A 57,671-nucleotide genomic window follows, 5' to 3' on the forward strand; every position below is an offset into this window, starting at 1 on the left:
TTTCTTGACATTAGCATGCCTGTTTACGAAGAAAAAGGAATTCATTCTGGTGAAGATTTGGCAAAATTAATTATGAAAATAATGCCCAATTGCAAAATTATTCTGCTCACCATGTACACTGAATTACTCAAGATAAAAGAAATAATAGATACCATTAATCCAGCAGGTCTGGTCATAAAAAATGATTTGACTTTTGATGAATTAATTTTTGGTTTTGACAAAGTATTGAAAGGTGAAACCTACTACAGTCATTCTATAATCAAAATGTCCAGTCAAAATGAAAATGATATTGACGGTATTGACCAATTTGACAAACTAATTTTATTTCATATTTCTAAAGGAACCAAAACTAGTGAAATTACCCAATACATTCCAATCTCTTTGAGTGCTATAGAACGAAGAAAAATTCAACTAAAAGAATTATTTAAAATTGACGACGGAAGCGATATTGAATTAGTCCGTGTGGCCAAAAATAAAGGTATTATTTTCTAAATCAGTTAAAAACAAAAAATGACACTTATTAAGTGTCATTTTTTTTCTCCTTACTCCTCTAACCAAGAAGAAGAGAGTTTTATAAAGTATCTATTCGCGTATGGCATCCCAACCTCTTGCTTTTAAGGCAATTTTAGTATTGGCTCTGGTAATTAGATGAATTCCTTCACTTTCTTGGGTCATGTGACCAATAATGCTGAAATTTGGATTGCCTTTTATCTTTTCAAAGTCTTCCATAGCAATGGTAAAGAGCAATTCATAATCCTCTCCTCCGTTGATGGCTACTGTTGTACTATCAATATTAAATTCTTCGCAAACATTGATAAATTGAGGATCTATTGGCAATTTATCTTCATATAAATTACACCCTACACCTGATTGTTTGCATAAATGCATAATTTCCGAAGATAAACCATCCGAAATATCAATCATTGAGGTAGGTTTTATTTCTAAGGCATGCAGCAAAGTACGAACGTCTTTTCGGGCTTCCGGTTTCAATTGGCGCTCAATCAAATACGTGTACGCATCCAGATCAGGTTGTGAATTTGGGTTTACCTGAAAAACTTGCTTTTCTCTTTCCAGCACTTGCAATCCCATATAAGCCGCTCCAATATCTCCTGTGACTACCAATAAATCGGTTTCTTTTGCGCCGTTTCTATAAACAATTTCGTCTTCATCAGCTTCACCAAGAACTGTGATACTGATGATTAATCCTTTTTGAGAAGAAGTGGTGTCCCCGCCTATGACATCAACTTTATATTCTTCGGCAGCATGGGTTATTCCAGCAAATAATTCTTCTAAAGCTTCTAGTGGGAAACGATTGGATACCGCTATAGAAACCGTGATTTGAGTCGCTTTGGCATTCATAGCACAAATATCAGAAATATTAACCACGACAGCTTTGTAACCCAAATGCTTCAAAGGCATGTAAGCCAAATCAAAATGTACCCCTTCAATCAATAAATCGGTCGAAACGACTACTTTCTTTTCCTTGAAATCCAATACGGCTGCGTCATCTCCAATCCCTTTTAGTGTAGAAGGTTGATTGATTCCGAAGTTTTTTGTTAAATGGTCTATCAATCCAAATTCTCCTAATTGAGCTATACTGGTGCGTTGTGGGGTTTTATCTTCAATCATTTTATTGTTTTATTACATCATTTTGACTTTTGCCAAAGCTGCAAAGGTACGAAGTTGATTTGCTTTATAAATTTAAAATGGGAGAGATTTTTATTATCCCTTTTTTACGAATTTAACTAATTTTATTGCACCTTTAATTTTCTAAAACATTCAAAAAATGACCACATACGATATCATTACTCTCACAGTTAATCCTGCTTTAGACAAAAGTGCCCATTTTAAGGGTTTGGTTGCCGAACAAAAAATTCGTTGCGAAGAACCACGCTTTGATGCTGGAGGTGGCGGAATTAATGTTTCTAAAGCCATTTCGCGTTTGGGTGGTACTTCTTTGGCGGTATTTACTTCTGGAGGGCCAACCGGAAAAATGCTGGAAGAATTGGTTGCCAAAGAATCCATCCCTTTTCAAGCCATTCATATCCAAACTTGGACTAGAGAAAGTTTTGTTGCGGTAGATGACAATACCAATTCTCAGTATCGTTTTGGCTTTACAGGAGGTGAAATCACCGACGAAGAAGAACAAGCAATTCTCAATTCCTTAGCGACTTTCAAACCAAAATTTATGGTAGCCAGTGGCAGTTTGAACGAGGGTTTGCCTACTGCTTTTTATCAAAAAGTTGCAGAAATCGCCAAAAAATCAAATTCAAAACTAATAGTGGATACCTCAGGAGAAGCCTTAAAAAAAGTAGTGGAAATTGGTGTCTATCTCATCAAGCCAAACGTAGGCGAACTAGCCAAATTAATTGGGGTAGAACGATTAGAAATGGAAGAAGTCAATGAAGCCGCCAAGCAAATCATTGCCAAAGGTGGAGCCGAAATTGTAGTGGTTTCTCTCGGGCCACAAGGAGCGGTTTTAGTCACCAAAGACAGTTATGAATTTGTCCCTGCTCCCAATGTAGCCAAGAAAAGTACCGTTGGTGCCGGTGACAGCATGGTGGGTGGGATGGTTTGGGCGCTTTCGCAAAATAAAAGCCTGAAAAAAGTCATTCGGTGGGGAGTTGCCTGCGGTTCTGCGGCCACAATGAACGAAGGAACCCAATTGTTTAAAGGTGCAGATGCGCAACGATTATTTGATTGGTTGAAGAGTAAATAATTTAAAAAAATATAAAAATAAATTTACTGCTGACAAACTGTTGCCACCGACCGTGTTTAATTTTGGAGAAGTAAAAAATCAAACCTTTAAAATTATGAAGACATTAGCAGCACAAGTTATTACCCCAGAAGATTTATTAAAACATTGGCAAGGACATCGTGCATTGACACGTCGTGTGATTGAAGCCTTTCCGGAAAAAGATTTTTTTGGATTTTCCATCGCGGGGATGCGCCCTTTTTCAAAATTGACAAATGAACTTTTGTCAATTGCTTCGCCTGCCCTAAAAGGAATTGTCAATCGAGACAGTCAACCCTTTACTGAAAAAGACACAGAAGAATTAACCACAAAAGCACAATACCTTCAAAAATGGGATGAATCAACTAAAAAAATCAATGATAACTGGCAGAAATTAGCTGTCGAAGATTTTGGTGAAACCTTTAATCTTTTTGGGCAATATGAATTTCCAATCATTCACAATATTTTTTATTTTATTGATAATGAAGTTCATCATCGAGGACAGGGATATGTCTATTTACGTGCTTTAGGCATTGAACCGCCTTTTTTCTGGGAAAGATAAAATTATTAAAACTCCTAAGATGAATTTCATTTTAGGAGTTTTTTTTTATAAAAGTAGTTGTTTATTTATTTCCAGTAATTCTAGGATTCTTGTTTTTAACCTTTCGGGTTCTATTATTTGGGCATAATCTCCAAACATCAGATACCAACGCGAAAAACCTTCTTCGACATCACGAGACATAAAGGTCATTTCGATTTGGTCGCCAACTTCTTTTTCAGAAACAAAGCCATGATATTTTCTTTCGTACGATAGATATTTTGCTATTTTTTTCTCAACAAGAATGCGCACTTTAGTAGTTGGGATACTTTCATTTTTATTCAAAAAAGTTTCTAGCGAATCATGTTCTAATGTAAAAAGAATATCCGTTTTTTTGATTCCGTGAACCCGGTCAGCCCGAAATTGTCTGTAATCTTTACGCAAATGGCAATAGCCTAACATATACCAATTGTTGTTATCATGAAAAACACCAACAGGTTCAATATGTCGCACTGTAATTCCATCTGATTGAATAGCTTCATACGAAAGAACAACTTGTGTTTTTTCGGCAATACTTTCAAAAAGTGTTGCCAAAGTATTGGGCGATTTATCATTAAAAAGTTTCCCTGATGATTGCATCAAAACACTCGATTCAATACTTGAAACCCAATCTTTATCATCGCTTCGAAGCACCGCTTTTAATTTATACATAGCCGAAGCATAATGGTTTCCAAGAGTGGTATCGGTAAATTTCTGCATTAATTTTTCAGCAGCAATAAAACTACTGGCTTCTTCTCGGGTAAACATTACTGGCGGTAATCTGTAGCCCTCCATTAAAGCATAACCAACTCCAGCTTCACTATAAATAGGAACTCCCGAAGCTTCTAATGTGCGAATGTCACGATAAATAGTTCGTAAACTAACTTCAAAACGATCTGCCAATTCTTGGGCTTTTACTATTTTTTTGGATTGCAATTGAATGAGAATTGCAACGATTCGGTCAAATCGTTTTGGGGATTCATCAAGCATAATAGAAAATCTTTATTTCAAAGATAATATTTTAGAAGGTATTTGGATTGGTGGATCTAAACAAAAAAACCTGACAACTTTCGCTGTCAGGTTTTCTCTATATTCTATTCTCTTTTTTCTTTATTCTAAAAAAACTAATCATTCAATTTCAAAACCGCCATAAACGCTTCTTGTGGAATTTCAACATTTCCAACCAATCTCATACGTTTTTTACCTTTTTTCTGTTTTTCCAGTAATTTACGTTTTCTAGAAATATCCCCACCATAACATTTGGCAGTTACATCTTTACGTAAGGCTTTTATGGTTTCACGCGAAATCACTTTCACACCAATAGCTGCCTGAACAGGAATGTCAAATTGTTGACGTGGAATTAATTCTTTCAATTTCTCACACATTTTTTTACCAATAGAATAGGCATTATCCACGTGCATCAATGAAGACAAAGCATCTACGATTGTAGCATTCAATAAAATATCAACTTTAACCAAATTTGAAGTTCTCATTCCAATTGGTGTGTAATCAAAAGAGGCATATCCTTTAGAAACCGTTTTTAGTCTATCGTAAAAGTCAAATACAATTTCAGCCAATGGCATATCAAAAGTCAATTCCACACGTTCTGTCGTCAAATACGTTTGATTGGTGATCAACCCACGTTTTTCGATGCACAAACTCATTACATTCCCAACATAATCGGCTTTTGTAATGATTGTAGCTTTTATAAAAGGCTCTTCAACGTGGTCCAAACGGGAAGGCTCTGGCAAGTCCGAAGGATTGTTTACAATAAGCACAGTTGTTGGGTCTTTTTTGGTAAAGGCATTATACGAAACGTTAGGAACAGTCGTAATAACAGTCATGTTAAACTCTCTCTCCAAACGTTCTTGGATAATTTCCATGTGCAACATTCCTAAGAATCCACAACGGAAACCAAATCCTAAAGCAGCAGAACTTTCAGGCAAAAACACCAATGAAGCATCATTCAATTGTAATTTTTCCATAGAGTTTCTCAACTCTTCATAATCTTCAGTATCTACAGGATAAATCCCCGCAAAAACCATAGGTTTTACATCTTCAAAACCAGTAATGATATTGGTTGTTGGCGTTTTTGCATCCGTCAATGTATCTCCAACTTTTACTTCTTTGGCTTCTTTTATACCCGAAATCAAATAACCAACATCTCCTGCCGAAATCACTTGTTTCGGAACTTGGTTTAATTTTAAAGTCCCAATTTCATCTGCAAAATATTCATTGCCAGTAGCCATGAATTTAATCTTTTGCCCTTTCTTAATCTGACCATTTTTGACACGGAAAATAACTTCAATCCCTCGAAACGGATTGTAATGCGAATCGAAAATCAAAGCTTGCAATGGCTCATCAACATTTCCAGATGGAGGCGGAATCTTTTCGATAATCGCAGCCAATATATTTTCTACACCAAAACCAGTTTTACCCGAAGCGTGAATAATATCTTCCAATTTACAACCCAATAAATCAATAATATCGTCACTTACTTCCTCTGGATTGGCACTTGGTAAATCTACTTTATTCAAAACCGGAATAATTTCCAAGTCATTTTCAAGAGCCAAATACAAATTCGAAATTGTTTGTGCTTGAATACTTTGCGCAGCATCCACAATCAAAAGTGCTCCTTCGCAAGCTGCAATAGAACGAGAAACTTCATAAGAGAAATCCACGTGCCCCGGTGTATCAATCAAGTTCAAGATGTATTCTTGTCCTTTATACGTGTACTCCATTTGTATGGCGTGACTTTTAATCGTGATACCACGTTCGCGCTCCAAGTCCATATTGTCCAGCAATTGTGCCTTTTCTTCACGGGCAGTTACCGTTTGAGTTGCCCCCAATAATCGGTCTGCCAATGTACTTTTTCCGTGATCAATATGTGCAATAATGCAAAAATTTCTAATATGTTTCATTTTCTTATGGTATCAAATTTTTTGGGCGTGCCGGCAGAAAAAGCCGTCGGGCTATTCGCTACAATCTTTTCCTTTTTAAAGAAAAAAGGAAAAGGATTTCCACTACTATCCCTCACACATATCGCTTTAACGACAATTAATCTGCAAATATAGTCTAAAATAAACAGTTTCAAAGTCTCAAAATCCTAAACTAATGAGTTTATTTAACCTTCTTTTATCTTTTATCTATCAGTCTATTATCTATCCATCTATTATCTATTCATCTAAAAGTTGTAATTTTGCAAAAAATAAAGGACGATGATCAAGATTGGCAACATTATATTACCCGAATTCCCCCTACTGTTAGCACCTATGGAAGATGTGAGCGACCCTCCTTTTCGCAGATTGTGCAAAACACACGGCGCCGATTTAATGTATTCTGAATTTATTTCCAGTGAAGGTCTTATTCGTGACGCCATCAAAAGCCGAATGAAATTAGACATTTTCGATTACGAAAGACCCGTAGGAATCCAAATTTTTGGTGGAGACGAAGAAGCTATGGCGCTTTCCTCCAAGATAGTTTCTACCGTAAACCCAGATTTAATAGATATTAATTTTGGTTGCCCTGTCAAAAAAGTCGTTTGCAAAGGCGCCGGTGCCGGAGTTCTGAAAGATGTAGATTTAATGATTCGCTTGACTCAAGCCGTTATTGACAGTACACATTTACCTGTTACCGTGAAAACCCGTTTAGGTTGGGATGACAATTCCATAAATATAGACGAAGTAGCCGAGCGTTTGCAAGACATTGGTGTCGCCGCTTTAAGCATCCATGCCAGAACTCGTGCCCAAATGTACAAAGGCCATTCTGACTGGTCGCATATTGCCCGTGTCAAAAACAACCCAAGAATCACAATGCCTATTTTTGGAAATGGCGATATCGACTCTCCCGAAAAAGCATTACAATATAAAAATGAATACGGTATCGACGGAATTATGATTGGTCGTGCCGCCATTGGTTATCCTTGGATTTTCAACGAAATCAAACATTACTTCAAAACAGGCGAACATTTAGCAAAACCAACTGTTGCCGACAGAGTCGAAGCAGTTCGAAATCACCTCACTTGGGCAATGGAATGGAAAGGAGAAAGACTCGGTATTGTTGAAACAAGACCCCATTACACCAATTATTTTAAGGGGATCCATTCTTTTAAACCCTTCAAACAAAAATTAGTAACTCTAGATCATCCCGAAGAATTATTTGCTGTTTTGAATGAGATAGAAGAATCTTATGCTGGATATGAGGTTGTTTAAAAATTAAAAGCTTAAACACGAATTCCACTAATTTACACAAATTAATTCGTGTAAATTAGTGGAATTCGTGTTTTGTTTTTTTTAAATCAAAAATCCTTAATCAACACCCGAGCTTTTGCGAATTGGCGAAGCAATCTAAAATCTTAGTCCAACAACTTCTTACTCACTCGACTACTCGCAATCAGCGAAGCAATAAAACCAAGAGTAACAATCGTCGCCATAACAATTAGTACATTTTCCAGTGTGAAAATTACTGGATAAGCCAGTGTAGGAGTTATCATAATCAATTGGTACTGTTGTTGTAACAATACAAATCCAATTCCCAACAACAAACCAATAATTCCTCCAAAAACACTCAATAAAGTCCCTTGCAGCAAGAATATATTTCTCAGATCTTTGATGTCCGTCCCTAGATTAAAAAGAGTTTTTAGGTTTCCTTTTTTATCCAAAATCATCATGATAAGCGCACCAATCAAGTTGAAAAGTGCCACTATAATCACCAACGTAAATATCAAATACACCGCTATATTCTCGGTGTTTAGCATTTTATACAAAGCCTCATTCAGTTGCTCCTTATTTTTTACGGTAATTTTATTCTTGAAAATCGATTGAAGTTTACCGACAACAGCACCTTCATCGGCTCCTTGTTTTAATTTAATTTCAAGACTCGAAATCTGATTGGTTTTGTATTCCAATAATTCTTGTGCCAAACCCAAATCGGCAAACACATACTTAGAATCCAAATCTTCACTGATCGCATAAATTCCAACCGGAAAAACATCCGTCGAATTAAACGCCTGAGCCGGATTTTCAATAGCGCCCTTTCCTGGTTTTGGGACAAAAACCTCTAAGGCATTATTATAATCAAGCAAACCCATCGAAAACTTTTGAGCAATTCCGTATCCCACCACCACTTGATAAGTATCCGGTTTTAACCATTGCCCATTGTATAATTTTTTATTAAAATCGCTAACGGTGTTAAAAGTAGCATCAACACCTTTCAGATAAGTAACCTCTTGTTTTCCATTAAAAGTAAACAACACCCTTTCTTCAATAACCTTAGAATAAGATGCAATACCTTCAATTTTTTTAATCTCTTTTTCCTGTTCTGGTACAATAAAAAAAGATTTTCCAAGCGTGCTGCTTATTTTAAGATCGGGGTCAATATCATTCGTAAACGAAAGACTAAATTCCTTCAACCCCGTAAAAACCGAGAGCACAACAAACAATGCCATGGCCCCCACAATAATCCCCATACTGGCAATACGGTTAATAATATTGATAGCATTATTTTTGCTTTTGCTAAAAATATACCGCTTGGCTATGTAAAGAGGAAAATTCAAATTTTATTGAAATCTGCGTTTATCCAACAAATCTCTATTTTCTATCGGATTTTCTTGGTTTTTCAATGCGTTGTCAATCTTCTCGATATAATCCAAAGAATCATCAATAAAGAAAACCAAATTAGGAACTTTACGCAATTGCAAACGTACTCTTTGCGATAAATCGTGCTTAATCAAAGTCGAATTCGTCTTGATTGCTTGCAATGTTTCCTTCGCCTTTTCCTGAGGAAAAATACTTAAATGCACCGTCGCCACAGACAAATCTGTAGTTACAATAACTTTGGATACTGAAATTATCAAATTCGTAATTCCATTTTTTCTCACTTCACCTTGCAAAATGTCAACCAAATCTTTTTGGATAACCCCGCCTATTTTTTTCTGTCTATTTGTTTCCATAGTGCAAAAATACTATTTTTTTAAGAGACCACCTTACAAAGTCATAAACTCATAAAGTTTTTTATATTTGTTTTATGATTTAGGAGCAGAAAATTAGGCTTTTTCAGGAGGCAAAGTTCCTGCTGTCATTCCAATCTTTTTATTCCGAAAAAAAATCGGAATAAAAAGGATTTTCCCCTCCATCAGGGCTAAAGAGAAGCAATAGTTCTTTTTTGGAAATATTTAAAAAAACAAAACATCACACCATGAGAAAAATAGAACACATCGGCATCGCAGTCAAAAACTTGGAAGTCTCCAACTTATTATTCGAAAAACTCTTTGGCGCACCAGCCTACAAACAAGAAGAAGTCGCCAGTGAAGGCGTAAAAACATCCTTTTTCATGAATGGACCCAACAAAATAGAACTTCTGGAAGCCACCAATCCCGAAAGTCCCATAGCCAAGTTCCTCGAAAAAAGAGGAGAAGGAATCCATCACATCGCTTTTGATGTAGAAGACATCCTTTCCGAAATCGAACGCCTCAAATCAGAAGGTTTCATAGTCCTAAACGAAACCCCAAAAAAGGGAGCCGATAATAAATTAGTCGCTTTTTTACATCCAAAAGGCACCAATGGCGTACTAATTGAATTGTGTCAAGAAATAAAATAAACAAAATTAAAAATTTAGTCAATTCATAATCAGTGGTTTTTGAAACAGTTTAGTCAAATTCCATAAATAATCTCAAAATCTACCCTAAAAATACTTGTAACAATAAAATAATTGTAGTAATATTGCAAACTCTTAACCGGTCCTATAGCTCAGCTGGTTAGAGCACCTGACTCATAATCAGGTGGTCCCTGGTTCGAGCCCAGGTGGGACCACAATTTAAAACCCCTCATATCAACTGATATCGAGGGGTTTATTTTTTTCTACAGAAACGAAGCTGTTTTTTAATTTAATATTCCTACAGGCAAATACAGTTAAAAACACAGAACAACAACCTGTTCTCAATATTTTAGTAAGTATATACCTTGTAAATTTATAAAAATCTATTTTTTAAGTTAAAAACAAAATATAATCCCAACAAGCATTTGCTCTTCAATAATTATATCTTTAACTTTACTAATCAAACTTTAAAAAGTCAGGTGTTTTTAAAACCAAACGATTTTGCTGCCATCAAGTACAATTGATATATAGCTTAAAAAAAACAATGAAGACTAATGCCTCAAATACCACCCTTCACACCCTACTCCTTCTTACAGGGATAAATGTTTATTGTCAAGCCCCTCCCGAACCAGGCGACGAAACACCTCCAGACGGACCAATTAACGAAAATATCAACATGCTACTACTCATCGCCCTATTATTTGGCATATATATTATTTACAAACACGTTCAAAAAAATAAAAAGCCAATTTAAATTGGCTTTTTATCTCTTTTTACATAACTCAATTTTTATCTAGCAGTACCGTACAACCTAGAAACATACTTCCCTATAACATCAAACTCCAAATTTACTTTTGTACCAACCCTAAAATCCCTAAAATTAGTATGCTCATGAGTATAAGGGATTATAGCAACACTAAAATTAGCCACCCCTGAATTCACCACCGTCAAACTCACCCCATTTACCGTAACAGACCCTTTCTCAATAGTAATATTCTGTAAAGCCGAATCATATTCAAAAGTATAAAGCCAACTACCTTTAGTCTCTTCAACAGCTACACAAGTAGCTATTTGATCCACATGTCCCTGCACAATATGACCATCTAAGCGATCTCCCAATTTCATCGCTCTTTCAAGATTTACACTATCTCCAACCTCCCAATAGGAAAGATTCGTCTTTTTAATCGTTTCCCCTATTGCCGTTACCGTATAATGATGATCTGCAATAGCCACGACTGTCAAACATATTCCGTTATGAGCCACACTTTGGTCAATTTTCAGCTCTCCTGTAATTGAAGAATCAATCGTAACGTGAATATTATCTTGCTCTTTTTTAACCTCTTGAACAATACCGAGGGTTTCTATAATTCCTGTAAACATTTCTTGTTTTATTTTACTAAATTTGCACTTCAAAATTAGCAATAAATAACTAGAGAATATTATGAAAAAAGCAGAAAATATAATCGTTGGGATTTCAATAGGAGATTTAAACGGTATTGGAAGCGAAGTAGTTCTTAAAACATTTGAGGATCCTCGCATGTTAGAACTTTGCACCCCAGTTATTTTTGCCAATGTAAAAATACTCTCCTTTATTAGAAAAAATTTCGAGTCTTCGGTAGCACTTCATGGTATCGATAAATTAGACCAAATTGTAATAGGAAAAGTTAACGTATTCAATCTTTGGAAAGAAGGGATAGATTTAAATCCTGGAACAAACGATGAAAAATCAGGCCAATATGCCATAAAATCTTTCGTTGCCGCAACCAAGGCTTTAAAAGAAGGCATTATCGATGTATTGGTAACGGCTCCGATAAACAAATACAACATCCAATCAGATACTTTCAAATTTCCGGGTCATACCGATTATTTAGACCAAGAATTAGAAGGTGATGCATTGATGCTAATGGTTCAAGACAATTTAAGAGTTGGACTATTAACAGATCATATTCCTCTTAACGAAGTAGCATCACACCTAACAGAAGAACTGATTTTCAAAAAAATTGAGACCGTAAAACAATCTTTGATTCAGGATTTCAGCATCAACAAACCCAAAATTGCGGTTTTGGGCTTAAATCCACATTGCGGTGACGGCGGCGTAATTGGCACCGAAGATGAAGTTATTTTAAAACCCGCATTAAAGAAATTATTCGAAAAAGGAACATTAGTTTTTGGCCCATTTGCTGCTGATGGCTTTTTCGGAAGCAATCAATACGAAAAATACGATGCAATTATAGCAACTTATCACGATCAAGGATTAATACCATTCAAAACACTTTCGTTTGGCAATGGAGTAAATTATACTGCTGGTCTAAATAAAATTAGAACTTCACCAGATCATGGAACTGCTTATGATATCGCCGGAAAAAATAAAGCCGACTATAATTCCTTCAAAGAGGCGGTTTATCTTGCAATTGACATCTATAATTCAAGAAATCAATATGCAGAAATAAGCCAAAAGCCCCTAAAAACAAAAGAAAAACAGTTATAAACAAAAAAAGGTGAATAACATTATTAGATTTACAATAATTTTATATCTTTGCACTCCCGAAGTTTAGGGCAAATTGTTGTTGAAATGAGCAAGACTAAAGAATATGTAATTCCTTTCGTAGGATTGAAGCTAGGGAAACATAAATTTGAGTATCAAATAAATAATGCGTTCTTTGAAATCTTTGATTATAATGAATTTCAAAATTCAGACATCAGAGTAAATGTAGTTTTAGAAAAAAAAAGCAGCATGTTAGAGCTAAGTTTCAAACATGTTGGAACTATAAATACCCCGTGCGATCTTACAAATGAAGATTTTGATATGCCTATAAAAGGGAATATGAAACTAATTGTTCGATTTGGTGAGGTTTTCAATAATGACAACGAAGAGTTATTAATTTTACCCTTTGGTGAATTTGAAATAGACATCGCTCAGTACATTTACGAAATGATAGTGCTTTCTATACCACTAAAACGAGTACATCCAGGAATCAAAGATGGAAGTTTGAAAACAGAAGCTTTGACAAAACTGAATGAACTGACAATTAAAGAACAAAAGAAAGAAAAGAAAAAAGAAGAAAAAGAAGAAAATATTGACCCACGATGGGACAAATTAAAGCAACTATTAACGGATAAATAATATAGTAAAATGGCACATCCTAAGAGAAAAATCTCGAAAACTAGAAGAGATAAAAGAAGAACACATTACAAAGCTACCGTAGCTCAAATCGCTACTTGTCCAATCACTGGAGAAGCACATTTATACCACAGAGCTTACTGGCATGAAGGTAAAATGTACTACAGAGGACAAGTTGTTATAGATAAATCTGTAGCTCTTGCATAATACATTTTTCTAAATAATACTAGAACTCTCACCATGTGAGAGTTTTTTTTGTTGTTTATAATTTACCGTAAATTAAGAAACACTAACACAAGTAGTTTAGTTTTTTTATTGTAATTTTAAAGTCTTTTAAAAATTTTTCAAATGGCAACATTTGATAATAAATAATCGCATTCAATGAGTACAATTACAGCCGCAATTACCGCAGTTGGAGGTTATGTTCCAGACTTTGTTCTTTCGAATAAAGTACTGGAAACCATGGTCGACACTAATGACGAATGGATAACTTCTCGCACAGGAATTAAAGAAAGAAGAATCCTTAAAGATATAGACAAGGGAACTTCATTTCTAGCTATAAAAGCCGCACAAGATTTAATATCCAAAGCGAATATTGATCCCCTAGAAATAGATATGATAATCATGGCAACTGCAACAGCAGATATGCCAGTAGCCTCCACAGGTGTTTATGTAGCTACCGAAATAGGTGCTACCAATGCTTTTGCTTATGATTTGCAAGCCGCTTGTTCTAGCTTTTTATACGGAATGTCAACCGCTGCTGCCTATATTCAGTCTGGAAGATACAAAAAAGTATTACTTATTGGAGCCGATAAAATGTCTTCAATAGTCGATTACAAGGATCGTTCTACCTGTATTATTTTTGGTGATGGTGCCGGTGCCGTATTATTTGAACCTAATTACGAAGGTTACGGGTTACAAGATGAATACTTACGTAGTGATGGTGTTGGTCGTGATTTCTTAAAAATCTCCGCAGGAGGATCTATCCTTCCTACTTCTCTTGAAACGGTAAACAACAATCTGCACAATATCGTTCAAGATGGTAAAACCGTTTTTAAATACGCAGTTACCAACATGGCCGATGCGAGTGAATTAATTCTAAAAAGAAATAATTTAACCAATGACGATGTAAACTGGTTGGTTCCACATCAAGCAAACAAACGTATTATAGATGCTACTGCCCACAGAATGAATCTGGAAGACGATAAAGTATTGATGAATATTGAAAAATACGGAAACACCACATCAGCTACTTTACCTTTAGTGCTATACGATTTTGAGCATTTATTCAAAAAAGGAGACACTATCATTTTTGCCGCTTTTGGCGGTGGTTTTACTTGGGGATCCATTTACCTAACATGGGCTTACGATAAAAAATAATTTAAACTAAAAAAAAATAATTATGGATTTAAAAGAAATTCAAAATCTAATCAAATTTGTAGCAAATTCAGGTGTTGCAGAAGTAAAATTAGAAATGGATGATGTTAAAATCACCATCAGAACAACTTTAGAAGGAAGCACAGAGACTACTTATGTACAACATATGCCTGCTCAAGGCGCTCTTCAACAAGCCGTAGCTCCTCAACAAATTGCGCCAGTTGCAGTTGCAGCTCCAGAAACACCTGCTGTTGCAGAAAACGCACACTACATCACCATAAAATCACCAATCATTGGTACTTTTTACAGAAAACCATCTCCAGACAAACCTATGTTTGTAGAAGTAGGTAGCACTATCGCAAAAGGAGATGTACTTTGCGTTATTGAAGCGATGAAGTTATTCAACGAAATTGAATCTGAAATATCTGGTAAAATTGTAAAAATATTAGTAGACGACATGTCTCCTGTAGAATTTGACCAACCTTTATTCTTAGTAGATCCGTCTTAATTTTAGATCTTAGATTTTAGATTTCAGGGTTTAGATTTCAGATTTTATCAAAAATCATTTGTCTATCATCCATTTGTCTAACTATCTAAATTGTCTAATTATCTAATTTTAAAAAATATGTTTAAAAAAATACTAATAGCCAATAGAGGGGAAATAGCACTTCGTGTTATTCGAACATGTAAAGAAATGGGGATCAAAACAGTAGCTGTTTATTCTACTGCTGATGCCGAAAGTTTACATGTGAAATTTGCAGATGAAGCCGTTTGTATTGGACCACCTCCTAGTAACTTATCTTATTTAAAGATGTCCAATATTATTGCTGCTGCCGAAATTACAAATGCAGATGCAATTCATCCTGGATACGGGTTCTTGTCTGAAAATGCGAAATTTTCTAAAATTTGCCAAGAGCACAACATAAAATTCATAGGTGCATCCCCAGAAATGATTGACAGAATGGGTGATAAAGCTTCTGCAAAATCAACTATGATTGAAGCTGGTGTTCCTTGCGTTCCTGGTTCAGTTGGGATTTTAGAATCCTTTGAACAAGCTGCAGAATTAGCCAATAAATTCGGATATCCTGTCATGCTGAAAGCAACTGCCGGAGGTGGAGGAAAAGGAATGAGAGCTGTTTGGGCTGCCGAAGATTTATTAAAAGCTTGGGAAGGAGCTCGTCAAGAATCTGCTGCCGCTTTTGGAAATGACGGAATGTATCTTGAAAAACTAATCGAAGAACCTCGTCATATCGAAATTCAAGTTGTTGGTGATTCTTACGGTAAAGCATGCCATCTTTCAGAAAGAGACTGTTCAGTTCAACGTCGTCATCAAAAATTGACCGAAGAAACTCCTTCGCCTTTTATGACAGAAGAATTGCGTACTAAAATGGGGGAAGCAGCCGTAAAAGCTGCTGAATACATTAAATACGAAGGTGCAGGAACTGTTGAGTTTTTGGTTGACAAACACAGAAACTTTTACTTCATGGAAATGAATACTCGTATCCAAGTAGAACACCCTATCACAGAACAAGTTGTTGATTACGACTTAATTCGTGAACAAATCCTTGTAGCAGCTGGCGTTCCAATTTCTGGAAGAAACTATTTGCCACAATTACACGCTATTGAATGTCGTATTAATGCTGAAGATCCTTACAATGACTTTAGACCTTCACCAGGAAAAATTACTACACTTCATATGCCAGGTGGTCACGGTGTACGTCTAGACACACATGTGTACTCAGGCTATACGATTCCGCCAAATTACGATTCAATGATTGCAAAATTAATTACTACAGCCCAAACTCGTGAAGAAGCTATTAGTAAAATGAGAAGAGCATTAGATGAATTTGTTATTGAAGGTATCAAAACAACCATTCCGTTTCACAGACAATTGATGGATGACCCTAGATATATCTTAGGTGATTATACCACCGCTTTTATGGATACTTTTAAAATGAATGATCCTGAATAAATCAAATGAAAAATCCCATTCTGAACTGAATGGGATTTTTTTTGTCCCATATAAAGCGGTTGCACTTCATAAAAGCAATTCATTTTCAAAAGCCATTTAGACGTGCCACAAACCCGTATATGAATTGCCTGTAGCTTTAGCTGGAGGATAAAAGATTGTATTCTCAAATTGGCTTTAGCCAAATAATACAGAGATTTTGGCTAAAGCCATTCCATACTACATACAATTTCATTCCTCCAGTTAAAAAGTTAAGCTTTATTGTTTCTCGCAAAGACGCGGAGGCGCAAAGTTCAGAACTGTTTACCTTGTGCCTTCGCGTCTTTGCGAGAACTAGATTTAGGAAAAGCATAGCAAGAAATCCTTAATGACATTGAGCTTTAGCCGGAGGCAATTCAAAACAAAAAAGCCTGCCTTGAATCAACAAGGCAGGCTTTTATAATTGAAAGAGACAATAATTACGCTCCTATTTTCTTAGCAATATCAGCAGGAATTCCCCCTTTATTAACCATTAAAGAAGTTGTTTTGTATTTTACGAAATTCTTACTCACATACAAATATCCTTTATAGTCATTTGTAGCTCCCCAAGAATTCTTCACAATATAATATTCTTTACCCATTTGATCTTTGGCAATTCCAACAATATGCATAGCATGATCATCTGTAGTTTGGTAATTATCGAATGCTTTTTGACGAATTTCTTCGGTGATTTCCAATTCTTGTTTTGGACCGTTGAACATATTTTCTTTTTCTTCGGCGTTCATGTCATCAAACTTTTTTGTTGGCACATAAGCAACTCCATTTTTCCAGCTAAAACTTTTCTCACTCACATCCGATGCCCAAGCAACCGTATATCCGTTTTTTAAGGCATTATCAATGATTGTTGTCATATCATTCATTTTTACATTATAAACCAAATCAAAAGACCAGTTGTCCGGAACCATCATCATAGTTTTCTCATAGTAAGGTGCATTAGAATAAGAGGCAAACTCAACATACTCATCAGGATTAATTCCTACCACTTCTTTAGCAAAAGTTTTAGGAGTATAACTTTTCCCTTTATATGTAAAATTTTCCGGAACTTGACCCAAATACGAATCAATAACAGCAGCATACGCTTTTTCCCAATTTGGAGTTAATTCTCCATTTGGATTCTTCACAATCGCAGCCAACATAGCTTCCGTCAAAGCGGCCATTTCTGCAAACTTATTTTTGGATGTACCATAATTCAATCCCGTATAAACCTCTTGAGGAACGGCTCCATATTTTTTATACATATTAGTAACATCATGCAGTTCTCCACCATCACCAAGTGTTACGGCACCATGCATACGTACATAGTTTTTCCCTTTTTCAACATAGGCATTTCTAGCAGAGAAAACTTGAGATAATTCAACGGGTTGTTTTCCCATTCTAACCATTTCAGATTCTAGAAATGAATTGGTAGAATAACTCCAACAAGTTCCCGAAGACCCTTGATTTTTTACAGAAGTGTTAGCCAAGTTGATTACATCTGTAAACTTAAAGCTTTCTGCGCTTTTTTCACTAGCGTTTACTTTTAATGAATTGACTAATCCGTCTTGGGCTGTCATTGTATTTACACCAACAACTAAAGCTGTTGCAATAAAAAGGGATTTAATTGGAAATTTGTACATCTTTAAATATATTTTTGGTTTTTACAATAAGTAACAAAAAAAACAATTTTGTTACATTATGGTTGCTAAATTATTAACAAATTGATGTTTTACAACGTTTCTTTCAACCATTTGTAAAATTCTTTTTGCCAAACTTGTGCATTTTGAGGTTTTAACACCCAGTGGTTCTCTTCTGGAAAATACAAAAATCTACTTTTTATTCCACGAAGTTGCGCTGCTTGAAAAGCTTCTTGTGATTGACCAATAGCCACTCTAAAATCATTTCCACCTTGTATAATCAATATTGGAGTATTCCAATTCTGTACATAATTTATAGGATTGAAAGTCGTATATGTTTTTTGGGCAGCTGCATTATCTTTCTCCCAATAAGCACCACCAAAATCCCAATTATTGAAGAAAACTTCTTCTGTGGTTCCAAACATACTTTGAGTATTAAAAACCCCATCATGTGCAATGAATGATTTAAACCTATTATTATGAATACCCGCTAAATAAAACACGGAATATCCACCATAACTGGCACCAACACAACCTAAACGTGAAGCATCTACATATTTTTCCTTTGCCACATCATCAATAGCCGAAAGGTAGTCGTTCATCACTTGTCCTCCCCAATCTTTACTGATTTGCTCATTCCATTCTACACCATGACCTTGCATTCCACGACGGTTTGGCGCTACTACAACATAACCGTTTGCAGCCATTAATGAAAAATTCCAACGGAAAGAATACGATTGTGTCAAAGGGGATTGTGGTCCACCTTGGCAAAATAACAGGGTTGGGTATTTTTTGGTTGTATCAAAATTAGGAGGTAATATTACCCAAACCAACATTTTTTTACCATCCGTAGTCGTTACATAACGTCTTTCTGTTTTGCTTAAAGCTAATGTTGCATACGTTGCAGTATTTACATTAGTTAATTGTTTCCAAGTGTTTTTCTTTACATTATAAGAAAAAATCTCAGCAGCATGATTCATATCGGTTCTGGTTACAATAAAGTCATCTCCAGAAAAACCAACCAAATCATGTACATCAAAATCACCTTTTGTAATTTGTCTTACACTAATCGCAATTTTTGTTAAACCTGGAAAGTTAACCTCAAATAGTTGTAATGTCCCATCAATTGGAGCTATAAAATAAATCTTTTTCCCGTCATTACTCCATTTGAAGCTACTCACTGTTCCGTCCCAATTGGCCGTAAGATTCATTTTCAAACCTTTGAAACTAACTATTAAATCGTTTTTGTCGGCCTCATAACCATCGCGTTTCATTTGCAACCATGTCAAATCACCAGAAGGCGAAAACTGAGGCGCAGTGTCATATCCTAGATTCCCTTCGGTTCTATTGATGGTTTTTCCGGTTTCAAGATTGTATTCATAAATGTTGGTGTCGGTAGAAATAGCATATTGAGTCCCTGCTTTTTTCTTGCATACATACAGAATACTTTTACCTTCTGGAGACCAAATATAATCTTCGTCTCCTCCAAAAGGTTTTTGGGGACTGTCGAAGTTTTCCCCTTTTAGAATATCTATTCCAACGGATCCCTCTTTATTTTCTTTATAAAAAACGTGATTGAACTTCCCCTCGTTCCAGGTATCCCAATGGCGATAATCTAACCCGTTATAGATTTGAACATTTGATTTCTCCAATTCTGGATAGAAATCTTTACCATGTACATTGTCAATTTTCACCTCTTCATTGTAAACTATATATTTCCCGTCTGAAGAAATATTTTTATCATTTATCAGAGTTTTATAATCCGAGATTTCAGTTGCTTTTCCACCATTTACAGGAATTGAAAAATACTTCGAATCCGATTTATTTTCGGCAACCGAGGGAGTCGAAACTTTGTAAATAATATTTTTTTTGTCTTTTGAAATGCCCAAAGGTGTTACTCTTCCCAATTTCCATAGCAATTCTGGTGTCATTACATTTTGCGCCATTGCGTTTAAACTCATCATTATCAGTGTTAAAAACAGTATTTTTTTCATATAAATAATTGATTTTATTTGGTTTTAAAAGTAATGATTTTAGACCAAAAAAAAACTACCTCGATTGAGATAGTTTTTAGTTTTAATTTTTCCTAACCTCACCCTTATCCAGAATGAGGAAGGAATAATAGATTCTTATTTATTATTTTTTAATAAAGCGTTTTATCGAAGTTGTTTCTTTATCAGTAATTTCTAAAATATAGCTACCTGCATTAATGTTAGAAACATTAATTGAACCATCTGATAATTTGCCATTTACAACCACTTGACCCAATAGATTATATACTCTAAATGTAGCGTTTTCAGATACTGAAGTTACATTTAAGATTGAAGATGTTGGGTTAGGATATAATTTAATATCTGTTATACTATTTCTAGATGTTTCAGTTCTAGATGTTTCAGATTCTTTAGCTCCAGAAGCAATGTTCACAGTATAATCTTCTACTTGACCATAAGAGAAAGCTTCACAAGCAGTAGGAACTCCATTATATTTCATAGAAACTCTCATTCTTGTTGTCCCTAAAGTAGCTGTAGCAGGAATAGTAAATGTCCCAGAAACAGGTGTTGTTGTAGAAGCAGCTTTTGTCCAAACTGTTTCGCCTGCATCTGCAAAATCACCATCTTGATTGTAATCAATCCAAACAGCATAGCCTTCGCTGTAAGCAGTGCTGGTCCATGCTGGTGTAACTGTAATAGTGTTCGCAGTTCCAAGCGTTAGATTCGTTGAAACACTTGTAAAATCTGTATAACCAGTTCCTCCAGTTGAAGTATTCACTATTGTTCCTAGTTGAACTTTACCTATTTTCTCATCAGCAACACTGTTACCTTGAGAAGTACAATAAGTCACCGAAGAACCTAAAGTTGTAACATTAACAACATTACTTGAAGCAGAAATATTTCCGGCAGCATCTTTTGCTTTAACAGAGAAAGTATAAGCCGTTGCAGCTGTCAATCCAGTCACAGAATAGGTTGTAGTAGTTACAGTTGCTTTCAAAGTAGCACCTTGATAAACATCATAACCTGTTACCCCAACATTATCCGTAGAAGCTGTCCAAGACAAATTAGTTGTAGTTTGAGCAGTTCCAGATGCTGTTAAGGCGGCTGGAGCGGTTGGAGCTTGAGTATCTGCAGCTCCCCCAATAAGATTTACCGTGTAATCTTCTACTTGACCATAAGAAAAAGCTTCGCAAGAAGTTGGAACTCCATTGTATTTCATGGAAACTCTCATTCTTGTTGTACCTAAAGTAGCTGTAGCAGGAATTGTGAATGAACCACTTACAGGAGTTGTAGTAGAGGCCGCATTTGTCCAAACTTGCTCTCCAGCATCAGCAAAATCACCATCGGCATTATAATCAATCCAAACAGCATAGCCTTCTGGATAAGAAGTACCTGTCCATGTTGGAGTAATAGTAATGGTGTTAGCTGTTCCTAGAGTTGCATTTGTTGAAATGGCTGTGAAGTCAGTATAACCAGTTCCTCCTGTTGAAGCATTATTGATCGTTCCAAATTGAACTCTTCCAATTAATTCATCTGCTGCTGAATTTCCTTGAGAAGCACAATAAGTTAGCGTTACGGCTGAAGTAGTCACATTTGCAACATTGCTTGCAACAGAAATATTTCCGGCAGCATCTTTTGCTTTTACTGAAAAAGTATAAGCCGTTGAAGCTGTTAATCCAGTTACAGCATAAGTTGTTCCAGTAACAGTTGCTGTCAAAGTAGCACCTTGATAAACATCATAACCAGTTACACCAATATTATCCGTAGAGGCAGTCCACGATAAATTTGTAGTTGTAGCACTAGTCCCAGAAGCTGCTAAAGCCGTAGGTGCAGTAGGTACTGTTGTATCAACAACTGGTGCTAGCGTAGTAACATTTACTACATTACTTGAAGCAGAAATATTCCCGGCTGCGTCTTTTGCTTTTACAGAGAAAGAATAAGCTGTTGAAGCGGTTAATCCAGTTACATTATAAGTAGTACCTGTTACTGTACCTAATAAAGTTGCTCCTTGATAAACATCATATCCAGTCACAGCAACATTGTCTGTAGAAGCAGTCCAAGACAAATTAGTTGTCGTTTGAGTCGTTCCAGAAGCAGCTAAAGCTGATGGAGCTGATGGTGCAACTGTGTCTGTAGAGCCTGCTGTAATTGTAAAGTTAGCGTTTGAAACATCAAAAAAGATATGATTTGTTCCTTTAATCATAATTCTGTTTTGCGTTCCAGCAGTATTAGGAATAGTAATTGCTTGTGTTCCGTCGTTTGGAGTTGCAGCCAATAATGTAGTTGGGAATGTCAAACCACCATCGGTAGATAATAGAACATCAACATTGGCACAATTTACACCATTTGCAGTTGTTCCTGCAACAGCCCAAGTTACAGTTTGTGAACTTCCGCCAACATAAGAAACGGCAGTATTTGGTGAACTAACGGCGAATGGTCCAGCAGTAGCATTTACCGTAACTATCACATCATCACTATTGTTTGCAGGCCCGCCAGCGTGATTATCACGAACGGTAACTCTAAAGTTTAATGTTCTGGCAACTGAAGATAACGCCTCTACCGTAAGTTCTGTTCCTGCCGTCGTTGTTGCACCAGTTAATACGGAAACCATTTGAGGAAAATATCTTGTAGGTGAAGTCGAAGAATTATAAGATCTAAAATTCACTCCAGTAGTTTTTGTTGCGCTTGGTGCGGCTGACGTAGTTTGAGAGTCCATTTGCTCCCAATTGTAAGTAAGAACATCTCCATTAGCATCGGTTCCAGCTCCTGTTAGCATAAAAGGAGTGCTTTTTGGGATTGTGTAATCCAAACCTGCACTTGCAGTTGGAACTGCGTTTCCTGTTGTAATGTTAACAGAACACGTTTTCGCTTTAATATTATTGGTTATTTGTTGAATGGTTACAGCGTGAAAAAAAGCGTCAGAATGCGGTTGAACATCAACAGATGTTATGCCTGCATATCCCATGATAGTTGAGCCACTTCCAGGTTCCATTTGAACGCCGGTTCCTTCATTACTATGAGTAAAAGTATGGTTTCCGCCAAACTGATGACCCATTTCGTGAGCCACATAATCAATGTCAAAATTGTCTCCTTGAGGAATCCCATCATTTGGAGAAGTATATCCACTTCCTTTATTTTTATCAGTCGTACTTGAAGTGTCATCAACACAAACACAGCCGATACAACCTGCGTTTCCACCACCACCAGAAGCACCAAATAAATGCCCAATATCATAAGCGGCATTGCCTATAACGGAAGTTAATGTGTTTTGTAATTCTGTGTTCCAAGCACCGCCGGAACCGGTTGACGCAACTGAATAGGGATCAGTTGATGCATTGGTGTAAATTACCAGGTCAGTATTGGCAATAAGATTCATGTGAACACCACAATCAGTTTCAAAAACACCATTCACACGTGTCATTGTATTGTTTATTGCTGCCACAGCCAGTGCTTTTGTTCCTCCAAAATAGGTGGTGTATTCACCGGTAACAGACATGGCCAAACGGAAAGTTCTTAGCTTACCATCGTCGGCATTGGGTCTGTTCGTGAGTCTGCTGGTTTTTAAATCTGTTTTTGCTGTTTCAATCAATCGACACTCAAATTTATTTAATGAAGCGGCTTTGTCTGTTTTTCTGTAGACAGAATAAGTGGACAAGTCGGTTGTGTAAGGCTCGATAAAAACAGCTGATTTATCTGCATTGATGGTCATAGTTTGCAAACCTAGTGGCGAAACACTGAAATAGATTGTGGATGATCTGTTTTCTATTCCTTGTCCAACATATGATTTAATTTCTGGATATTTAGCCGCCAAAGCCGGATCCATGTTAGACATTTCATAAATTCTAAAATTATCTAAACCTCCATCAGCATTAGGGAATGCTACGACTGTACTAGATTTTTTTGAAACATCTCCTCTTTTTGATGCATTTGCCAATGCCTTTTTCAGTTCAATGACATCCAATGCGTATAGTTTTGGACTTTTTAGTTCTAATTTGTTTCGAGAAACGGCCGAACTGTTTTTTACCGTTGTCGCTTTCCATAAGGCCCCACCTTGGGCAAAGGAAAAACTCGTCATGGCAATTAATGCCATTGAAAGTAGGTTTTTTTTCATAATTGGTTTGGTTATTTGGTTAATTATTTAACAGCCAAATATATAACTAATTCCATACTTTAGTTAATAATATAACAAATTAATCTTAATTTGTGTTAAATTATAGTTACGGTTAAGTTCGCAAGGATGAATTTCACAAGGGTTATTTATCAATTAAACATTAATTCATATCTTATTAAATTCATATTAAAAAATTTGTGTTATTGGATATAGCATCAAAAAAATATTAATTTTATAAAAAATTTATCTGATGCAACTAAGTTATTGGGAATTAAAAAACTGGTTTACAAATGTAGACTACACCATAGTGGGAAGCGGAATTGTAGGCTTGCATGCAGCGCTACGGTTACGGGAAAAATTTCCTGAGAAAAAAATTCTAATCTTAGAGAGAGGAATGCTACCTCATGGAGCCAGTACAAAAAATGCCGGTTTTGCCTGCTTTGGAAGCCTTTCTGAAATCATTGATGATTTAAAATCACATACCGAGGAAGAAGTTATCCAACTTATCCAAAAAAGATGGAACGGCTTACAATTATTAAGGAAACGTCTTGGAGATACCACAATTGATTTTAAACCCTTTGGCGGTTACGAGCTGTTTTTAAGGGACGATGAAAGCAGTTATGCCGAATGTTCGAACAAATTATCTTTTGTGAACGAAATCTTAAAACCACTTTTTAAAGCCGAAGTATTTGCCAAAGAAGTGGATCGTTTTGGCTTTAGAGGCATTCACGAATATTTAATTTTCAATCCATTTGAAGCTCAAATTGACACTGGAAATATGATGCAAGCCTTATTAAAACAAGCCATTGCCAAAGATATTTTAATTCTGAATCAACAAACCGTCACTTCCTTTTTGGATAACCAAAACACTGTTGAAGTAGCGTTGGGAGATTTTAGTTTTACTACTAAAAAATTGTTGTTTGCCACCAATGGTTTTGCCAATGAACTAACCAAAGGTGCCGTAAAACCAGCAAGAGCTCAAGTTTTAATCACTGAACCCATCCCTAATTTAGACATCAAGGGCACGTTTCATTTAGACAAAGGCTATTATTATTTTAGAAATATTGGAGATCGCATATTACTTGGCGGAGGCCGAAATCTAGATTTTGAAACGGAAACTACAACCGAATTTGGTCAAACAGAAATTATACAAAAAAGATTGGAAGACTTACTAAAAGAAGTAATTTTACCAAATCATGATGTCAAAATCGACCATCGTTGGAGTGGGATTATGGGCATTGGGAACAGCAAAAAACCAATAGTAACGCAACTGTCTGAGAACGTTTACTGTGGCGTTCGACTAGGCGGAATGGGCGTGGCAATAGGCAGTTTAATCGGAACCGAATTAGCAGATTTAGTATAAAATGGCAACCAGAATAACCCCAAAAAAGACAACAAAAAAACCAGTCAAAAAAGACTCAGGGAGCTTCATGTCCAAAGTAAAATGGTTTCTACTGAAAGCCTTGATGTGGTTTTTTGGGATTTCATTGTTTTTTGTAGTGCTTTTTAAATTCGTACCCGTACCATTTACCCCTTTAATGGTAATGCGTTATTTTGAAAACAAAGCTGCCGGAAAAGAAAACTATTACAGTCATAATTGGGAACCCATCGAGAAAATTTCCATGAATTTGCAAAAAGCAGTGATAGCCAGTGAAGACGGAACTTTCCTGACCCACAATGGTTTTGACTTTATCGCCATGCAAAAAGCCTACAAAAGCAATGAAAGAGGTCGGAAGATAAAAGGAGGAAGTACCATATCCCAACAAACCGCCAAAAATGTTTTTCTTTGGCAAGGCCGAAGTTACGTTCGAAAAGGTCTGGAAGCTTATTTTACGGTTTTAATAGAACTTGTTTGGGGCAAAAAACGGATTATGGAAGTCTACCTCAACAGTATCGAAATGGGTGACGGAGTATATGGAGCTTATGCGGCAACAGAACATTGGTATAGAAAAGATGCGTCAAGCCTAACAATGACCCAAGCTGCCGGTATCGCCGCTATATTACCCAATCCCAGAAAATATAAGGCCACGAGTTCTTCATCCTATATCAACAATAGGAAAACTAAAATTGTTCGGATAATGAGGCATATCGGAAAAATTGAATATTAAAATAAAACCCCAATAACTGATTGTTATTGGGGTTTTATTTTTCGATAAACTTCTCTTTAGAATTTAAACGCTACTCCAAAAACAAAATTGACTCCTAGATTGGGTATTCCATCACTTGCCAAGCGAGACAAATGAGGAATATACCTTTTGTTCAATAAATTATTCCCATTCAAGTTTAGGTCGAAAGCAGTTTTACCTAGTTTTACTTTACCTCCAAAACCCATATTCAACAACGTATAACCATCCGAGGAAATATCATATCCGCTTACTTTATCTTGGCTAAAAGTAGTAGAAATGTTCAAAGTAGTAAATCCTTCTTGAAGCCATTTTCCAATTACAAAATCGGCTTTTATGGTGTTGTCCCAATTGTTCGCCGGAATTTGAGGCAAATACCCTCCATCTTGCAATTTACCGGTAACGGTTTCAAAACTCGTTTCAAAATGCAACCAGTCTAAAGGATGCGGGTGAATGTGCAAAGCGACTTCTCCTCCATACAAATTGGCATTGTTTTGAATGTAATCATATACCTGAAATCCATCATTTTCTACACCAGATGGTGACGAATAAATGTAATCGTTAATATGATTATAAAATCCACTCACACTAAACTCAAAATGAGTGCTTTTATATTCCAAATCCAAATCGGTTTGCAAATTTTGTTCGGTGTTTAAATTAGGATTCCCAACTTCATAACGAAAAGTGCCTTCATGAACCCCATTCGAAGACAACTCAGCCAAATTTGGCGCTCTAAAACCTGTAGCTGCATTCAATCGAAAAGTCAAATCCTTTGCGAAATTGGTTTTGTACCCCAAAGAGGCATTGAAACTATCATATTTTTTGTCGAGTGCTTCAAAATATCCTTCTTCACCAACGATTCCATTCTCTTCAGAAACTAAGTGTCTGTAGTCAAAGCGAAATCCTGCTTGCAATGAATTAGAACCCCAGTCATAAATCCCAGTTCCAAAAACGCCAAAATCATTTGTTGTTGCATTTGGAATTAAAAACTCGTCGGCTCGGTTTTCATTTTCCTGAGACATTCCTTGAACACCAACAATCGTTTCTACTTTACCAAACTTTGGCAAATAGTATTTGACATTATAATCAAATGTATTTAAAATCATGTGCAAAACCGCAACATCACTATCTTCATACTCACTACGGTCATTTTGGATATAGCCTAAATTCACATCCAATTTTGAATCGCTAAAAAACAGTGTATTATTCAAAGAGAGTAAATTATTGAAAACGCCTTGTTTGGGATAAGTCGTCTTTTTGGATGTAGTTTGATCTGCAACACCTCCCTCTGGAATCCCTAAATCCAAATTGTTGTAGTTGTATCTCAAAACACTCGAAAACTTAGCATTGCTATACCCAATTCCAGCTTTGAAATCCATTTCCTGAAAACGCGTATTGGTCACACGGTCTCCATTTGGAATTTTATAATCGGATTGGGTGTTGTAAGCACCACGGATCAAATATTTCCAATTATCGGTAGATATTCTCAATCCCAAAGTAGTGCTACTTCCAAGCGTATTCGAAAATAATCGTTGCCCAAAATCCCCTTGAAAAGTATTTGCCAAAGCAAATTTTTCAGGATTAAAAAATAAAACTCCTCCCAATGCATCAGAACCATAAAGCAAAGAAGCGGGGCCTTTTATCACCTCGACACTCTCTACACCTGCATCGTTTAACCCTAAACCGTGTTCACCCCCAAACTGTTGGTTCTCTAATCGAATTCCTTGGGTGTAAACCAAAACTCTGTTTCCACTCAATCCTCGGATTACTGGTTTCCCTATTGAAGTTCCCGTAGAAACTTGAGAAACTCCCGGAATGGTGGCCAATCCTTCTATCAAAGTAGCATTCCCTTTTTCTTGCATCGATTTGATACTTTCGCGATCTACTTTCATCACATTTTGGGATTGCAATTTGGAGAAAGGAGTAGACACAATAACCTCATCCATTTGAAAAGCCAATTCATCCAGAATAACATCTAATGTCTGTGTATCTTGAATTTTTTCAATCTTTTTATTTTGAGTCGCAAACCCTATGAATGAAAACACAAGCGTTAAATTCCCATTTGGAAGTGCTGTCAAGGTATAAATACCGTTGTTATCTGTCTTTATTGATTTATGCAATTCAGATGCATCGACGGTAACTCCTGACAAAGGATTGTTTTTGGAATCGGTTACTTTTCCCGTTATCGAATTTTGTGCCTGTAAAAAAGTGGTGAGACCCAGCAATAGAGCCAATATATATCGTTTCATATATGAATAATTGTATTGTTCCCAATCAATGTACTTAATAAAAAAGCGGCAAATGATTTGGAAATGTTTTTGTGAATACTAAAATTACCGACAAAATCTCTTAATAAAATTGTCCGCAGATGAGCTTATTTTAAAACTAAATAATCCAATAAACTAGATTATTTAAATACAATTTGGGGGGCCACGATGGGAATACAAACTACCCGAAAACGAAAAAACAGATTCAGGGTTTACAAAGAAATAGGGGATTTTCCAATTCCCAGCGAAGAATGCAGGGGAATAATTGATTGGGGTTATAAAACTGCTTAATCCAAATTGGCAAACATAACAATGGTCAAAATTGTGATGCTGATGGGTAAATTCAGAACTTGAATTATAGGTGTGATGACATTCTTTTTGAGAAAACTTTTCTTGTAAATGGCCAATACTGTCCACCGACTGAAACACTATTGAGAACAATACTGCAACAACCAAAGAAAAATTAAGTATGAGCTGTTTTCTTTTCATCCCTACAAAGGTAATAAAACAAAAAAACTACAACTGTTTAAAGTTGTAGTTTCTGTTTAATTATCTAAAAATGGATTAAACCAATTTTGCTGCTATCAAATATTCAGCAATTTGAATGGTGTTGGTTGCTGCTCCTTTTCTCAAGTTATCTGCAACAATCCACATATTTAAAGTGTTTGCTTGGCTTTCGTCACGACGAATTCTACCCACAAAAACGTCATTCTTCCCTTCAGCATAGCGAGGCATTGGATAGGTGAAAGTATCCAAATTATCTTGTACAACGACACCATCAGTATGGTGCAAAATGTTTCTCACTTCAGCAACATCAAAATCATTGGTGAATTCTACGTTTACCGCTTCACTATGACCACCTACAACAGGCACGCGCACAGCAGTTGCTGTTACGGCAATAGTTTTGTCCCCTAATATTTTTTGAGTTTCACGAACCAATTTCATTTCTTCTTTGGTGTATCCGTTATCTTCAAAACTATCACATTGTGGAATACAGTTTCTGTTGATTTTATATTTGTAAACCATATCTCCTTCAACACCTGCACACTCATTTTCGAACTGTTGAACTGCTTTTACACCAGTACCAGTAATAGATTGGTAAGTCGAAACAATGACACGTTTGATGTTATATTTTTTATGCAACGGTGCCAAAGTCAATACCATTTGAATGGTAGAACAATTTGGATTCGCAATGATTTTGTCTTCTTTTGTCAATTCTCCAGCATTGATTTCCGGAACAATTAATTTCTTGGTTGGATCCATTCTCCAAGCCGAAGAATTATCAATAACGGTAGTTCCTGCAGCTGCAAATTTTGGTGCCCATTCTAATGATGTTTCTCCTCCTGCAGAGAACAAAGCAATATCCGCTTTCATATCAACGGCAGTTTGCATACCCACCACTTTGTATTTTTTTCCTTGAAACTCAATTTCTTTCCCTACTGATTTCTCAGAGGCAACAGGAATTAATTCGGTTACAGGAAAATTTCTTTCTGCCAATACTTTCAACATTATTTCGCCAACCATTCCGGTAGCGCCTACAACTGCTATTCTCATCGTATATATTTTATATTGAATATTAATTTTGAAATGCAAAAGTATGCAATATTCAAAACATAACAAGCGGCTTCACAAAAATTAACAAATTGTTATAAATTAAACAAAATAGAAAAACCGCTCATTTATAGAGCGGTTAAGCTAGAATATATAGTGCAGCAGTATTATTTCTTCAATAAATCTCTAATTTGTGTAAGCAATTCTTCTTGGGTTGGCCCTGCGGGTACAACAACCACCTCCTCTTTCTTTTTAGATTTTTCGTAGGCTTTTAATACCATAAAAATACAGAAACCAATAATTACAAAATCAAAAACGGTTTGAATAAAAGCCCCATAGTTTATGGCAATTTCTGCAATTGCGGGCACTTTCTCTACACCGTTTTCCATAACAGCGGGAATACCGTCTTGAAGAATAATTTTTAGATTTTTAAAATCTACTTTACCTAATAACAATCCTATAGGCGGCATCAAAACATCATTGGTAAATGAGGTTACTATTTTCCCAAAAGCACCTCCAACTATTACGGCTGTTGCCAAATTCACTATCTCACCTTTCATCAAAAAGGCCTTAAAATCATTTAGAAATCCCATAACGTATTGGTTTTGATTAGACTTATAACATAACGAATATACTTATTTTTTGGAAAATAAAATAATATTATTCCCTGTAAAAAACCCTTTTTACCCGTTGCGAAATACTCGTCAAGATTTCATAAGGAATGGTATGTAATTTTTCGGCAATATAATTGACTGTTGGGCTTTCGCCAAAAATCACTACAGCATCTCCTTCTTTACACGCTATCTCGGTCACATCAACCATAAGCATATCCATGCATACGCTCCCAAGAATGGGGGCTTTTTTATTCTTAATCGTTACAAATCCAATACCGTTCCCCCAACTTCTGGCGATCCCATCGGCATAACCAATCGGAATTGTCGCAATTCGGGATTCTCTGTTCGCCATAAATCGTCTGCCGTAGCCTACACTTTCACCCGATTGAATGGTTCTAATTTGGGAAATAATGGATTTTAAGGTTCCTACATTTTCAAGATGCCTTTGCTCTTCCGAATCATTAGAAACACCATAAAGACCAATCCCTAAACGAACCATATCGTATTGCGCTTGCGGAAAATTACTGATTCCGGAAGTATTCAAAATATGGAGAATAGGAGTAATTTGCAATTCGTTCATTAATTTCGAAGATAATTTCTCGAATAAATTAATTTGATATTGCACAAAATTTTTGTGCTGTAAATCATCGCTTGTCGCCAAATGAGACAAAATGCTTTTCACTTTAACTGTTTGATTTCCTTTCAAAGTAGCAATCAAATCATCGATTGTATTGGCTTCAAAACCCAAACGATGCATTCCTGTATCTAACTTTATATGTATGGGGAAATCTTTTAATTTTTTATGCTCGGCGATTTTCAAGAAGGCATTCAATCCTTTTAAACTATAAATTTCAGGTTCCAATTGGTGCTGAATTATTGCAGGGAAACTTGTGTTTTCAGGATTCAAAACCATAATTGGTAATTTTATACCCGCCATTTTTAAAGATATTCCTTCATCGGCGAAAGCCACTCCCAAATAATCTACCTTGTGATGCTCTAATAATTTTGCAATTTCAAATCCACCGCTTCCATAACCAAACGCTTTTACCATCGCCATCATTTTGGTGTTGACTTTCAGTTTAGATTTAAAGAAATTAAAATTATGGCTAATTGCATTCAGATTGATTTCAAGAACCGTTTCGTGTGTTTTCTCAGCCAAAGCTGCCACGATTTCTTCAAATTGAAAAGACCTCGCCCCTTTGATCAGAATGGTTTCATTTTCAAAATTCAATTGGTCCAAATACAATAAAAACTCATTGGTGTCTTTAAAAAAAACAGCATTAGGAAGCTTTGTTTTCAAAGTTGAAATCGTTTCGCCTATTCCGATAAAACGGCAAATTTTATTCGAAACAATTAGCTCCGACACTTTAGAATACAACACTTCATTAGACAATCCGCTTTGAAAAATATCAGAAAGCACAACAGTTTTTTTCTGATGCTGTTTTTGACTTTCGAGAAAATCCAATGCTATTTTTAAAGATTGAAAATCGGAACTGTAACTGTCATCAATCAAACTGCAATTATTGATTCCCTTTTTCACTTTCAAACGCATTTCTATCGGATACAATAATTCAATTCTGCTTTGAATGGTTTTGGCATCGTATTCCAAATACAGCAAAACCAAAAGGCACGAAATCACATTTTCGACAGAAGCATCATCTACAAAAGGAATTTTCAAGGTCGAAATATTCCCTTCATAAGTATATTGAATAAGAGTTTGCTCGTGCGTATGCTCTTTTTTAGACACAAAAACTGTTGCTGTTGTATCTGTAAAAGACCAAGAAATGGTTTTAGTTTTGGAACTAATAAATTGCTCTACGTCATTATTTTTTTGATAAATCACTACTTCCGCATAGTTGAAAAGCAGCATTTTCTCTTTAATTTTTTCTTCCAAATTGGCAAAACCCTCATCGTGTGCAGAACCTATATTCGTCAAGATTCCAATTGTTGGCTGGATGATCTTTTCGAGTTTCTCCATTTCTGCAATGGTAGAAATCCCAGCTTCAAAAACACCAAGATTATGATGCTCATTGATCCCGAGCACCGATAACGGAACACCAACTTGAGAATTATAACTTTTGGGACTCCTGATAATGTTATAATCTGGACTCAAAAGGAAATTGAGCCATTCCTTGACAATTGTTTTACCGTTGCTCCCTGTTAAACCAATTACGGGAAAAGCAAAAAGTTTTCGGTAATAAGCAGCGATTTGTTGTAAAGCATTAAGGGTGTTTTCAACAATTAAAAAATTAGCTTTCCCTTCAAGGCCTTCCGGAATATAGGTAACCACAAAACTGTGAACGCCTTTTGCAATTAAGTCTTTTATATATAAATGAGCATCATTATTACGCCCAACCAATGCAAAAAAAAGGGTTTGCGGTCCGTTTTGCAATGAGCGGCTGTCGATAGAAATATTTTCAATTATGGCATCGCTTGTGTTACCGAAATATTCGGCATTCAGGATGGAAGTGATTTTATGCAGGGGTAAATTCACCTTTTTTATTCTTTGTTTTTGTTATTGGGAGTGCTATTCCCGTCTTTTTCTTGATTTTTCTTCATCGCATGATAATAGGCCGCACGGCTCAAAGGCTCGTACTCCTCGGTTTCCCCCAGCATTACCAGTTTGTCATTATCGGCTTTTCTAAAACTAAAATGGGCAAGATTCCCTGTTCGAGTACACACGGCATGCACTTTGGTAACATACTCTGCGGTAGCCATAAGTGCTGGCATCGGGCCAAAAGGATTTCCTTTAAAATCCATATCCAAACCTGCTACAATTACTCGAATTCCCTGATTGGCAAGATCATTACAAACCGTCACGATTTCATCATCAAAAAACTGAGCTTCGTCAATCCCTACCACATCACAACCTTGTGCCAAAATAGAGATATTGGCCGCAGCGGGAACGGGTGTCGATCGAATTTCATTACTGTCATGCGAAACAACCATTTCGTCATGATAGCGGGTATCTATGGCGGGTTTGAATATTTCTACTTTTTGCTTGGCAAATTGAGCTCGTTTTAATCTACGGATGAGCTCTTCGGTTTTACCCGAAAACATGGATCCGCAAATGACCTCAATCCATCCAAATTGTTCTTTATGATTTACTGTATTTTCGAGAAACATTTTGTCTTTTTCTACCTTAAAAAATGAATAGTTTTTATTACTTTGTAACGGTAATAAATCGGTTGGGTAATTATCTGTTTTTACCTCGTTTCAAAAGTAGATAATTTTTATCAAAACGAACATTTGGGAGGATTTATTTCAAAATAAAATACAGTCAGAAAAGAGTCCCCCATAAACCAAATACAAATTACTAAAATTTAATAAAAGTCCTATTCATTATAATTTCAAAAGTCATGAAAAAAAAATTGGAAGCCGATTTAATCAGCATTGCACATAGAATATTACAGCTAAAAAATAAATCAGACATCAACCAATTGTATTTAGAAACGCAGAAGTTATATGAAAAACTAGCCGTTTTACGATTTGTTGAAGATCATTTTGGAGAGACTAAACCCACTATTGGGCAAGCTGAAGTATTTGAGAAAATTGAAGAAGTTTTCGAAAATGACACGATACCTGAATTCCAAAGAAATTTCGAAAATGACAAAATTGTTGCAGATGAAATTGTAACGAAAGAAATCTTTGCGAAAGAAACATTAGCGGACAAAATTATTGAAGACCAAACAATAATCGATGAGGAAATCGATGAAATTGAATCCGAAGAAGAGGATGTAATAACTGAGGATGAATCCTTAGAATCAAATACGATTCAATCTCAACCTCTCTTAGAATTAGATGAAGTCGAACCCGTTACAAACGAAGAAAAAATAATTGAAGAGATAACTCCTAACATAGAAGAAACTGAAATCAACTCTATTGCAGAAAAAACGGAAGAAGTAAAAACAGAAACTCCAAAGAAAACAGAAGCGGTACAAATTTCGTTCGAAGATCTTTTGGGAGGTCATTATACAGAACCCAACTTTGTAAAAAGATCCCAACTGGAACAAACCTCCGAAAATAAGGTGGCGAATGAAACTCCATCGGCATTTAATTTTCAGCCAGAACCAATATCAGACACAAATAATACTGTTCTGGAAAAAGAAGAACCGAAATCAATTCCGTTAAATGATAAATTAGCAAAAGGAATCACAATCGGGTTAAACGATCGAATCGCTTTTGTAAAACATCTTTTTGACGGAGACAGCGAAGATTACAATCGTGTGCTAAGCCAGTTAATCACTTTTGACACTTTTCTGGAAACCAAAACTTTTATTGATGAAATGGTAAAACCTGATTACAATAATTGGGAAGGAAAAGAAGAATTTGAACATCGCTTTATGGAAATTATAGAAAAGAAATTCTTATCGTTTTAAGGATTACTATCCTTTTGTATTCCAATTTTATATTCCATCAAACACACTCTTTAAGCAGCAAAAATGTCAAAATTATATATAGTCCCTACTCCTATTGGCAACCTCGAAGACATGACTTTTCGCGCCATTCGAATTCTCAAGGAAGCAGATTTAATTCTAGCCGAAGACACTAGAACAAGCGGGAAACTGCTCAAACATTTCGAGATTGGCACACACATGTACAGTCACCACATGCATAACGAGCACAAAACAATCGAGAATTTAATCTCCAGATTGAAAGCCGGAGAAACAATCGCCTTAATATCGGATGCCGGAACGCCTGCTATTTCGGATCCTGGTTTTTTGTTGACCCGAGCCTGTATCGAAAACGGAATAACCGTAGAATGTTTACCCGGAGCGACGGCTTTTGTCCCTGCTTTAGTCAATAGCGGATTACCCAATGACAAATTTATTTTTGAAGGTTTCTTGCCCGAAAAAAAAGGAAGACAAACCCGATATCTGGAACTTGCCGAGGAAACTCGCACCATGATTTTGTATGTCTCCCCACATAAACTAGTTAAAACTTTAGCCGAATTTATTACCTATTTTGGCGAAGACCGTACCATTTGTGTTTGTAGAGAATTATCAAAACTACACGAAGAAAATGTGCGAGGTACTACTCGTGAAGTCCTAACCCATTTTGAAAAAGTAGCCCCTCGTGGCGAAATTGTGGTGGTCGTTGCAGGAAAACCAATTGTAAAAGAAGCCAAGAAAAGTAAATTTCAAAAAGACGAATAAACCCAAAAATATGACTATCAATACCTTTTTAGAAAAACTAAAAGAAACCCCAACAGCGATACCGTTTGCAGAAACAATCGCAACAATAGAAGAGAACTACACTTTTACACCAACAGCCTTTCAAAACGGAGAACAACATAATGCCGCTGGAGAAAACTCAGGTTCTTGCAAATTATTCGCTTTTGCGCTATTGCAAAAATTATCCGTTGCCGAAACTTTAGCTTGTTTTGGAGCTTATTATTTTGAAGAAGTTTTGGGAGATCCCAACGGAACCAATCATAAAAACATTCGCAACTTTATGAAAACAGCTTGGGATGGAATTCAATTTGAAGGAGAAGCATTAGAGCTTAAATAATTTCTCAATATTGCAACTTTTTTGATTCGTTATCTCTTTTAATAGCTATAACGAATCAAAAAAGCTACATTTTATATAAAATAATTTGCTTACCAATTTGTTCTATTTGAGTATTTTCAATGCCCGCTTTGGCAGCATAATTACGCCAATTGGAAAGCACTTCATTACACAATTCAATAATTGGTTTTGGTTTCTTAAGGTTGATATTTTTGGCTACAGCCAAAAGATCTTCCAGCATAATATTTTCTCTTTTTCCATTGACACTCATTTGATGTGCTTTCAACCAAAAATTATCTGGATTGTAAGCATATGTAACATCATACGCAGGCGAAAGTCGCCATTCTCCATTGGGAAACATTAAAAATGAAATGTTTTTGGTATGATCGTCTTGATTTCTGGACATCACATTAAAAACCATTCGTCTGTACAATTCTTCCATATCCGAATAAGGCAATTTCATTTGACGCATAATTTGAAAAGCCTGCTCATACGAATACGCACGAGGCATATTGTAATCAAAATGCGCTATCCCACACAACGTTTGCATGTGTGTTTTTTGATTGTTTTGCCTATCAAAACGCTTGGTCATAAAGTGCGAACGATTATTTTCGGACATCAATTTACTCTCAGACATTGTGATTCCAGCATCAATAGCCATCAGGTAATACGCATATTCTATATTCCCGTAGCCTTTGGGATCCCCCAACTGATGATTGGTAACTCCATCAAATTTAATCAACCAATAATCAAAACCTTCCAATCCATCAACCTGTCCCGAACGCACATCTCCCGTAGTTGTATTATAGGCAATAATCGCTTTCGCCCTTGCTCCTCCCGCCGAACTTCCCACTTGCAATATATCCGAAAATCCTTTTTCGGAATCCAAATCGGAATGAAAATCACTACGAGCATTTAAAACTTCTTTGGCAAATTTTACCAATTCTTGAATTTCGATAGGATTCGATTTTTCGATAGTACCATTATTGGCGGGTTCAAACTCTAAAGCACCCATTCCGCGTTTACCAATATAACACAGACGATCAACAGGATTAAAATCACTACTACTTTTACCTTGTTGCGCCAACCAAGCGTCAATGATTTGATTACCGAATTTATCAGGCAAACTGTCTGACAATAAACCTGGCAACCCTTTAAAAGTATCTGGATTTAATAAGGGAAACGAAAAAATCTTCCTGCCTCTTTGGGCATCGGCAACAGGCATCATTATAGGAGAAAGATCAAGCCCCAATTTAAAAAACTGTTTGTCATATTCAAAGACACCATAATTTCTTTGTTGATCCCAAAGAACAACTCCTACTTTATGGTTCCAAATTTTTACATCGGCAACTGCAATCATAGCTACTATTCTTTAGGATCTGAATTTCTAGGGGTCGGCGAAGCTTTTTTACGGAGTTTTTTTTGAGCTTCCATAACCATCATCGGACTGATTTCCGGTTCTTCGTTCAGGTAATTTAGCAACTCTAATTTTTCTAAAGCACGAAGCAATTGTATCAATGTCATCAAATTGATTGCCTTTCCGGTTTCCATCCTGCTAATCGTGATTCTATTGACCCCCGATTTTTCGGAAAGTTCTTCTTGCGAAATATTCTTATTCAAACGCATTTGTTTAATGCTTTTGCAGAGGGTTCCTACAATAGCATTATCGGTCAATGCATACCAGTTTTTATAGTAGCTTCTTTGTTCCATTATGTGTTTATTTATGATATATTGAAACATATATGTTACAAATGTACGTCTTTTTTTAATGCTTAAATTATTTTTATCCCTAAATTAAAAACCAATTAGCATACTGTTTTCATTTAAAAAAATTAAATTCGTATCCCAAAGGTCATCGCTGGAATGCGACACTCTTTTTTACATCCAATTTATCAAACCTCCATAAAAATGCGTTGGACCCTTAAGCCAAAACCCGCTGAAGAAAAAATAAAGCACTTAGCCCAAGTTTTGAATGTAGAAGAATTCATAGCTACTTTATTAATACAAAGAGGCATTGAGACATTTGAAGATGCCAAACATTTTTTCCGACCAAGTTTAGATGATTTACACGATCCTTATTTGATGAAGGACATGGACAAAGCAGTCGAGCGTATCGAAAAAGCCATTGCAAATCAGGAAAACATCCTCGTATTTGGCGATTATGATGTCGATGGAACCACCGCAGTATCTCTTGTTTCTTCCTATTTAAGAACCTATTATCCCAACGTTGCCACTTATATTCCAGATCGCTACGCCGAAGGTTACGGCGTTTCCTACAAAGGAATTGACTTTGCCGATGATAACGGCTTTTCACTCATCATAGCCTTAGATTGCGGGATTAAATCGATAGATCATGTCGCTTACGCAAAAGAGCGAAACATTGATTTCATCATTTGTGACCACCACAGACCAGGAGCATTTTTACCCGAAGCCATTGCAGTTTTGGATCCAAAGCGAGAAGATTGTGAATATCCTTATGATGAATTGTGTGGTTGTGGTGTAGGTTTCAAACTCATTCAAGCATTAGGAACCAATAGAAACCAAACCATAGACGATCTAGTTTTGTATCTCGATTTGGTAGCTACTGCAATTGCTGCCGACATCGTTCCCATGACGGGCGAAAACCGAGTATTGGCTTATTTTGGATTACAAGTTATTAATGAAGAACCAAGACCCGGAATTAAGGCATTAGTCCATCAAGTAAAAAAGAAAACACTTGACATTACTGATGTTGTATTTATAATTGCCCCTAGAATCAATGCTGCAGGTCGCATCAAACACGGTAATCATGCAGTAGAATTACTAACCGAATTTGATTTTGAACAAGCCCAACAGTTTGCTTCTGAAATAGAGCAATACAACTCCGATCGAAAAGACTTAGACAAACAAATAACCAAAGAAGCACTCTTACAAATAACAGAAAATCAAGAAGAAAAAAACTTCACCTCGGTGGTTTTTCAAGAAGATTGGCACAAAGGAGTAATTGGTATTGTAGCTTCAAGATTAATTGAAACTTATTATCGCCCCACTTTGGTTTTTACAAAAAGTGGTGATAAATATGCTGCTTCGGCACGATCGGTAAAAGGATTTGATGTGTACAATGCTCTCGAAGCCTGTTCCGACCATTTGGAACAATTTGGCGGACACATGTATGCAGCCGGAATGACTTTGACAGCAGAGAACTATATAAATTTCAAAAATGCTTTTGAAAAAATAGTCCAAGAAACCATCCAACCCGATCAATTAACTCCAGAAATCACAATTGATGCCGAAATTAATTTTGACGATATTTCGCCAAAATTAATTCGGATTCTAAAACAATTTGAACCTTTTGGACCATTAAATATGACCCCAGTTTTTTTTACCAAAAAAATAAAAGACACCGGTTATGCCAAAACACTAGGTGCTGAGGATGAGCATTTAAAACTATTTGTAAAGCAAAATAACTCAGAAGGCCTTACGGCTATTGGCTTTGGACTAGGAAATAAAAAAGAATTAACCGGTAATCAAAAAGAATTCGATGCCGTATATTGCATCGATGAGAATGAATGGAATGACAAAGTGAGCATTCAATTACGATTAAAAGACATTAAATAATAGCAGTTATTATGAAGAAAAACGATCCCTACGCAGCCCTAAGATTTAAAGAATTCAATACCTTTTTACTTATTCGTTTTGCCATGGTTTTTGCTTGGTCCATGCAATTTATCATCATCGAATGGGAAGTCTATAGAATAACAAAAAGTGCCTTGTCATTAGGAATTATAGGTTTAATGGAAATCATTCCAGCCGTCGCAATGTCATTATTTGCAGGACATATTGTCGATCAAAATGAAAAAAAGAGCCTTTTATCCAAATGCATTTTAGGCTTTTCAATAATTAGTTTAGGATTGTTTTTAATCACTTGGCCAGAAGTAAACAGTGGTCTACCTACAACTACTATTCTATATTCAATTTATGGTTTAGTATTTTTTGGGGGAATTGTTCGTTCGTTTTTAGGACCAACTGTTTTCTCTCTTTTGGCATTAATAGTTCCTAAAAAAGCATATTCAAATGCTGCGACTTGGAGCAGTTCTGTTTGGCAAGTGGGCTCTGTTGTAGGTCCTGCCGTAGCAGGTTTCTCCATTCATTTAATTGGAGTGCATTGGTCCATGAACTTGGTTATGGTGTGCTCGCTTTTTGCTTTACTTCTGTTAACTCAAATTGAAAAAAAACCAATTTTAAATCCAAAAATAGGCGAACCGGTTATGCAAAGTTTGAAAGAAGGTGTCAAATTTGTATACAACAATAAGTCCATCTTAAACGCTTTAACCCTTGACATGACAGCGGTTTTATTTGGGGGAGCGGTAGCGCTGTTACCTATTTTTGCCTTGGATATTTTAAAAGTAGGGCCTCAAGGATTTGGATTTTTAAGAGCTGCACCAGCAGTTGGCGCTATTTTGACCATGTTTTTTACAGCCTACGTTCCTGTTAATAAAAATGCAGGAATGAAACTATTGACAGCTATCTTCTTGTTTGGAGTATGTATTATCATATTTGGACTTTCTACCTCATTCTGGATCTCGCTTTTGGCTTTGTTTTTTAGTGGTGTAGTCGATGGAATATCCATGGTTATTCGTTCCACAATTTTACAACTTAAAACTCCCGATCACATGCGAGGTCGCGTAGCTTCTGTAAATTCTATATTTGTGGGATCCTCAAATGAGTTGGGTGCTTTTGAAAGCGGATTAACCGCAAAACTAATGGGTACCGTTACCGCAGTGGTTTTTGGCGGTAGCATGACACTTATCATTGTACTTTTCACTGGCTTTATATCTCCCGAATTTAGAAAATTAGACCTAACAAAAGACTTGGAAGAGCATGAAAAACAATAGTGACATAGAGTTATAAATTGTTTGTTTTCAATAAAAAAGAACAATCCCCTTACCATTTATTTCTTGAATACTAAGGGGTTTATCATTTGAACGGTTTATCATTTGCAAATAATGCATTAAATTGTTTTATTTCTTTTTGTTTCAACTTTGAAATATACTCAACTGGTTTTTGTTTAAAATAGCGATAGGAAAGAAACTCAATAGAGGAGTAGGTATCATGCCAATTCCCCACTTCCTCTTGTAGCTTATTAATATGCTGCTCATTCAAGTCGATTTTTTTTCTCATTTTTTTAGGTAAAGCATTGTATACGAACATTAATTTTTTTATGTTCTTTCTAAATTGATGCAACCCTTCCCTGTCTTGATTCAGAAAATCTTGATTCGCTTTCATCAACTCATTCTCAAAATAGGCTTTGATTATTTCTGTATCAGGGAAAGCAGAGGGCAAAGTGACTCCTTTACGAAAACTCTCTATGAATTTTATATAATTAGGAACATCCCTTTGAAGCTGTTTCGTTAAGAAATTTTCTTTCTTTTTTAATTCACGAATAAGTTTTTCCGGAAGATGTTTGGAAGAACCAATTATTTGGATCTCCCTTATTTCCCCCGATTTTTGAAATACAGATTTTAGTTCAATCACGCTGTAGGGCTCATTATATAAGTCTTCTGCAAAGGAAAACAATGCTTTTGCTACCTTTATATCTAATCTCAAAAGATGAAGGTGTTTGGGTTTACCATTCTTCGAGTAGGCAGCAAGATGCTTTTCGATAGATTTTAGATGGTTTGAAACATGATAATATAATAAATTCTCTTTCATTAGCTTTTGTCTACTGATGAATTATTGCACTTATATATAATTTGTTTTATGAAACTTTTGTCGGGTTGAAACTTAGATAAAGTAACAGTCTATTATTTAACAAGACTACAATAACTCCTATAAAAATACGCATATTTATTTACAACCTAAAGTCTTCGTTGTAAAATGTTTAAGAGTTTGTTTTTTAACCCAAAATAGGGCAAATGGAGTAATTTATACCCTAAAGATTGGGAACGATATTCCAAACACTTATTTTTGTTCTGGTTTGAAAGCCTAATTTCTCATACAGCTTTATTGCCCCAATATTGGATTCGGCAACGTGTAAGAATGGGGTTTTATTTTGTTCGAAAATAGCGTTGACAACATGAGTGACTAATTGTTTTGCATACCCTTTACCTGTATGCTCCGGATGCGTAATTACCGCACTTACTTCTGTGAATTCATCCATTTGCATTCGTTCCCCTGTTACTGCAACGAGTTGATTGTTTTTGTAGATTCCATAATAATTTCCCAATGAAGCGGTCTTCTTTTTAAAATAATCTGGATACACAATTTTAACCAAGCCTAATAAATCGTCTAAATGTTCCTCTCCTAATTTCACGATTTGATCTTCGATATCTAATTCTATTTTGCCATGAATAATCATTTGCAAACAGATTAATTCATTGTTTAATTTTAGGTGATCGGGAACAGTTGGTTTTTGTCCAATAATAAAAAAACTGCCTGTTAGTTTAGCATATTCAGAAATGGAGTGTTCTATATTGTCAAGCGCAATAAAGCCTCCGAAAGGACAATAATCGGGATGGTAAAATTTTATAGTACCATAATCAATTCCAAAATCTTTATGTGTTTCGGAAATTGAATACCAAACGGGATTGTCTAATTTGTTTTCCCCTATTGCCATTTTATTTATGAGATGCTAAGAAGTGAGTTATAATTAAATCAAAAGTGCTTATTCAAATTTTTTAACCTCGAATGTTTCTCCATCAAAAACTCCGTAGGTAAAATAACTGATCCAATCGCCTAGATTGACATATTCTGAATTTTCACCAACCGATTTTATCATCGGTAAATGACGGTGACCAAATACAAAATAATTATAATGTTTGGATTCCAGTTTTCGTTTGGCATAAAGTATGAGCCATTCGTTTTCTTCACCTAAGAATTTCACATCTTCGGCTCCCGAAATCAATTTATTTTTAACCGAAAGGTATTGTGCCAATTTGACTCCAATATCTGGATGAAGCCATCTAAAAAGCCACTTAGAAAACGGATTCGTGAAGACTTTTTTCATGCGCTTGTACCCCATATCGCCGGGTCCTTTCCCATCACCATGACCAATTAAAAAGGTTTTATCGCCAAAAGTAAATTCTTTGTTATCGTGATAAACAGGAATATTCAGTTCAGTTTCAAAATAATCGGACATCCATAAATCATGGTTGCCCACAAAGAAATAAATAGGAATACCACTGTCACGAATTTCGGCTAGCTTGCCAAGAATACGAACAAACCCTTTGGGAACTACTGTTTTATATTCGAACCAAAAATCAAATAAATCACCCAAAAGAAATATAGCTTCGGCATCGCCTTTTACTTCATCAAGCCAAGCCACAAACTTTTGTTCTCTTGGAAAACTAAGTTCTGGAGTTGGCGCACCAAAATGCTGATCGGAAGCGAAATAGATTTTTTTGTTATTTGGTAATTGCATGAACTAAGGATAGATTATTGATTGTCGCTTGCGAACCATTCTGCAAAGGAAGACTCTGTTTCTTGAAGTTTTAAAGAAAAAAGCTGAATGTTTTGAGGCAATCTACGGATGATTCTTTGAGAAAAATCGACTACCATATTTTCGCTGGTAGGCTGATAATCTACCAAAATTACATGATGCCCGCGGTTTTTTAATTCGTTTGCCAACTCAATATGTGGAGTTGTTTCATTAAAAACGGTAGCGTGATCAAATTGATCGACAATCTCTTCTTTTACAATCTTTTTTAGATCCGAAAAATCGATGACCATACCAAATTTTACATTGTTACGATCGGTAATCGGTGTTCCGATAACGGTAACCGATAATTTATAACTATGACCATGCACATTTTTACATTTCCCATCATACCCGTATAAGGCGTGACCGGTTTCGAAACTAAATTGTTTGGTAATTCTAATATTGCTCATCGAAGATCTATTTTGAATGCAAATTTAATGAATTAGCTTGAGAAATGGTCAGTAAATGTGGGGCAAACGTTTTTGTTTAGTTATTACGCAAAGATTCCCGAAGTGTTCGCAAAGATTTTATTTTATGGAACTGTCCTAAAATATTCTAAAAATTAAAAAGGGCCACAGATTATACGGATTAGGCGGATTTTACGCAGATATGAAATGGATATTCAATTCATAAGTCAAGAATCCGTGCTGATCTGTTTAATCCGTACAATCTGTGGGCTAAACACTTATGCTTTAAAAATCACAAATAATGAGAATTACAGTCATAAATAATTTTAGTCTGCATTAAGAAGAGCCTTATTGTTTTAACTGCTTTTTGGTTGTAAAAATAAATTTCTTGTTCCCGTAAAGCCCTAGCCCTGATGGAAACGGCATCCTTTTTATGGGGTGATTTTTCTTCACCTCATATAAAGATACAGTGTACAGCAGGAAATAGCTCCTAATAATTGGCAAAACATTTCGATTACAGTAAATATAATTGTTATTTTGTAGAATCAAATTTTAGTTCATTATGTTGAAAAACAATTTTAAATATATTCCTCTTTTACTGTTGATTCTTTGTGTGAGTTGCGCCAAAAGAGGTTCCATTACCGGTGGTTTGAAAGACACCATTGCACCGACATTAAAATCCAGTTTTCCGGAGAATTATTCTGTCAATTTTAAAGGCAATAAAATCAAACTTGTTTTTGACGAAAATATCAAGCTAAAAAATCTAAACAAGCAATTGATTATTTCTCCCCCGATGAAGAATGAACCGTTAATCATTCCGACCACTCCAACAAAAACATTGACTATTACTATAAATGACACTTTGAGTCCCAATACAACCTATAGTTTGAATTTTGGGCAAAGTATTGCTGATAATAACGAAGGGAATCCATTCAATCAATTCAAGTATGTGTTTTCTACGGGAGATTATATTGACTCATTGGCATTGGGCGGAAGAGTAAAAGATGCTTATAATAAAGAGGTGGAATCTTTTGTGTCAATTATGCTTTATGAAGCGAATGAAAAATTTAACGATTCTACCATTTATAAAGAAAGTCCTCGATACATTACCAATACTTTGGATAGCTTGAAAACGTTTCGATTGGAGAATTTAAAAACGGGTAATTATCATTTGATTGCTTTGAAAGACAATAATGGGAATAATAAATTTAATCCTAAATCAGAACGAATTGGGTTTAGCAAACAAATCATAAAGATTCCAAGCGATACCGTTTTTGAATTGGAATTGTTCAAAGAAACACTGCCTTTTAAAGCATTCAAACCGACTCAAGCCTCCGGAAACAGGGTTCTGCTTGGTTATGAAGGGAAAATTAGAAAAAATGAAACGCCAAAAATCATTTTAAAAAACAAAAACGAAATCTTACCTATAGTTATTACCAAAGTAGCCAAAAAAGATTCTTTACAGCTTTGGTTCAAACCCTTGAAAACGGATTCTCTTTCATTACATATTGAGAAAGATAAATACAAAAAAGACTTTAGTTTTAAAATCAAAAATCAAAAAAACGACACTTTGAGCCTTAAAGCGGTACAGAGTGGAATATTGAATTTTAGAGAGCGATTCACTTTAGAATCGAATACTCCTTTGGTACATTTTGACAATTCGAAAATGAAACTTATTGATAAGGATTCGGTTGCCGTGGCCTTCACAACAGCTTATGATGATTACACCCAAGAATTATTCATTGATTTCAAAAAAGAAGAATCTCAAAAATATAGTTTGAAATTTCTACCGGGTGCCGTTACTGATTTTTTTGAAAAAAAGAATGACACTTTGACTTTTTCTACCAGCACAAGAAACAATGCTGATTACGGAAATTTAACAGTGAGTTTGAAAAACGTGAACCGCTTTCCTGTAATTATTGAATTGACCAATGAAAAAGGAGATATAGTTGTCGCTAGCCAATATACTGAAGCCAAAACGGAAATTGATTTTAATCTTCTCGAGCCTAGTTTATATACACTTCGGGCGATTTATGACGACAATAAAAATAAGGAATGGGATACCGGAAGTTATCTCGAAAAAAGACAAGCAGAAGAAGTTGTTTACTTTTCCAAAGGGGTAGATGTCCGAATCAATTGGGATGTCAATCAGTCTTTTGATTTGAGTATTCCGTACACTCCTGAACCCAAAAAGAAAAAAGAAAAGGAGAAAGAAAAATCAAAAGGATCATTTTAACACAAAAGAATCTCGATCATTTAAAAAATTAAACTTCTTTCTAGCAAGAAGCAATTCGGCTTTATTCAATTGAACTATAAAAACTCCTTTATTCTCTATCGGTTCTAAAATGTAATCTCCCAAGAAATTAACCACTTGGGTGTGTCCATTGTATTGATGTCCGTTATTGTCTTCTCCAATTCTATTGACACCAATAGTGTAACTCATATTTTCTATGGCACGTGCTTTCAATAAGGTATCCCAAGCGTTTATTCTTATTTTTGGCCAATTGGCCGCATAAATCAACACATCATAATCTTCGGTATTTCTGGCAAAAACAGGAAACCGCAAATCATAACAAATTAACGGGCAAATTTTCCAGCCCTGATATTCGACAATTAATTTCTTGTTGCCACCCGTATAGACTTTATCTTCTCCGGCAAGGGTAAACAAATGCCTTTTATCATAAAATCGAACTTCTCCTGAAGGAAAAACAAAAACCAATCGGTTGTAGAAGTTTCCATTCTCCGTGATTATTAAACTTCCCGTAATAGCACTGTTCTTGTCTTTCGCCAAATGCTTGAGCCAAGTTAGGGTTTCGCCATGCATGGTTTCGGCAACATCATTGGGTTGCATGGTAAATCCTGAAGTAAACATTTCGGGGAGCACAATTAAATCAACACTCTCGGAAATTGCATTGATTTTTTTTCCTAGTTTTTCTCTGTTTTTTTCTGGGTTTTCCCAGAACAATGACGATTGGATAAGTGCGATTTTCATTTTGACTTCTTTGCTATTTCACAAAGATACGCAAAGATAAAAAGAGATTCATTAAGGTATTACACAAACAAAAAACGTCCCGATGCATCGGGACGTTTTTGATATAAACTATTTGAAGTCTTATTTTAAACTTGCTGATAAATACTCTCTGTTCATGCGAGCAATATTCTCTAAAGAAATTCCTTTTGGACATTCTACTTCACAAGCTCCAGTATTGGTACAGTTACCAAAACCTTCTTCGTCCATTTGGCGCACCATGTTTAATACACGGTTTGTAGCTTCCACTTTTCCTTGTGGTAACAATGCATATTGTGAAACTTTAGCTCCAACAAACAACATAGCCGAACCATTTTTACAGGTAGCCACACATGCACCGCAACCGATACAAGCCGCTGCTTCAAATGCTTTGTCAGCATCATCTTTAGGAACTGGAATGGTATTGGCATCGATAGTGTTTCCAGAAGTATTCACTGAAACGAATCCTCCTGCTTGTTGAATTCTATCAAAAGCGGTTCTGTCAACAATCAAATCCTTAATTACTGGGAAAGCAACACTTCTCCATGGCTCAACCACAATCGTGTCACCGTCATTGAACATTCTCATGTGCAATTGACAAGTAGTGATTCCAGTATCTGGTCCGTGTGCACGACCATTGATATACAAAGAACACATACCGCAAATTCCCTCACGACAATCGTGGTCAAACGCAATTGGTTCTTTTCTTTCGTTTACTAATTGTTCGTTCAATTGGTCTAACATTTCCAGAAATGAACTGGCTGTAGAAACGTCATTTAGTTTGTATGATTCCATTTTCCCTTTTTCTTTGGAGTTTTTCTGACGCCAAATCTTTAGGGTTATATTGATATTTTTTGCTGCGCTCATAATTCTATTATTTGTAATTTCTAGCTGCGATTTTGATAAACTCGTATTTCAATTCCTCTTTGTGAAGTTCCGATTTTGTAACATCGTATCCTTTGTTTTCCCATGCTCCTACGAATGAGAAGTTTTCGTCATCACGAAGCGTTTCCCCTTCAGAATCCTGATACTCTTCACGGAAGTGACCTCCACAAGATTCTTTACGTTGTAAAGCATCCATAGCCATCAATTGTCCTAATTCGATGAAATCGGCAACACGAAGCGCTTTTTCTAATTCAGGATTCAATTCGTCTGAACTACCCGGAACATAAACATCTTTGTAGAATTCTTCTTTTAAAGCAGCAATTTCTGTAATGGCTTCAGTTAAACCTTTTTCATTACGGCCCATTCCTACTTTATTCCACATAATCAAACCTAAACGTTTATGGAAATGATCCACTGTTTTTGTTCCATTATTGGATAAGAATTTGTTGATTTGTTCTTTTACACTGTTTTCAGCAGCTACGAATTCTGGCAAATCTGTAGAGATTTTTCCAGTACGAATATCGTCTGCCAAATAATTAGAAACAGTGTATGGTAATACAAAATATCCGTCAGCCAAACCTTGCATCAAAGCTGAAGCCCCTAAACGGTTCGCTCCGTGGTCAGAGAAGTTAGCTTCTCCTGCAACAAAACAACCCGGAATAGTAGACTGTAAGTTATAATCAACCCAAACACCACCCATGGTATAGTGTACCGCTGGATAAATTTTCATCGGAGTTTCATAAGGATTCTCATCCGTGATTTTTTGGTACATCGTAAACAAGTTACCATATTTTTCCTCCAACCATTTTTTTCCTAATGAAAGAATTTCTTCTTGAGAAGGATTGTGATTTCCTTTGGCGTAAGCTGTTTGTCTTCCTTTGGACTGAATCTCTGTAGCGAAATCCAAATAAACTCCTTCGTTAGTATCATTAGCCTCAATTCCGCGACCTTCGTCACAAACTTCTTTTCCTGCTCTTGAAGCAACATCACGAGGAACTAAATTTCCAAATGCAGGATATTTTCTTTCTAAATAGTAATCTCTGTCTTCTTCAGCAATTTGAACTGGTTTTAATTTCCCTGCTCTAATAGCTTCTGAATCTTCTTTTTTCTTTGGAACCCAAATACGTCCAGAGTTTCTTAACGACTCAGACATCAATGTCAATTTAGATTGATTGGTTCCGTGAACTGGGATACAAGTTGGGTGAATTTGTACGTAACAAGGATTTGCGAACAAAGCTCCTTGTTTGTGAATTTTCCAACCAGCAGTTACATTTGATCCCATTGCATTAGTAGATAGGAAATAAACATTTCCGTATCCTCCTGTTGCAATAATTACGGCATGAGCAGAGTGTCTTTCTAATTCTCCAGTAATCAAGTTACGGGCGATGATACCACGAGCTTTTCCATCAACCTTCACCAATTCTAACATTTCGTGACGGTTGTACATCTCGATTTTTCCTAAACCGATTTGTCTTGATAAAGAAGAATACGCTCCTAATAATAATTGTTGTCCAGTTTGTCCAGCAGCGTAAAAAGTACGTTGTACTTGTGTACCACCAAAAGAACGGTTATCCAACATTCCACCGTAATCACGAGCAAAAGGAACTCCTTGAGCCACACATTGATCGATGATGTTACCAGAAACTTCAGCTAAACGGTGTACGTTTGCCTCACGTGCTCTGTAATCCCCTCCTTTAATTGTATCGTAAAATAAACGGAAAGTACTATCTCCGTCATTTTGATAATTTTTTGCTGCGTTGATACCTCCTTGTGCTGCAATTGAGTGCGCACGACGTGGAGAATCTTGGTAACAAAAAGCTTTTACATTATAACCCATTTCGGCAAAAGACGCTGCTGCCGAGGCACCCGCTAATCCTGTTCCTACAACGATAATATCTATTTTTGGTCGGTTGTTTGGTGCAACTAACTTTAAGTGATCTTTATAATCAGTCCATTTTTGTGAAATGTGACCTTCTGGTATTTTAGAATCTAGTTTCATTATAGATTGATATTAATTATTAAAGTGATGAAATAGCGCAATAAAAATAAATCCAAAAGGAACTATAATTGCAAATGCATAACATATTTTATGCAAAGACTTTCCGATTTTGTTATCAAATCCTACTGATTGCAAAGAGGATGTGAAACCATGCCAAAGGTGTAATGCCAATAATACGAAAGCAACACTGTACAATCCTGTACGAACTGGACTTTCAAATTTAGCTACCAATTCATGATAATATCTTGTTTCATCAATTGCATTCGCTTCTACGTATTTGTAAACCATTTCATGAACCCAGAAATCATAAAAATGCAAGCCTAAAAAAGCCAACACTACCAACCCTGAAATAATCATGTTTCTAGATGCCCATGATGCATTTGATGCGCCATCGTACTTTGCATAAGCAACAGGTCTAGCGTTTCTGTTTTTCAACTCCAAGACGAATCCCATAACGAAGTGAAAAATAACCCCTGCAACTAAAATAGGTTGCATTGCAAATTGGATTAACGGATTGTAACCCATAAAATGTGACATCGCATTAAACGTATCGGCACTAAAAACCGATATGAAATTAATAAAAAAGTGTAGCGATAGAAACATAATCAAAAAAAGTCCTGAAAGCGCCATAGCTACTTTTTTAGCTATAGACGACTTCAATATTGCAGATTTTGCCATAATAGTATAAATGTTTTGTTTTTTTAAAAGTCGAACAAAATTAGGTTAATTAGGAAAGAATCACAACGATTTAGCTCTCTTTGGTGTCTTATTTATAATCATTTTAAAGTATTTAAACGAAAAATTAGCAGATCTTCAAAAATGAAGTGCTAACACATTAAAACTCTGTTGATTGCTTCAAAAAAACTCAAATAAAACAAAAACGACTCTTTATGAATTACATAAAAAAATCAAAACAAAAGACGGGATAATTATTCATTATTCAATTTTATAAATAATTACTTTACAAATAAGCAAAAACACAAAAAACAGGAATTTTGTGGTACTAAAAAAATTGCCATTCAATGACGGAGTTTTAATTTTACCAATTAAAAAATTGAAAATGAAAATCGGAATTGACGCTATAGCTTTTGATGTTGCCAAAATACATTTACCCATAAAAACCTTGGCTTTAGCCAGAAATATTGAATCCGAAAAACTGAAAAAAGGTTTAGGGTTAATCAAAATGACTTTGCCGGACATTCACCAAGACACTGTGGTATTTGGGGCCAATGCCTTAACCAAATTAATACTGAACAACAACATCAAGCTAGACGAAATTGCCCGAATCTATGTTGGAACCGAAAGCGCTATCGACAACTCAAAACCCATCAGTTCGTTCTTGATTACTCTAATGGAACAAAAATTTGGTGAGGATTCTTTATCAGAATGTGACGTTGTAGATTTTACTTTTGCCTGTATTGGAGGTGTTGATGCATTACAAAACTGTATCGATTTTATTCAACTCAATCCCACCAAAAAAGCGATTGTTGCTACCACCGATTTCGCCAAATATGATCTAAATTCTACTGGCGAATACACACAGGGAGCTGGAGCAGTAGCGATATTGATTAGTGCAAATCCAAGAATTATTGCTTTCGAAAATCATTGGGGCGTAAACACAAAAGGAGTTTTTGATTTCTTCAAACCTTATAGAACAGTTTCAAAACAGGAAATCACAGGAAACACAAACAACGAATCTTGGTTTGACAATTTAGAAAGCGAAATTGAAATCCACAAAGACCAACCTGTTTTTGATGGTCAATATTCGAACCAATGCTATATGGATCGAACCAAAGCAGCTTATTTTTCATTCAAAAAATTAAAAAATACTCAAGAGACTATTTATCATTCCTGGAAAAGTATCGTGATGCATTTACCTTATGCTTTTCAAGGGCGAAGAATGTTATCCGAGATTTACGCCTTGGATGCTTCAAGCGCAATTCTTTCTGGCGAAGAAAACCCATCAGAATATCAGAACAAATTAAAAGAAATCAGTAAGTCTGAAGAATACAAAACATTTGTTATCGAAAAATTACAACCTGCAGAATTGGCTTCTTCTTTAATTGGAAACTTATATACGGGTTCTATTTTTATGGGATTACTTTCTACTTTGGCTCATTTTTATGACACCAAAAAGGAAATTACTTCTGAAAAATTTGGTTTTTTAGCCTATGGAAGCGGTTCTAAATCTAAGGTTTTTGAAGGTACGATTCAACCCGAGTGGAAATCAACTCTAGCTAATGTTGCCCTTTTTGAAACTTTAGAAAATAGTTTTGAAATTGATTTTGAAACTTATGAGAAATTGCATAAAAAGGAGCAAAAACAAAGCATTGTAGAACCTAAAAATGAATGGATTCTGGATCGAATAGAAGCAGAAATCCCTAATTTAATCGGAGCCCGTTATTACAAATGGATTGATTAGTGTTAAAGAATTTTTGATTGCAGATTAACGATTTTTGATTTGAGATTTTGCATTAGTAAATAAAGACCGGTATGCTTTACAGATCTCGCTCATCTGAAATCAAAAATCGTTAATCAAAAATCAGCAATCATTTTATCATTTAACTCTTAGTAATCTCAGCTATACTTAGCCATATATTTTTGAACCGTAGCATCGGTTTTTTCATTTCTGAGTTTTTGATTCAAATGAATCGGAGGCGAAGCTCTTTCTAAACAATTTTGTACCGAACAAGTTTCACAAGTAACTCCTACTATTTGTTTTTTTACTGAACCTCCTTCAATAAACTTAAATTTTTTCTTAATAGAAGGTGTGATCAAAATTCCAACAGAAATACTTCTCAAACAATTTTTCTTGAAAGGATCTGGCGTGGCCGATGAAAAAACAAGGTACTCATTATTGCTGTTTTCATAACGCGAAATCTGCGCATCAAAAAAGTGTTCCTTTTTTTGTCTTATGGACTCCACAATCGTCTTTATAGAAACCCATCTCCTGCAATAATGCTCATTCATTTCATTGGCATGAGGCTCTTGCTGATTGGTAATATGCAATTCTTTTTTTATTTGATACGTATCCGTACCTATTTCATGGGATAAACGTAGAAAAAAGAGGTTCTTTATCTGAAAATCCTTCGGTAAAATATTTGTCAACCGCTGATAAAAAGATTCCGGCGAAACCGTAAACTTATTCATCAACTGAATCATTTCTTGAGGTTTTGGATCTGACTTTGATAAAAACAAGTTCAACTCATTAATCAATCGTTCTCTCGGAATCAGTAATGCTCCCGCAAAATAAGAAGCATAAAAATTATTAAGGACTTGATCAAAATTATCAAACTTAATCCAACTGAAAGTATAAAGTCTTTCTTTGATTTCAAGAAAATTATAGGCAATCTCTTTGGCTAAAATAAATGCTTTTTGAGAATCATCAATGCCTACGGAAAGCAACAATGTTTTGCTTTTTGGCACAAAAATAGACCTTAAATCGCCCAATTCTTCTTGCTCAGAGAAAACAATTTCATTGATAGTATAACCATATTCTTCAATCAATATCGCCGACAATTCATCGATAGAAATAGTAGCATCCCCGTCAATATGAAACGCTTTACAAAACAACAGCACCTTTTCTTCAAGATCTTCAAAGTAATTATTATGCGCTTCTTGATAGGATCGCAAAGCTGCCAAGAAGAAACTTTCTCGAGTTAAGTTATAATGTTGTGCTATTTCAATAATCGTACTGATAAAGGCATTGACTTTGGCAGGAGCATTGGCGATAATGTCAATTAAATCAGCTTCTTGAATCCCAAAAAGATCCAGCGGAATCTCCTTCAAAATTCCAGATTTTAATATTTCTCCAATCGGCGCGAGATTATTATCGAGTTTCAAAGACACCATATGATCATAAGTGACGTCTAATTTCTCTGCCAAAAGAATGATTTTATCCGTCTTGGGATATTTTTTTCCTTTTTCTATTTCGTTCAAATAGGATTTAGAGAGCTCCGTTATTTTGGCTAAGCCAAATAATGACAAATCTTTATTTGTTCGGGCCTGCTTGAGTTTAAGCCCGAAAATTAGCTTGATATATTCCTTTTCTACGTTCATAAAATCAAAGATAAACTAAAAAAATAAAAACCGCAAAAAATATTATTTTCATTTTTAGCGTACGTTCGCTTGTTTTGTAAAAAACTTTTTGTACTATTGTAAAAGAAAAACGCACTAACCATGATGAACCAAACCGAAACCACCGAAAAAAAGTTCCAAATAACAAATGGAATGACTCAGCAGTATCCCGAAATATTGACGGATGAAGCCATCGAATTCTTAACTGAATTGCATCAAAAATTTAATAACCGAAGACTTTCGTTATTAGAAGACCGCAAAAAACAACAGGTCTTATTTGATGCTGGCGCATTACCTAGCTTTCCTCTTGAAACCAGAAACATTAGAGAAAGTAACTGGAGAGCTGCAACAACACCTAAAGATTTATTAGACAGAAGAGTCGAAATCACAGGTCCGGTGGATCGAAAAATGGTCATAAACGCACTTAATTCTGGTGCCAATACCTTCATGGCCGATTTTGAAGACAGCACTTCCCCAACTTGGAGCAATTTGATGGAAGGCCAACAAAATCTTAAAGACGCCGTAAATAAAACCATAACGCTTGAGGACACTATAAAAAACAAAAAATACGAGCTTAAAGAAAAAACAGCAGTTCTAATAGTAAGACCTCGTGGCTTGCATTTGAATGAGAAAAATATTCTTATTGACGATCAACAAACATCAGGTTCTTTAATAGATTTTGGATTATATGCTTTTCACAATCATGAGCAATTATCCAAAAACGGAACCGCTCCTTACTTTTATTTGCCAAAATTAGAGCACTATCTTGAAGCAAGATGGTGGAATGAGGTTTTTGAATTTACACAAGAATATCTAGGAGAACAAAACGGGACTTTCAAAGCAACCGTATTGATCGAAACGATTACAGCCAGTTTTCAATTGGACGAAATCATCTTCGAATTGAGAGATCATATCGTAGGATTGAACTGTGGTCGATGGGATTACATTTTTTCTTACATCAAAAAATTGAGAAAAAACAAAAACTACATCGTTCCAAACCGTGATCAAGTAACCATGACTTCGCCTTTTATGAGTGCTTATTCGCAATTGGTAATTCAAAGATGTCACAAACGAAATATTCATGCAATAGGCGGAATGGCAGCTCAAATTCCAATCAAGAATAATGAAGAAGCCAATAATATTGCTTTTGATAAAGTAGTAACCGATAAACAAAGAGAAGTACAAAACGGACATGACGGTACTTGGGTAGCACATCCAGATTTGGTTCCCTTGGCAAAATCGGTTTTTGATAAACACATGCCAACAGCCAATCAAATTCATGTGAAAAGACAAGATGTTCATGTTGTAGCCGAAGATTTACTGGCCGTTCCACAAGGGACTATTACCGAAGAAGGGGTTCGGAAAAACATTAGCATCTCTGTTCTCTACATCGCTTCTTGGCTTAACGGACAAGGTGCAGCAGCATTACACCATTTGATGGAAGACGCCGCTACAGCCGAAATTTCAAGGTCTCAATTGTGGCAATGGCTTCAAAACGAAGTGATTTTAGACACTAAGAAAACGTTAACCGAAGATTACTACCATCGCTTAGCCATGGAAGAATTTGAAAAAATTAAAAAAATAGTGGGGGACGAAAACCACGAAAAACAAAATTATCATTTGGCAGAACAATTGCTAGATACTTTAGTGGTTAACGACAATTTTATAGAATTCTTAACCCTAATCGGTTACAAACACCTATAACAATTTCAATAGCAATGGCAATTTCAATGTCAATTTTCGAATAAAAAAACCAACAAAAAAATAACCAACAAAATCTATTAAACTTAAAACACCATGAAAACCACCGAAACAAGAATTCAAGAATTAGTTACAGACTGGATCACAAACCCAAGATGGAAAGGAATCGAACGCCCTTATACCGCCGAAGAAGTGGTAAAACTTCAAGGATCTTACCAAATTGAGCATAGCGTTGCCAAAATTGGAGCCAATAAATTATGGAACAGACTTAATTCTCAAGATTTCGTTGCTGGATTGGGTGCACTTACCGGGAACCAAGCCATTCAAGAAGTAGAGGCAGGACTTGAAGCCATTTACCTAAGTGGTTGGCAAGTAGCCGCCGATGCGAATGTGGCGGGCGAAATGTACCCTGACCAATCTTTATATCCTGCTAACAGCGTTCCGTTGGTAGTAAAAAGAATCAATAACGCACTTTTACGTGCCGATCAAATACAAGTAGTTAATGGAACTGCCGACAAAAAAGATTATTTAGTACCTATCGTTGCCGATGCCGAAGCTGGTTTTGGAGGAAATCTAAATGCTTTTGAGTTGATGAAATCGATGATTGAATCAGGAGCAGCGGGAGTTCACTTTGAAGACCAATTGAGTTCTGCCAAAAAATGCGGGCATCTAGGTGGTAAAGTTTTGGTACCTACACAAGAAGCCATCAATAAATTAATCGCTGCTCGTTTGGCTGCCGATGTAATGGGAACGCCAACACTTGTTGTTGCACGTACAGATGCCGATGCTGCTAATTTATTGACCAGTGATATCGACCCTCGAGATACCAAATTCATCACAGGAGAGAAAACCGCCGAAGGATTCTTCTATGTAAACTGTGGCATCGAACAAGGAATTGATCGCGGTTTGAGCTACGCACCTTATGCCGATTTAATTTGGATGGAAACCAGTAATCCGGATCTAAAATATGCCAAACAATTTGCAGATGCGATTCACAAAGAATTTCCAGGCAAAATGTTAGCCTACAATTGTTCTCCTTCTTTCAACTGGGCGGCCAAATTATCTGTTGCCGAAATGGAAACGTTCCGTGAAGACTTAGCCGCAATGGGTTACAAATTCCAATTCATCACTTTGGCAGGATTCCACGCCTTAAACACCAGTATGTTCGAATTGTCTAAAGCCTACAAAGAAAGAGGAATGGCAGGTTATTCTGAACTACAAGAAAGAGAATTCGCATTGCAACAACACGGTTTCAAAGCCGTAAAACACCAAAGTTTCGTTGGCACCTCCTATTTTGATGCTGTACAAAACACCGTTACCACAGGAAAATCTTCTACAACAGCCATGAAAGATTCTACCGAAGTAGCTCAATTTTAATTTTAAATACCTTTCTTAAAAGCACGAAGAAACCCTTATTTCTTCGTGCTTTTTTTATTAAAATCCACTCCTAAAACAGTTAAACAAGAAATATTTGGCTGTGACCCCATACTAAAAATGGGCTACTTCACAGACCGCTTAGTCGCCCATTTTTAGTATGCGGTCGGGCTATCCACGCTACTTCGGTAGCTAGTTCCTATCCCTCACACTATCAGAAAACAAGAACTTTAGTACAAACCATCATCTTTATTTAAACCAGTCAATAAAATCTCAAAAAAAACAACACAAAAGCTAATTTCTTTTTTAAACTTAGTATTTTTGATGATTCAATACCTAAAATCATTCTACAATGAAATATCATCAAATAGACCGCGCACTTTTTATAAAAAATCGCGCAAAATTCACGGCTCAAATGAAGCCAAATAGTGTTGCCGTTTTCAATTCAAATGATATTTATCCGGTTTCTGCAGACAGCACATTGCCTTTTGCACAACATCGCGATATTTTTTATTTATCGGGAGTAGATCAAGAAGAAAGCATCTTATTACTTTTTCCAGATGCACCTTACGAAAA

Annotated in this window: 50 protein-coding genes, 1 tRNA gene and 1 pseudogene (2 of these 52 running past the window's edge); 25 read left to right on the forward strand and 27 right to left on the reverse strand. The window is 35.9% G+C overall.

Annotation, left to right across the window (positions count from 1 at the left end):
* On the forward strand, positions 1–492 hold the 3' portion of the coding sequence (locus DB891_RS00540; protein ID WP_116759523.1) for a response regulator. 204 nt of this gene lie to the left of the window's left edge; 492 of the gene's 696 nt are visible here — the last part of the coding sequence; the start codon falls outside the window, past its left edge; its stop codon occupies positions 490–492.
* 90 nt (positions 493–582) lie between these two features.
* Here the strand turns inward: DB891_RS00540 and thiL are convergent, their stop codons facing one another.
* The gene (gene thiL / locus DB891_RS00545; protein WP_116759525.1) at positions 583–1,629 is read right to left on the reverse strand and encodes a thiamine-phosphate kinase; all 1,047 of its coding nucleotides are present in this window, start codon (positions 1,627–1,629) and stop codon (positions 583–585) included.
* Between the two features lie 157 nt (positions 1,630–1,786).
* Between thiL and DB891_RS00550 the strand changes: the two genes are divergently transcribed.
* Entirely contained in the window at positions 1,787–2,719 is a 933-nt protein-coding gene (locus tag DB891_RS00550) for a 1-phosphofructokinase family hexose kinase (protein WP_116759527.1), read from the forward strand.
* A gap of 94 nt (positions 2,720–2,813) precedes the next feature.
* The gene (locus DB891_RS00555; protein WP_116760307.1) at positions 2,814–3,296 is read left to right on the forward strand and encodes a DinB family protein; all 483 of its coding nucleotides are present in this window, start codon (positions 2,814–2,816) and stop codon (positions 3,294–3,296) included.
* A gap of 45 nt (positions 3,297–3,341) precedes the next feature.
* Here DB891_RS00555 and DB891_RS00560 read toward each other — a convergent pair whose 3' ends face one another.
* Positions 3,342–4,301 carry a helix-turn-helix transcriptional regulator gene (locus tag DB891_RS00560; RefSeq protein ID WP_116759529.1) on the reverse strand — a complete coding sequence of 320 codons (960 nt, stop codon included), beginning with the start codon at positions 4,299–4,301 and terminating at the stop codon, positions 3,342–3,344.
* A 134-nt stretch (positions 4,302–4,435) separates the two neighbouring features.
* Complete coding sequence (gene lepA, locus DB891_RS00565) at positions 4,436–6,232, reverse strand: translation elongation factor 4 (RefSeq protein ID WP_116759531.1); 1,797 nt, start codon at positions 6,230–6,232, stop codon at positions 4,436–4,438.
* A 297-nt stretch (positions 6,233–6,529) separates the two neighbouring features.
* Here lepA and dusB point away from each other — a divergent pair, with 297 nt between their 5' ends.
* The gene (gene dusB, locus DB891_RS00570) at positions 6,530–7,522 is read left to right on the forward strand and encodes a tRNA dihydrouridine synthase DusB (protein ID WP_116759533.1); all 993 of its coding nucleotides are present in this window, start codon (positions 6,530–6,532) and stop codon (positions 7,520–7,522) included.
* A 143-nt stretch (positions 7,523–7,665) separates the two neighbouring features.
* Here the strand turns inward: dusB and DB891_RS00575 are convergent, their stop codons facing one another.
* Complete coding sequence (locus DB891_RS00575; RefSeq protein WP_116759535.1) at positions 7,666–8,865, reverse strand: ABC transporter permease; 1,200 nt, start codon at positions 8,863–8,865, stop codon at positions 7,666–7,668.
* Positions 8,866–8,868: 3 nt separating this feature from the next.
* Positions 8,869–9,261: a 30S ribosome-binding factor RbfA gene (gene rbfA / locus DB891_RS00580; RefSeq protein ID WP_116759537.1), complete on the reverse strand. Its 393-nt coding sequence runs from the start codon at positions 9,259–9,261 to the stop codon at positions 8,869–8,871.
* Between the two features lie 245 nt (positions 9,262–9,506).
* On the opposite strand from rbfA, the gene mce reads away from it, so the two are divergent.
* The 3 genes from mce (at position 9,507) to DB891_RS00595 (ending at position 10,659) form a co-directional block, all read left to right on the forward strand.
* Positions 9,507–9,908 carry a methylmalonyl-CoA epimerase gene (gene mce, locus DB891_RS00585; RefSeq protein WP_116759539.1) on the forward strand — a complete coding sequence of 134 codons (402 nt, stop codon included), beginning with the start codon at positions 9,507–9,509 and terminating at the stop codon, positions 9,906–9,908.
* A gap of 138 nt (positions 9,909–10,046) precedes the next feature.
* Positions 10,047–10,120: transfer RNA gene (locus DB891_RS00590), tRNA-Ile, on the forward strand.
* Positions 10,121–10,449: 329 nt separating this feature from the next.
* Positions 10,450–10,659, forward strand: a complete 210-nt coding sequence (locus tag DB891_RS00595) for a hypothetical protein (protein WP_116759541.1) — start codon at positions 10,450–10,452, stop codon at positions 10,657–10,659.
* A 35-nt stretch (positions 10,660–10,694) separates the two neighbouring features.
* On the opposite strand, the gene DB891_RS00600 is transcribed toward DB891_RS00595, so the two are convergent.
* Entirely contained in the window at positions 10,695–11,285 is a 591-nt protein-coding gene (locus DB891_RS00600; protein ID WP_116759543.1) for a riboflavin synthase, read from the reverse strand.
* A 58-nt stretch (positions 11,286–11,343) separates the two neighbouring features.
* Between DB891_RS00600 and pdxA the strand changes: the two genes are divergently transcribed.
* From pdxA to accC, 6 genes are all read left to right on the forward strand, one after another.
* Positions 11,344–12,393 (forward strand): 4-hydroxythreonine-4-phosphate dehydrogenase PdxA, encoded by a 1,050-nt coding sequence (pdxA, locus tag DB891_RS00605; protein WP_116759544.1) that lies wholly within the window; start codon positions 11,344–11,346, stop codon positions 12,391–12,393.
* Between the two features lie 84 nt (positions 12,394–12,477).
* Positions 12,478–13,029 carry a YceD family protein gene (locus DB891_RS00610; RefSeq protein ID WP_116759546.1) on the forward strand — a complete coding sequence of 184 codons (552 nt, stop codon included), beginning with the start codon at positions 12,478–12,480 and terminating at the stop codon, positions 13,027–13,029.
* Positions 13,030–13,038: 9 nt separating this feature from the next.
* A complete protein-coding gene (rpmF, locus tag DB891_RS00615; RefSeq protein WP_022828950.1) occupies positions 13,039–13,233 on the forward strand; it encodes a 50S ribosomal protein L32 in 195 nt (64 codons plus the stop codon).
* Between the two features lie 174 nt (positions 13,234–13,407).
* On the forward strand, positions 13,408–14,406 hold the full coding sequence (locus DB891_RS00620) for a beta-ketoacyl-ACP synthase III (protein WP_116759548.1): 999 nt from the start codon (positions 13,408–13,410) through the stop codon (positions 14,404–14,406).
* Positions 14,407–14,428: 22 nt separating this feature from the next.
* A complete protein-coding gene (gene accB / locus DB891_RS00625) occupies positions 14,429–14,911 on the forward strand; it encodes an acetyl-CoA carboxylase biotin carboxyl carrier protein (RefSeq protein WP_116759550.1) in 483 nt (160 codons plus the stop codon).
* Positions 14,912–15,028: 117 nt separating this feature from the next.
* On the forward strand, positions 15,029–16,375 hold the full coding sequence (gene accC / locus DB891_RS00630; protein WP_116759552.1) for an acetyl-CoA carboxylase biotin carboxylase subunit: 1,347 nt from the start codon (positions 15,029–15,031) through the stop codon (positions 16,373–16,375).
* Positions 16,376–16,830: 455 nt separating this feature from the next.
* Here accC and DB891_RS00635 read toward each other — a convergent pair whose 3' ends face one another.
* From DB891_RS00635 to DB891_RS00645, 4 genes and pseudogenes are all read right to left on the reverse strand, one after another.
* On the reverse strand, positions 16,831–18,027 hold the full coding sequence (locus DB891_RS00635) for a C1 family peptidase (protein ID WP_116759554.1): 1,197 nt from the start codon (positions 18,025–18,027) through the stop codon (positions 16,831–16,833).
* 89 nt (positions 18,028–18,116) lie between these two features.
* Positions 18,117–20,018, reverse strand: coding sequence for a S9 family peptidase (locus DB891_RS00640; RefSeq protein WP_116759556.1), 1,902 nt, complete (start codon positions 20,016–20,018; stop codon positions 18,117–18,119).
* Between the two features lie 142 nt (positions 20,019–20,160).
* Positions 20,161–21,159, reverse strand: a complete 999-nt coding sequence (locus DB891_RS18000; protein WP_449404073.1) for a GEVED domain-containing protein — start codon at positions 21,157–21,159, stop codon at positions 20,161–20,163.
* A 2-nt stretch (positions 21,160–21,161) separates the two neighbouring features.
* Positions 21,162–24,126: pseudogene (locus DB891_RS00645) on the reverse strand (reprolysin-like metallopeptidase); the annotation flags it as partial.
* Positions 24,127–24,376: 250 nt separating this feature from the next.
* Here DB891_RS00645 and DB891_RS00650 point away from each other — a divergent pair.
* Both DB891_RS00650 and mtgA read left to right on the forward strand, forming a co-directional pair.
* The gene (locus tag DB891_RS00650; protein ID WP_116759558.1) at positions 24,377–25,489 is read left to right on the forward strand and encodes an NAD(P)/FAD-dependent oxidoreductase; all 1,113 of its coding nucleotides are present in this window, start codon (positions 24,377–24,379) and stop codon (positions 25,487–25,489) included.
* Between the two features lies 1 nt (position 25,490).
* Positions 25,491–26,234: a monofunctional biosynthetic peptidoglycan transglycosylase gene (mtgA, locus tag DB891_RS00655; protein ID WP_116759560.1), complete on the forward strand. Its 744-nt coding sequence runs from the start codon at positions 25,491–25,493 to the stop codon at positions 26,232–26,234.
* A gap of 56 nt (positions 26,235–26,290) precedes the next feature.
* Here mtgA and DB891_RS00660 read toward each other — a convergent pair whose 3' ends face one another.
* The 6 genes from DB891_RS00660 to DB891_RS00685 all read right to left on the reverse strand — a co-directional run bounded on the left by DB891_RS00660 (position 26,291) and on the right by DB891_RS00685 (position 33,807).
* Positions 26,291–28,498 (reverse strand): TonB-dependent receptor, encoded by a 2,208-nt coding sequence (locus DB891_RS00660; protein WP_116759562.1) that lies wholly within the window; start codon positions 28,496–28,498, stop codon positions 26,291–26,293.
* 162 nt (positions 28,499–28,660) lie between these two features.
* On the reverse strand, positions 28,661–29,005 hold the full coding sequence (locus DB891_RS00665) for a hypothetical protein (protein ID WP_116759564.1): 345 nt from the start codon (positions 29,003–29,005) through the stop codon (positions 28,661–28,663).
* 75 nt (positions 29,006–29,080) lie between these two features.
* Complete coding sequence (locus DB891_RS00670; RefSeq protein WP_116759566.1) at positions 29,081–30,070, reverse strand: aspartate-semialdehyde dehydrogenase; 990 nt, start codon at positions 30,068–30,070, stop codon at positions 29,081–29,083.
* 164 nt (positions 30,071–30,234) lie between these two features.
* A complete protein-coding gene (gene mscL, locus DB891_RS00675; RefSeq protein ID WP_116759568.1) occupies positions 30,235–30,660 on the reverse strand; it encodes a large-conductance mechanosensitive channel protein MscL in 426 nt (141 codons plus the stop codon).
* Between the two features lie 67 nt (positions 30,661–30,727).
* The gene (locus DB891_RS00680) at positions 30,728–33,175 is read right to left on the reverse strand and encodes a bifunctional UDP-N-acetylmuramoyl-tripeptide:D-alanyl-D-alanine ligase/alanine racemase (RefSeq protein ID WP_116759570.1); all 2,448 of its coding nucleotides are present in this window, start codon (positions 33,173–33,175) and stop codon (positions 30,728–30,730) included.
* A 5-nt stretch (positions 33,176–33,180) separates the two neighbouring features.
* Positions 33,181–33,807: a thymidine kinase gene (locus tag DB891_RS00685; protein WP_116759572.1), complete on the reverse strand. Its 627-nt coding sequence runs from the start codon at positions 33,805–33,807 to the stop codon at positions 33,181–33,183.
* 233 nt (positions 33,808–34,040) lie between these two features.
* Between DB891_RS00685 and DB891_RS00690 the strand changes: the two genes are divergently transcribed.
* From DB891_RS00690 to DB891_RS00700, 3 genes are all read left to right on the forward strand, one after another.
* Positions 34,041–35,060 carry a hypothetical protein gene (locus tag DB891_RS00690; RefSeq protein ID WP_116759574.1) on the forward strand — a complete coding sequence of 340 codons (1,020 nt, stop codon included), beginning with the start codon at positions 34,041–34,043 and terminating at the stop codon, positions 35,058–35,060.
* A 63-nt stretch (positions 35,061–35,123) separates the two neighbouring features.
* On the forward strand, positions 35,124–35,837 hold the full coding sequence (rsmI, locus tag DB891_RS00695; RefSeq protein ID WP_116759576.1) for a 16S rRNA (cytidine(1402)-2'-O)-methyltransferase: 714 nt from the start codon (positions 35,124–35,126) through the stop codon (positions 35,835–35,837).
* Positions 35,838–35,847: 10 nt separating this feature from the next.
* Positions 35,848–36,192, forward strand: a complete 345-nt coding sequence (locus tag DB891_RS00700) for a HopJ type III effector protein (RefSeq protein WP_116759578.1) — start codon at positions 35,848–35,850, stop codon at positions 36,190–36,192.
* A 64-nt stretch (positions 36,193–36,256) separates the two neighbouring features.
* Here DB891_RS00700 and DB891_RS00705 read toward each other — a convergent pair whose 3' ends face one another.
* Together DB891_RS00705 and DB891_RS00710 are read right to left on the reverse strand one after the other, a co-directional pair.
* On the reverse strand, positions 36,257–37,549 hold the full coding sequence (locus DB891_RS00705; protein ID WP_116759580.1) for a type II toxin-antitoxin system HipA family toxin: 1,293 nt from the start codon (positions 37,547–37,549) through the stop codon (positions 36,257–36,259).
* A gap of 5 nt (positions 37,550–37,554) precedes the next feature.
* A complete protein-coding gene (locus DB891_RS00710; RefSeq protein WP_189337076.1) occupies positions 37,555–37,899 on the reverse strand; it encodes a helix-turn-helix domain-containing protein in 345 nt (114 codons plus the stop codon).
* A 198-nt stretch (positions 37,900–38,097) separates the two neighbouring features.
* Between DB891_RS00710 and recJ the strand changes: the two genes are divergently transcribed.
* Complete coding sequence (recJ, locus tag DB891_RS00715; protein ID WP_116759584.1) at positions 38,098–39,786, forward strand: single-stranded-DNA-specific exonuclease RecJ; 1,689 nt, start codon at positions 38,098–38,100, stop codon at positions 39,784–39,786.
* Between the two features lie 11 nt (positions 39,787–39,797).
* Positions 39,798–41,063, forward strand: a complete 1,266-nt coding sequence (locus DB891_RS00720) for an MFS transporter (RefSeq protein ID WP_116759586.1) — start codon at positions 39,798–39,800, stop codon at positions 41,061–41,063.
* An 82-nt stretch (positions 41,064–41,145) separates the two neighbouring features.
* Here the strand turns inward: DB891_RS00720 and DB891_RS00725 are convergent, their stop codons facing one another.
* From DB891_RS00725 to DB891_RS00740, 4 genes are all read right to left on the reverse strand, one after another.
* The gene (locus DB891_RS00725; RefSeq protein WP_116759588.1) at positions 41,146–41,880 is read right to left on the reverse strand and encodes a CHAD domain-containing protein; all 735 of its coding nucleotides are present in this window, start codon (positions 41,878–41,880) and stop codon (positions 41,146–41,148) included.
* Positions 41,881–42,100: 220 nt separating this feature from the next.
* The gene (locus DB891_RS00730) at positions 42,101–42,784 is read right to left on the reverse strand and encodes a GNAT family N-acetyltransferase (RefSeq protein ID WP_116759590.1); all 684 of its coding nucleotides are present in this window, start codon (positions 42,782–42,784) and stop codon (positions 42,101–42,103) included.
* A gap of 48 nt (positions 42,785–42,832) precedes the next feature.
* A complete protein-coding gene (locus DB891_RS00735; protein WP_116759592.1) occupies positions 42,833–43,588 on the reverse strand; it encodes a UDP-2,3-diacylglucosamine diphosphatase in 756 nt (251 codons plus the stop codon).
* Between the two features lie 14 nt (positions 43,589–43,602).
* Complete coding sequence (locus DB891_RS00740; RefSeq protein WP_116759594.1) at positions 43,603–44,055, reverse strand: 6-pyruvoyl trahydropterin synthase family protein; 453 nt, start codon at positions 44,053–44,055, stop codon at positions 43,603–43,605.
* 559 nt (positions 44,056–44,614) lie between these two features.
* Here DB891_RS00740 and DB891_RS00745 point away from each other — a divergent pair.
* Complete coding sequence (locus DB891_RS00745) at positions 44,615–46,288, forward strand: Ig-like domain-containing protein (protein ID WP_116759596.1); 1,674 nt, start codon at positions 44,615–44,617, stop codon at positions 46,286–46,288.
* Here DB891_RS00745 and DB891_RS00750 read toward each other — a convergent pair.
* From DB891_RS00750 to DB891_RS00765, 4 genes are all read right to left on the reverse strand, one after another.
* On the reverse strand, positions 46,280–47,044 hold the full coding sequence (locus DB891_RS00750) for an amidohydrolase (protein ID WP_116759598.1): 765 nt from the start codon (positions 47,042–47,044) through the stop codon (positions 46,280–46,282). The genes DB891_RS00745 and DB891_RS00750 overlap by 9 nt on opposite strands.
* A gap of 120 nt (positions 47,045–47,164) precedes the next feature.
* Entirely contained in the window at positions 47,165–47,926 is a 762-nt protein-coding gene (locus DB891_RS00755; protein ID WP_116759600.1) for a succinate dehydrogenase/fumarate reductase iron-sulfur subunit, read from the reverse strand.
* Positions 47,927–47,933: 7 nt separating this feature from the next.
* The gene (locus DB891_RS00760) at positions 47,934–49,943 is read right to left on the reverse strand and encodes a fumarate reductase/succinate dehydrogenase flavoprotein subunit (RefSeq protein ID WP_116759602.1); all 2,010 of its coding nucleotides are present in this window, start codon (positions 49,941–49,943) and stop codon (positions 47,934–47,936) included.
* Positions 49,944–49,955: 12 nt separating this feature from the next.
* Complete coding sequence (locus DB891_RS00765; protein WP_116759604.1) at positions 49,956–50,621, reverse strand: succinate dehydrogenase cytochrome b subunit; 666 nt, start codon at positions 50,619–50,621, stop codon at positions 49,956–49,958.
* Positions 50,622–51,003: 382 nt separating this feature from the next.
* Here DB891_RS00765 and DB891_RS00770 point away from each other — a divergent pair, with 382 nt between their 5' ends.
* Entirely contained in the window at positions 51,004–52,365 is a 1,362-nt protein-coding gene (locus DB891_RS00770) for a hydroxymethylglutaryl-CoA synthase family protein (protein ID WP_116760309.1), read from the forward strand.
* Between the two features lie 155 nt (positions 52,366–52,520).
* On the opposite strand, the gene DB891_RS00775 is transcribed toward DB891_RS00770, so the two are convergent.
* Positions 52,521–54,002: a helix-turn-helix domain-containing protein gene (locus DB891_RS00775; protein ID WP_116759606.1), complete on the reverse strand. Its 1,482-nt coding sequence runs from the start codon at positions 54,000–54,002 to the stop codon at positions 52,521–52,523.
* A 120-nt stretch (positions 54,003–54,122) separates the two neighbouring features.
* Here DB891_RS00775 and aceB point away from each other — a divergent pair, with 120 nt between their 5' ends.
* The 3 genes from aceB to DB891_RS00790 all read left to right on the forward strand — a co-directional run.
* Positions 54,123–55,724 carry a malate synthase A gene (gene aceB / locus DB891_RS00780; RefSeq protein ID WP_116759608.1) on the forward strand — a complete coding sequence of 534 codons (1,602 nt, stop codon included), beginning with the start codon at positions 54,123–54,125 and terminating at the stop codon, positions 55,722–55,724.
* A 93-nt stretch (positions 55,725–55,817) separates the two neighbouring features.
* Positions 55,818–57,098 (forward strand): isocitrate lyase, encoded by a 1,281-nt coding sequence (aceA, locus tag DB891_RS00785; RefSeq protein WP_116759610.1) that lies wholly within the window; start codon positions 55,818–55,820, stop codon positions 57,096–57,098.
* Positions 57,099–57,447: 349 nt separating this feature from the next.
* On the forward strand, positions 57,448–57,671 hold the beginning of the coding sequence (locus DB891_RS00790; protein WP_116759612.1) for an aminopeptidase P family protein. 1,069 nt of this gene lie beyond the right edge of the window; only the first 224 of its 1,293 coding nucleotides appear in the window; it begins with the start codon at positions 57,448–57,450; the stop codon falls past the right edge of the window.

This window comes from Flavobacterium laiguense (genome assembly GCF_003097655.1).
GTDB classification, from domain to species: Bacteria; Bacteroidota; Bacteroidia; order Flavobacteriales; family Flavobacteriaceae; genus Flavobacterium; species Flavobacterium laiguense.

Excerpts from the sequence above, each read along its gene's own strand:
- DB891_RS00730 (WP_116759590.1), bottom strand. The coding sequence starts at position 42,784 with ATGGCAATAGGGGAAAACAAATTAGACAATCCCGTTTGGTATTCAATT.
- DB891_RS00760 (WP_116759602.1), bottom strand. The coding sequence starts at position 49,943 with ATGAAACTAGATTCTAAAATACCAGAAGGTCACATTTCACAAAAATGG.
- DB891_RS00550 (WP_116759527.1), top strand. The coding sequence starts at position 1,787 with ATGACCACATACGATATCATTACTCTCACAGTTAATCCTGCTTTAGAC.
- DB891_RS00595 (WP_116759541.1), top strand. The coding sequence starts at position 10,450 with ATGAAGACTAATGCCTCAAATACCACCCTTCACACCCTACTCCTTCTT.
- DB891_RS00665 (WP_116759564.1), bottom strand. The coding sequence starts at position 29,005 with ATGAAAAGAAAACAGCTCATACTTAATTTTTCTTTGGTTGTTGCAGTA.
- DB891_RS00755 (WP_116759600.1), bottom strand. The coding sequence starts at position 47,926 with ATGAGCGCAGCAAAAAATATCAATATAACCCTAAAGATTTGGCGTCAG.
- mtgA (WP_116759560.1), top strand. The coding sequence starts at position 25,491 with ATGGCAACCAGAATAACCCCAAAAAAGACAACAAAAAAACCAGTCAAA.
- aceB (WP_116759608.1), top strand. The coding sequence starts at position 54,123 with ATGATGAACCAAACCGAAACCACCGAAAAAAAGTTCCAAATAACAAAT.
- DB891_RS00650 (WP_116759558.1), top strand. The coding sequence starts at position 24,377 with ATGCAACTAAGTTATTGGGAATTAAAAAACTGGTTTACAAATGTAGAC.
- mce (WP_116759539.1), top strand. The coding sequence starts at position 9,507 with ATGAGAAAAATAGAACACATCGGCATCGCAGTCAAAAACTTGGAAGTC.
- DB891_RS00740 (WP_116759594.1), bottom strand. The coding sequence starts at position 44,055 with ATGAGCAATATTAGAATTACCAAACAATTTAGTTTCGAAACCGGTCAC.
- rpmF (WP_022828950.1), top strand. The coding sequence starts at position 13,039 with ATGGCACATCCTAAGAGAAAAATCTCGAAAACTAGAAGAGATAAAAGA.
- DB891_RS00620 (WP_116759548.1), top strand. The coding sequence starts at position 13,408 with ATGAGTACAATTACAGCCGCAATTACCGCAGTTGGAGGTTATGTTCCA.
- DB891_RS00660 (WP_116759562.1), bottom strand. The coding sequence starts at position 28,498 with ATGAAACGATATATATTGGCTCTATTGCTGGGTCTCACCACTTTTTTA.
- DB891_RS00745 (WP_116759596.1), top strand. The coding sequence starts at position 44,615 with ATGTTGAAAAACAATTTTAAATATATTCCTCTTTTACTGTTGATTCTT.
- DB891_RS00720 (WP_116759586.1), top strand. The coding sequence starts at position 39,798 with ATGAAGAAAAACGATCCCTACGCAGCCCTAAGATTTAAAGAATTCAAT.
- DB891_RS00560 (WP_116759529.1), bottom strand. The coding sequence starts at position 4,301 with ATGCTTGATGAATCCCCAAAACGATTTGACCGAATCGTTGCAATTCTC.
- aceA (WP_116759610.1), top strand. The coding sequence starts at position 55,818 with ATGAAAACCACCGAAACAAGAATTCAAGAATTAGTTACAGACTGGATC.
- DB891_RS00635 (WP_116759554.1), bottom strand. The coding sequence starts at position 18,027 with ATGTACAAATTTCCAATTAAATCCCTTTTTATTGCAACAGCTTTAGTT.
- DB891_RS00670 (WP_116759566.1), bottom strand. The coding sequence starts at position 30,070 with ATGAGAATAGCAGTTGTAGGCGCTACCGGAATGGTTGGCGAAATAATG.
- DB891_RS00700 (WP_116759578.1), top strand. The coding sequence starts at position 35,848 with ATGACTATCAATACCTTTTTAGAAAAACTAAAAGAAACCCCAACAGCG.
- rsmI (WP_116759576.1), top strand. The coding sequence starts at position 35,124 with ATGTCAAAATTATATATAGTCCCTACTCCTATTGGCAACCTCGAAGAC.
- mscL (WP_116759568.1), bottom strand. The coding sequence starts at position 30,660 with ATGGGATTTCTAAATGATTTTAAGGCCTTTTTGATGAAAGGTGAGATA.
- DB891_RS00710 (WP_189337076.1), bottom strand. The coding sequence starts at position 37,899 with ATGGAACAAAGAAGCTACTATAAAAACTGGTATGCATTGACCGATAAT.
- DB891_RS00770 (WP_116760309.1), top strand. The coding sequence starts at position 51,004 with ATGAAAATCGGAATTGACGCTATAGCTTTTGATGTTGCCAAAATACAT.
- accC (WP_116759552.1), top strand. The coding sequence starts at position 15,029 with ATGTTTAAAAAAATACTAATAGCCAATAGAGGGGAAATAGCACTTCGT.
- DB891_RS00640 (WP_116759556.1), bottom strand. The coding sequence starts at position 20,018 with ATGAAAAAAATACTGTTTTTAACACTGATAATGATGAGTTTAAACGCA.
- DB891_RS00725 (WP_116759588.1), bottom strand. The coding sequence starts at position 41,880 with ATGAAAGAGAATTTATTATATTATCATGTTTCAAACCATCTAAAATCT.
- DB891_RS00690 (WP_116759574.1), top strand. The coding sequence starts at position 34,041 with ATGAAAAAAAAATTGGAAGCCGATTTAATCAGCATTGCACATAGAATA.
- DB891_RS00600 (WP_116759543.1), bottom strand. The coding sequence starts at position 11,285 with ATGTTTACAGGAATTATAGAAACCCTCGGTATTGTTCAAGAGGTTAAA.
- DB891_RS00765 (WP_116759604.1), bottom strand. The coding sequence starts at position 50,621 with ATGGCAAAATCTGCAATATTGAAGTCGTCTATAGCTAAAAAAGTAGCT.
- thiL (WP_116759525.1), bottom strand. The coding sequence starts at position 1,629 with ATGATTGAAGATAAAACCCCACAACGCACCAGTATAGCTCAATTAGGA.
- recJ (WP_116759584.1), top strand. The coding sequence starts at position 38,098 with ATGCGTTGGACCCTTAAGCCAAAACCCGCTGAAGAAAAAATAAAGCAC.
- lepA (WP_116759531.1), bottom strand. The coding sequence starts at position 6,232 with ATGAAACATATTAGAAATTTTTGCATTATTGCACATATTGATCACGGA.
- DB891_RS00610 (WP_116759546.1), top strand. The coding sequence starts at position 12,478 with ATGAGCAAGACTAAAGAATATGTAATTCCTTTCGTAGGATTGAAGCTA.
- DB891_RS00705 (WP_116759580.1), bottom strand. The coding sequence starts at position 37,549 with ATGATTGCAGTTGCCGATGTAAAAATTTGGAACCATAAAGTAGGAGTT.
- rbfA (WP_116759537.1), bottom strand. The coding sequence starts at position 9,261 with ATGGAAACAAATAGACAGAAAAAAATAGGCGGGGTTATCCAAAAAGAT.
- DB891_RS00685 (WP_116759572.1), bottom strand. The coding sequence starts at position 33,807 with ATGTTTCTCGAAAATACAGTAAATCATAAAGAACAATTTGGATGGATT.
- DB891_RS00735 (WP_116759592.1), bottom strand. The coding sequence starts at position 43,588 with ATGCAATTACCAAATAACAAAAAAATCTATTTCGCTTCCGATCAGCAT.
- DB891_RS00775 (WP_116759606.1), bottom strand. The coding sequence starts at position 54,002 with ATGAACGTAGAAAAGGAATATATCAAGCTAATTTTCGGGCTTAAACTC.
- accB (WP_116759550.1), top strand. The coding sequence starts at position 14,429 with ATGGATTTAAAAGAAATTCAAAATCTAATCAAATTTGTAGCAAATTCA.
- DB891_RS00555 (WP_116760307.1), top strand. The coding sequence starts at position 2,814 with ATGAAGACATTAGCAGCACAAGTTATTACCCCAGAAGATTTATTAAAA.
- DB891_RS00750 (WP_116759598.1), bottom strand. The coding sequence starts at position 47,044 with ATGAAAATCGCACTTATCCAATCGTCATTGTTCTGGGAAAACCCAGAA.
- dusB (WP_116759533.1), top strand. The coding sequence starts at position 6,530 with ATGATCAAGATTGGCAACATTATATTACCCGAATTCCCCCTACTGTTA.